44 protein-coding genes and 1 tRNA gene (1 of these 45 only partly in view) are annotated in these 56,543 nt (G+C 44.7%); 26 read left to right on the top strand and 19 right to left on the bottom strand.

What is annotated here, in order from left to right; all coding sequences use genetic code 11:
• On the top strand, nucleotides 1–773 hold the final stretch of the coding sequence (locus QUA97_RS03005) for a glucose-6-phosphate isomerase (protein ID WP_333192918.1). It extends 820 nt beyond the left edge of the window; only the last 773 of its 1,593 coding nucleotides appear in the window; its start codon lies beyond the left edge, outside the window; it ends in the stop codon at nucleotides 771–773.
• A gap of 72 nt (nucleotides 774–845) precedes the next feature.
• The gene (locus QUA97_RS03010) at nucleotides 846–1,559 is read left to right on the top strand and encodes a response regulator transcription factor (RefSeq protein WP_194070038.1); all 714 of its coding nucleotides are present in this window, start codon (nucleotides 846–848) and stop codon (nucleotides 1,557–1,559) included.
• A gap of 64 nt (nucleotides 1,560–1,623) precedes the next feature.
• Here QUA97_RS03010 and QUA97_RS03015 read toward each other — a convergent pair whose 3' ends face one another.
• From QUA97_RS03015 to murC, 4 genes are all read right to left on the bottom strand, one after another.
• A complete protein-coding gene (locus QUA97_RS03015) occupies nucleotides 1,624–2,118 on the bottom strand; it encodes a low molecular weight protein-tyrosine-phosphatase (RefSeq protein ID WP_194070036.1) in 495 nt (164 codons plus the stop codon).
• A 375-nt stretch (nucleotides 2,119–2,493) separates the two neighbouring features.
• Complete coding sequence (locus QUA97_RS03020) at nucleotides 2,494–2,841, bottom strand: YbaB/EbfC family nucleoid-associated protein (RefSeq protein ID WP_194009747.1); 348 nt, start codon at nucleotides 2,839–2,841, stop codon at nucleotides 2,494–2,496.
• 62 nt (nucleotides 2,842–2,903) lie between these two features.
• The gene (murB, locus tag QUA97_RS03025) at nucleotides 2,904–3,860 is read right to left on the bottom strand and encodes a UDP-N-acetylmuramate dehydrogenase (protein WP_333091630.1); all 957 of its coding nucleotides are present in this window, start codon (nucleotides 3,858–3,860) and stop codon (nucleotides 2,904–2,906) included.
• A 151-nt stretch (nucleotides 3,861–4,011) separates the two neighbouring features.
• Nucleotides 4,012–5,565, bottom strand: coding sequence for a UDP-N-acetylmuramate--L-alanine ligase (gene murC / locus QUA97_RS03030; RefSeq protein WP_333091632.1), 1,554 nt, complete (start codon nucleotides 5,563–5,565; stop codon nucleotides 4,012–4,014).
• A gap of 1,277 nt (nucleotides 5,566–6,842) precedes the next feature.
• Between murC and nadD the strand changes: the two genes are divergently transcribed.
• The 4 genes from nadD to QUA97_RS03050 all read left to right on the top strand — a co-directional run bounded on the left by nadD (nucleotide 6,843) and on the right by QUA97_RS03050 (nucleotide 11,845).
• Nucleotides 6,843–7,541: a nicotinate (nicotinamide) nucleotide adenylyltransferase gene (nadD, locus tag QUA97_RS03035; RefSeq protein ID WP_194070215.1), complete on the top strand. Its 699-nt coding sequence runs from the start codon at nucleotides 6,843–6,845 to the stop codon at nucleotides 7,539–7,541.
• A gap of 568 nt (nucleotides 7,542–8,109) precedes the next feature.
• The gene (locus QUA97_RS03040) at nucleotides 8,110–9,129 is read left to right on the top strand and encodes a type I glyceraldehyde-3-phosphate dehydrogenase (protein ID WP_333116790.1); all 1,020 of its coding nucleotides are present in this window, start codon (nucleotides 8,110–8,112) and stop codon (nucleotides 9,127–9,129) included.
• 448 nt (nucleotides 9,130–9,577) lie between these two features.
• Nucleotides 9,578–10,531, top strand: coding sequence for a GDP-mannose 4,6-dehydratase (locus QUA97_RS03045; RefSeq protein ID WP_333192925.1), 954 nt, complete (start codon nucleotides 9,578–9,580; stop codon nucleotides 10,529–10,531).
• Between the two features lie 750 nt (nucleotides 10,532–11,281).
• Nucleotides 11,282–11,845 carry a hypothetical protein gene (locus tag QUA97_RS03050; protein ID WP_333116786.1) on the top strand — a complete coding sequence of 188 codons (564 nt, stop codon included), beginning with the start codon at nucleotides 11,282–11,284 and terminating at the stop codon, nucleotides 11,843–11,845.
• 88 nt (nucleotides 11,846–11,933) lie between these two features.
• On the opposite strand, the gene QUA97_RS03055 is transcribed toward QUA97_RS03050, so the two are convergent.
• Nucleotides 11,934–17,429, bottom strand: a complete 5,496-nt coding sequence (locus tag QUA97_RS03055) for an FkbM family methyltransferase (protein WP_333192927.1) — start codon at nucleotides 17,427–17,429, stop codon at nucleotides 11,934–11,936.
• 451 nt (nucleotides 17,430–17,880) lie between these two features.
• Here QUA97_RS03055 and QUA97_RS03060 point away from each other — a divergent pair, with 451 nt between their 5' ends.
• The 4 genes from QUA97_RS03060 to QUA97_RS03075 all read left to right on the top strand — a co-directional run bounded on the left by QUA97_RS03060 (nucleotide 17,881) and on the right by QUA97_RS03075 (nucleotide 23,795).
• Entirely contained in the window at nucleotides 17,881–19,914 is a 2,034-nt protein-coding gene (locus QUA97_RS03060) for a hypothetical protein (RefSeq protein WP_333192929.1), read from the top strand.
• Nucleotides 19,915–19,965: 51 nt separating this feature from the next.
• A complete protein-coding gene (locus QUA97_RS03065; RefSeq protein WP_333192931.1) occupies nucleotides 19,966–21,222 on the top strand; it encodes a glycosyltransferase family 4 protein in 1,257 nt (418 codons plus the stop codon).
• Nucleotides 21,223–21,289: 67 nt separating this feature from the next.
• Nucleotides 21,290–22,543 carry a glycosyltransferase gene (locus QUA97_RS03070; protein ID WP_333192933.1) on the top strand — a complete coding sequence of 418 codons (1,254 nt, stop codon included), beginning with the start codon at nucleotides 21,290–21,292 and terminating at the stop codon, nucleotides 22,541–22,543.
• Nucleotides 22,544–22,589: 46 nt separating this feature from the next.
• Nucleotides 22,590–23,795, top strand: a complete 1,206-nt coding sequence (locus tag QUA97_RS03075; protein ID WP_333192935.1) for a glycosyltransferase family 4 protein — start codon at nucleotides 22,590–22,592, stop codon at nucleotides 23,793–23,795.
• A gap of 57 nt (nucleotides 23,796–23,852) precedes the next feature.
• Here QUA97_RS03075 and QUA97_RS03080 read toward each other — a convergent pair whose 3' ends face one another.
• From QUA97_RS03080 to QUA97_RS03090, 3 genes are all read right to left on the bottom strand, one after another.
• Nucleotides 23,853–24,806, bottom strand: coding sequence for a DUF4214 domain-containing protein (locus tag QUA97_RS03080; RefSeq protein ID WP_333192938.1), 954 nt, complete (start codon nucleotides 24,804–24,806; stop codon nucleotides 23,853–23,855).
• Between the two features lie 121 nt (nucleotides 24,807–24,927).
• A complete protein-coding gene (locus QUA97_RS03085; RefSeq protein ID WP_333192940.1) occupies nucleotides 24,928–25,929 on the bottom strand; it encodes an FkbM family methyltransferase in 1,002 nt (333 codons plus the stop codon).
• Nucleotides 25,930–26,024: 95 nt separating this feature from the next.
• Entirely contained in the window at nucleotides 26,025–28,817 is a 2,793-nt protein-coding gene (locus tag QUA97_RS03090) for a tetratricopeptide repeat protein (protein WP_333192942.1), read from the bottom strand.
• Nucleotides 28,818–29,037: 220 nt separating this feature from the next.
• Between QUA97_RS03090 and QUA97_RS03095 the strand changes: the two genes are divergently transcribed.
• Together QUA97_RS03095 and QUA97_RS03100 are read left to right on the top strand one after the other, a co-directional pair.
• Nucleotides 29,038–29,874: a Uma2 family endonuclease gene (locus QUA97_RS03095; protein ID WP_333116765.1), complete on the top strand. Its 837-nt coding sequence runs from the start codon at nucleotides 29,038–29,040 to the stop codon at nucleotides 29,872–29,874.
• 53 nt (nucleotides 29,875–29,927) lie between these two features.
• Nucleotides 29,928–30,083 (top strand): hypothetical protein, encoded by a 156-nt coding sequence (locus tag QUA97_RS03100; RefSeq protein WP_333192945.1) that lies wholly within the window; start codon nucleotides 29,928–29,930, stop codon nucleotides 30,081–30,083.
• A 10-nt stretch (nucleotides 30,084–30,093) separates the two neighbouring features.
• Here QUA97_RS03100 and QUA97_RS03105 read toward each other — a convergent pair whose 3' ends face one another.
• Together QUA97_RS03105 and QUA97_RS03110 are read right to left on the bottom strand one after the other, a co-directional pair.
• Entirely contained in the window at nucleotides 30,094–30,702 is a 609-nt protein-coding gene (locus QUA97_RS03105; RefSeq protein ID WP_333192948.1) for a 50S ribosomal protein L25/general stress protein Ctc, read from the bottom strand.
• Nucleotides 30,703–31,303: 601 nt separating this feature from the next.
• Nucleotides 31,304–32,644 (bottom strand): adenylosuccinate synthase, encoded by a 1,341-nt coding sequence (locus QUA97_RS03110; RefSeq protein ID WP_194068275.1) that lies wholly within the window; start codon nucleotides 32,642–32,644, stop codon nucleotides 31,304–31,306.
• A gap of 41 nt (nucleotides 32,645–32,685) precedes the next feature.
• On the opposite strand from QUA97_RS03110, the gene QUA97_RS03115 reads away from it, so the two are divergent.
• The 4 genes from QUA97_RS03115 (at nucleotide 32,686) to QUA97_RS03130 (ending at nucleotide 37,362) form a co-directional block, all read left to right on the top strand.
• A complete protein-coding gene (locus QUA97_RS03115; RefSeq protein ID WP_333192952.1) occupies nucleotides 32,686–32,820 on the top strand; it encodes a hypothetical protein in 135 nt (44 codons plus the stop codon).
• Nucleotides 32,821–33,097: 277 nt separating this feature from the next.
• Entirely contained in the window at nucleotides 33,098–34,111 is a 1,014-nt protein-coding gene (locus tag QUA97_RS03120) for an adenosine deaminase (RefSeq protein WP_333192955.1), read from the top strand.
• Between the two features lie 297 nt (nucleotides 34,112–34,408).
• The gene (locus QUA97_RS03125; RefSeq protein WP_333192958.1) at nucleotides 34,409–35,713 is read left to right on the top strand and encodes an aspartate aminotransferase family protein; all 1,305 of its coding nucleotides are present in this window, start codon (nucleotides 34,409–34,411) and stop codon (nucleotides 35,711–35,713) included.
• A gap of 170 nt (nucleotides 35,714–35,883) precedes the next feature.
• Complete coding sequence (locus tag QUA97_RS03130; protein ID WP_333192960.1) at nucleotides 35,884–37,362, top strand: TldD/PmbA family protein; 1,479 nt, start codon at nucleotides 35,884–35,886, stop codon at nucleotides 37,360–37,362.
• A 46-nt stretch (nucleotides 37,363–37,408) separates the two neighbouring features.
• Here QUA97_RS03130 and QUA97_RS03135 read toward each other — a convergent pair whose 3' ends face one another.
• Nucleotides 37,409–37,558 carry a hypothetical protein gene (locus QUA97_RS03135; RefSeq protein WP_333192962.1) on the bottom strand — a complete coding sequence of 50 codons (150 nt, stop codon included), beginning with the start codon at nucleotides 37,556–37,558 and terminating at the stop codon, nucleotides 37,409–37,411.
• Here QUA97_RS03135 and QUA97_RS03140 point away from each other — a divergent pair.
• Complete coding sequence (locus tag QUA97_RS03140; RefSeq protein ID WP_194068271.1) at nucleotides 37,548–38,894, top strand: TldD/PmbA family protein; 1,347 nt, start codon at nucleotides 37,548–37,550, stop codon at nucleotides 38,892–38,894. The genes QUA97_RS03135 and QUA97_RS03140 overlap by 11 nt on opposite strands.
• Before the next feature lie 197 nt (nucleotides 38,895–39,091).
• Nucleotides 39,092–40,216, top strand: coding sequence for a THUMP domain-containing class I SAM-dependent RNA methyltransferase (locus QUA97_RS03145; protein WP_194068270.1), 1,125 nt, complete (start codon nucleotides 39,092–39,094; stop codon nucleotides 40,214–40,216).
• Between the two features lie 84 nt (nucleotides 40,217–40,300).
• Here the strand turns inward: QUA97_RS03145 and QUA97_RS03150 are convergent, their stop codons facing one another.
• Together QUA97_RS03150 and QUA97_RS03155 are read right to left on the bottom strand one after the other, a co-directional pair.
• The gene (locus QUA97_RS03150) at nucleotides 40,301–40,720 is read right to left on the bottom strand and encodes a peptidylprolyl isomerase (protein WP_194010162.1); all 420 of its coding nucleotides are present in this window, start codon (nucleotides 40,718–40,720) and stop codon (nucleotides 40,301–40,303) included.
• Between the two features lie 185 nt (nucleotides 40,721–40,905).
• Nucleotides 40,906–41,775 (bottom strand): prohibitin family protein, encoded by an 870-nt coding sequence (locus QUA97_RS03155; RefSeq protein ID WP_194068269.1) that lies wholly within the window; start codon nucleotides 41,773–41,775, stop codon nucleotides 40,906–40,908.
• A 144-nt stretch (nucleotides 41,776–41,919) separates the two neighbouring features.
• Between QUA97_RS03155 and QUA97_RS03160 the strand changes: the two genes are divergently transcribed.
• Together QUA97_RS03160 and QUA97_RS03165 are read left to right on the top strand one after the other, a co-directional pair.
• Nucleotides 41,920–42,708 carry an RNA ligase family protein gene (locus QUA97_RS03160; protein ID WP_228050095.1) on the top strand — a complete coding sequence of 263 codons (789 nt, stop codon included), beginning with the start codon at nucleotides 41,920–41,922 and terminating at the stop codon, nucleotides 42,706–42,708.
• Between the two features lie 15 nt (nucleotides 42,709–42,723).
• The gene (locus tag QUA97_RS03165; protein WP_194068268.1) at nucleotides 42,724–43,878 is read left to right on the top strand and encodes an AAA family ATPase; all 1,155 of its coding nucleotides are present in this window, start codon (nucleotides 42,724–42,726) and stop codon (nucleotides 43,876–43,878) included.
• Between the two features lie 41 nt (nucleotides 43,879–43,919).
• Here QUA97_RS03165 and QUA97_RS03170 read toward each other — a convergent pair whose 3' ends face one another.
• The 3 genes from QUA97_RS03170 to QUA97_RS03180 form a co-directional block, all read right to left on the bottom strand.
• Nucleotides 43,920–44,600 carry an HAD family hydrolase gene (locus tag QUA97_RS03170; protein ID WP_194068267.1) on the bottom strand — a complete coding sequence of 227 codons (681 nt, stop codon included), beginning with the start codon at nucleotides 44,598–44,600 and terminating at the stop codon, nucleotides 43,920–43,922.
• A gap of 214 nt (nucleotides 44,601–44,814) precedes the next feature.
• The gene (locus QUA97_RS03175; RefSeq protein WP_194068266.1) at nucleotides 44,815–45,030 is read right to left on the bottom strand and encodes an acetyltransferase; all 216 of its coding nucleotides are present in this window, start codon (nucleotides 45,028–45,030) and stop codon (nucleotides 44,815–44,817) included.
• A 27-nt stretch (nucleotides 45,031–45,057) separates the two neighbouring features.
• Complete coding sequence (locus tag QUA97_RS03180) at nucleotides 45,058–46,224, bottom strand: zinc-dependent alcohol dehydrogenase (protein ID WP_194068265.1); 1,167 nt, start codon at nucleotides 46,222–46,224, stop codon at nucleotides 45,058–45,060.
• A 454-nt stretch (nucleotides 46,225–46,678) separates the two neighbouring features.
• On the opposite strand from QUA97_RS03180, the gene mutS reads away from it, so the two are divergent.
• Nucleotides 46,679–49,306, top strand: coding sequence for a DNA mismatch repair protein MutS (gene mutS / locus QUA97_RS03185; protein WP_194068264.1), 2,628 nt, complete (start codon nucleotides 46,679–46,681; stop codon nucleotides 49,304–49,306).
• A gap of 256 nt (nucleotides 49,307–49,562) precedes the next feature.
• Here mutS and QUA97_RS03190 read toward each other — a convergent pair whose 3' ends face one another.
• On the bottom strand, nucleotides 49,563–49,811 hold the full coding sequence (locus QUA97_RS03190; protein WP_333192978.1) for a hypothetical protein: 249 nt from the start codon (nucleotides 49,809–49,811) through the stop codon (nucleotides 49,563–49,565).
• 52 nt (nucleotides 49,812–49,863) lie between these two features.
• On the opposite strand from QUA97_RS03190, the gene QUA97_RS03195 reads away from it, so the two are divergent.
• The gene (locus QUA97_RS03195) at nucleotides 49,864–50,424 is read left to right on the top strand and encodes a Uma2 family endonuclease (RefSeq protein WP_194068262.1); all 561 of its coding nucleotides are present in this window, start codon (nucleotides 49,864–49,866) and stop codon (nucleotides 50,422–50,424) included.
• A 625-nt stretch (nucleotides 50,425–51,049) separates the two neighbouring features.
• Here QUA97_RS03195 and QUA97_RS03200 read toward each other — a convergent pair.
• Nucleotides 51,050–51,120, bottom strand: a tRNA-Cys gene (locus QUA97_RS03200).
• A gap of 185 nt (nucleotides 51,121–51,305) precedes the next feature.
• Here QUA97_RS03200 and cpdA point away from each other — a divergent pair.
• From cpdA to QUA97_RS03215, 3 genes are all read left to right on the top strand, one after another.
• Nucleotides 51,306–52,085 (top strand): 3',5'-cyclic-AMP phosphodiesterase, encoded by a 780-nt coding sequence (gene cpdA / locus QUA97_RS03205; RefSeq protein ID WP_194068261.1) that lies wholly within the window; start codon nucleotides 51,306–51,308, stop codon nucleotides 52,083–52,085.
• 432 nt (nucleotides 52,086–52,517) lie between these two features.
• Complete coding sequence (locus QUA97_RS03210) at nucleotides 52,518–53,996, top strand: alpha-amylase (protein ID WP_194068260.1); 1,479 nt, start codon at nucleotides 52,518–52,520, stop codon at nucleotides 53,994–53,996.
• A 202-nt stretch (nucleotides 53,997–54,198) separates the two neighbouring features.
• Nucleotides 54,199–54,975 (top strand): SDR family oxidoreductase, encoded by a 777-nt coding sequence (locus QUA97_RS03215; protein WP_333192983.1) that lies wholly within the window; start codon nucleotides 54,199–54,201, stop codon nucleotides 54,973–54,975.
• Nucleotides 54,976–55,145: 170 nt separating this feature from the next.
• Here the strand turns inward: QUA97_RS03215 and cofG are convergent, their stop codons facing one another.
• Complete coding sequence (cofG, locus tag QUA97_RS03220) at nucleotides 55,146–56,096, bottom strand: 7,8-didemethyl-8-hydroxy-5-deazariboflavin synthase subunit CofG (protein ID WP_333192985.1); 951 nt, start codon at nucleotides 56,094–56,096, stop codon at nucleotides 55,146–55,148.
• On the opposite strand from cofG, the gene QUA97_RS03225 reads away from it, so the two are divergent.
• Nucleotides 56,080–56,355: a hypothetical protein gene (locus tag QUA97_RS03225; RefSeq protein WP_194068257.1), complete on the top strand. Its 276-nt coding sequence runs from the start codon at nucleotides 56,080–56,082 to the stop codon at nucleotides 56,353–56,355. The genes cofG and QUA97_RS03225 overlap by 17 nt on opposite strands.
• Nucleotides 56,356–56,543 lie beyond the last annotated feature (188 nt).

Raw genomic sequence — 56,543 nt, forward strand, 5'->3', positions numbered from 1 at the left:
CCGAAATTAAAAATAATCCCGCCGCCCTTTTAGCGATGAGTTGGTATTTTGCCTGCAACGGACGCGGCGAAAAAGATATGGTAGTTTTGCCATACAAAGATTCCCTGCTATTATTCAGCCGCTATTTGCAGCAATTAGTCATGGAATCGATCGGCAAAGAAAAAGATTTAGAAGGCAACACAGTTCATCAAGGAATCGCAGTTTACGGCAACAAAGGCAGCACCGACCAACACGCCTACGTCCAGCAACTGCGCGAAGGCGTGCCGAACTTCTTCCTCACATTTATCGAAGTATTGCAAGACAGGCAAGGCATTTCCCCAGAAGTAGAAACAGGTGTTACTTCCGGAGATTATTTGTCTGGTTTGTTGCAGGGAACTCGACAAGCTTTGCACGAAAATCACCGAGATTCAATTACTGTCACAATTCCCCAAGTCAACCCTCGGACAGTAGGAGCATTAATCGCCCTCTACGAAAGAGCAGTAGGTTTTTATGGTTCCTTGGTGAATGTCAACGCCTATCACCAACCGGGCGTGGAAGCAGGCAAAAAAGCTGCCGCTGCTGTATTGGATTTGCAAAAACAGGTACTGCAAGTGCTCAAAGACGCTCATGCACCTCTGTCTGTAGCAGAAATAGCCAAACAAGCCGGAAAACCAGAGCAAATCGAGACAATTTACAAAATTCTGCGACATTTGGCAGCCAACGGGCGCGGCGTAGCTTTGGAGGGGAAATTAGCGCAACCTGCTACTTTAACCGCAAGTTATAAAGAAAATTAAACAGTAGAATTAAGAATTAAAAGTGAGTAATTTCACTTTTAATTTTTCATGTTTAATTTTTAATGTCTCCCCATGCCCCTGACGATTCTGGTTGCTGACGACGATTTCGCGACTCGCCTGTCGATTACCGATTATCTGGAAATTAACGGATACTCTGTAATTCCTGCTGAGAACGGCAAAGAAGCTTTAGGGTTGGTACAGGAATTTCAGCCCCACTTGATTGTCACCGACATTACAATGCCCGAAATGGATGGCTACGAATTTGTGCGGCGAGTTCGGATTCGTCCCGCTTTTCGTTTACTACCGGTGATTTTTTTGACCGAACGCACGAGCACTGAGGAACGGATTCGCGGCTATCAGATGGGGTGCGACAATTTTCTGGCTAAGCCTTTTGAACTACAGGTGTTGGGGGTAGTGATTCGCTCTTTGCTCGATCGCTACGCTCTCATTGCTCAGGCATCTTCTCGTTCGGAATCAGAATCTACGTCAACAGAGGCACGTCACAGAGCCACCAACCACCCTGAATCCGATTTTTCAACTAAAAAGTCAGAAACTGGCGATGGCTATTCTCCCCGCCCAAATTCTCCGAATTTAACGCAACGAGAGCAACAAGTGCTAGATTTGCTGACAGAAGGTCTTTCTAATATTCAAATTGGCGATCGGCTGCACCTCAGTCCCCGCACCATCGAAAAGCACGTCAGCAGCTTGTTCAGAAAAACTGAAAGCAGCAACCGAACAGAACTCGTTCGCTTTGCGATGGAACACCATTTAGTCAGTAATTGGTAATTGGGAATTCGGAATTGGTAATTGGGAATTGGTCAAACAGGGCATTGGCCCGCGCAGGGCATTGTTAATTGTAATTGTTAATTGTTAATTGTTCCTGACTGATAACATACTGCAACAAACCCTCCGAAGCGTCCATCAGCAAATCAATTACCCGATCGAATCCATCCGGGCCGCCGTAGTAAGGATCTGGCACTTCTTTCAGGTCGTATTTCTGGCAAAAATCGCACATCAACCGCACTTTATCTTGATATTTTCCCGCGTTGTCGAGAGCAAGAATATTCTGATAATTATCCCGATCCATCGCCAGAATCAAATCAAAATTTTCAAAATCTTTCCTTTGAAATTGACGGGCTGCGCCTAACAATTCAATTCCTTGCTTCCTCGCAGCCAATGTCATGCGGCTGTCAGGGGCGCTACCAATGTGATAGCCGCCTGTTCCGGCGGAATCGCAGGTGATACGATCGCCCAAACCTGCTTTTTTGATTAAATGATTCATGATATTTTCTGCTGAGGGCGATCGGCAGATGTTTCCGAGGCAGACAAATAGTAATTTAGTCATTAGTTATTAGTTATTGGTTATTAGTTATTGGTTATTGGTTATTGGTTATTGGTTATTGGTTATTAGTTATTAGTTATTGTCATTAGTTATTGGTCATTAGTCATTAGTCATTAGGAAGAAGGTTTTTTTCATCTTTTTCCCAAAGTTTCCTACTTCATAGAAATTAACCAGTCATTAGCTATCAAGTCGTTATACCAATTTCATAAAGTAGCCCTAGATATTACCCCCCAACCCCCCGATGCTTTGGGGGGCTAGGACTTCATCAGCACATCTCTAGAAAAATGGTATTACTCAACATAAATCACTAATGACTGATGACTAATGACTGATGACTACTGACTACTGTCAACTGCCAACTGCCAACTGACCAAGGGCTTAGAAACCGGGGAGATTCAGTCCGCCGGTCAGTTCTTCCATTTTCTCCCGCATCGTAGCCGTAGACTTAGTGTAAGCATCCTGCATCGCCACGGTGACGAGTTCAGAAACCACATCAGCACCTTCACCGAGGGCATCCGGTGCAATTTCGACCCGGCGGGGTTCTTGGTTGCCGCTGAGAAAAACTTTGACCAAGCCGCCGCCGGCAGTTCCCTCAATTTCCATTACATCCAACTCTTCTTGAAGCTTTTTAGCTCCTTCTTGAACTTGCTGAGCTTTTTTGAAAGCTTCAGTCAGTTCTTTCATTTTGCCCAGGCCGAAGCCAAATCCTTGTCCTGATTTTGTCATAATTACTTTGTGATGGTGTGTGGGCTGGCAGTTTGCCGCTTTCGTATTACTTCAATGATGCCTTAGAAAGGGAACTCTCCCAGTATTCTAACTTCTGGCTCCAACAACAGCGACCACCGCTGCTCGACTTGCTGTTGAACGTGGCGGATCACTTGAAAAATATCATTGGCCGTTGCTGACCCGCAGTTAAGAATAAAATTAGCATGGCGCTGAGCTACTTGTGCGCCACCGATCTGATATCCCTTCAGTCCCGCTTGTTCGATGAACCAACCTGCCGTCTTGGGCCCGGGGTTACGGAAGACTGAGCCACAGCTCGGTAAGTGGTAAGGTTGAGTTGTCCGCCGCTGGCTGAAATTTTCATTAGTGACGGCCATTACTTGCGATCGGTCGAATCCCGGCTGCAACTGAAAAGTCGCTTCTGTTACCAGGCGATCGCCCCCTTGCAGCACCGAAGTCCGGTAGCGGTACTCCAACTCTTGGGGAGTCAAAATTTCCACCTTACCGGAGGGGGATAGCAGGCGAGCCTTGACCAGAATATCAGCAGTACAGCCCCTGTGAGCGCCTGCATTCATCACCACAGCCCCTCCCACGGTGCCCGGTATACCGACAGCCCATTCTAGACCTTTCCAGCCCCGTTTAGCCGCCAACCAAGCAAGGCGGGGAATTGACTCCCCCGCCCCGGCCGTAACTTGACCTGCTTCTGCATTGAAATGCACTTGCTTGAGGTAGCGAGTGGCGACGACCAAACCGGACAAACCCCGATCGCTCACCAACAGATTAGAACCCGCACCCAACAGAGTCACCGGCACCCCTTCATCCTGTGCCCAGGCAAAACTTGCTTGCAAAGCCTCCATGCTGCGGGGAGCGACGTACCACTGGGCAGGGCCGCCGACTCGAAAAGAAGTCTGGCCAGCAAGCGAAACTTGGGAGTTAATCTGACAGTCAGTTCCCCGCAAAGAAATAGGAGAATACACTCGCCGATAGTCCTTAACAGAGGAGTCATTCGAGATTGTCACCATCTTGAAAATCCTTAAAAATACCTTCGCTCGAAGACGTGGTTGAAAATTCATTTATCGGTGGCCGGGCAGCCATTTTGAGCGAGTCGCCCTCATCGAGCAGTGTCGGTAAAACCTGCACCGCCTTGGATGTCGATCGACTCGCAGACGCGGGCTAATTTGGGCGCGAAGCTTCTTGATAAAAAGCCATCACCTCTGGAATAATCTGATTCAGATTACCAGCACCCAAAAACAGAGCCAAATCCCCCGGTTGCAGATTTTCGGTTAAAAACTTACTTACCGACTCCAAGGAAGGCGCAAACACAACCTCTGGGCCTGCTTTAGCAATCAAATCAGCAACCTGCTGCCCGCTAATTTTTCCTAAATTCGGTTCCCCAGCACTATAAATATCGCAAGCCACAACCAAATCTGCATCCCCAAAAGATTGAGCAAATTCTGGCAAAAATGTCAGAGTTCGGCTGTAACGGTGCGGTTGAAAAATAGCAACCACTCTTCGGGATTTCTGATTTTTTTCGCTACCTTCGATACGCAAGCGAGCCGCCGCCAAGGTGACGAGAATTTCGCTCGGGTGGTGGGCGTAGTCGTCCACAAACAAGATGTCATTGTGAAAACCCCGCACCTCAAAACGGCGGCGAGCACCTTCAAAGCCGGAAATCGCTTTGGCGATCGCCGAAAACTCCAACCCCAACAATCGACCCACTGCTACCGCCGCTAGTGCATTGCTGAGATTGTGTGTCCCCAGCAACTTCAACTCCATTTCCCCCAGGAAAGCTCCTCGCTCCCAAATACCAGCCTTGGTGCTTTCGGCACCGTACTCCACTCCCGAAACCGTGTAGTCAGCACCGCTGTCCGGATTCAAACTGTAGGTGACATTGGGGGCGAGGCAGTCTTTGACGATTTTGTCGTCAATGCAGCCCACCAAGGTTTGACAGTTTTGGGCAAACACCTTAAATATGTCTATCACCTGGTCGAGAGTCTCGTAATGGTCTGGATGATCCAGTTCCACATTTGTCACTATGCCAATTTTTGCTACCAGCTTGACAAGAGAACCGTCGGATTCATCAGCCTCGGCAACTAAGTAGGGGCCTTGGCCGACACGGGCATTGCCTTCCCAAGCATTTACCTCGCCTCCTACTACGATCGTCGGGTCTAGACCCGCAGCCATCAGCATGAAGCCGATTAAGCTGCTAGTAGTAGTTTTGCCGTGAGTCCCTGCTACAGCTATGCTTTGGTAATCTTTAATTAAGGCGGCCAACACATCCGATCGATGAAAAATCGGACAGCCCAAATCTAGAGCTGCTCGATATTCGGCATTTGCAGGGTGAATTGCCGTCGAACATACTACTTGAGGCAATCCCCCATTTGCTGGGGCGTCCAAACCGTTGCCGTTCAATTTGAGAGCTTTGGCTGTCGCGACGGAAGTCCCTACCGCACCAGCGACCGAGGATACTATATTTTCGGGTGTCCCGCGATCGGAACTGCTACCGTTGATAGCCGTTTGAAAAACTTCAAAATTGCTGGCGTCTTGACGCCAAAAAATGTGAGCTCCCATTTCTTGCAAGCGCTCGGTGATGTGACTCGATTTAATATCGGAGCCGTACACGGGCAACTTGCGTTTAGCTAGAATGTAGGCAATGGCTGACATCCCAATTCCACCAATGCCGATGAAATGAAATGGTCTACCGCTGAAATCAACAGAACTCGGCATCTTCGCTCCTCACACACCACGCCACGCCAATAACACGCGATATCATCAAAAAAATGGTTAGAAACCCCGTCCCTTCGGCAAGCTTAGGGCAAGCTTTATAGGACGGCTTTATATTCCCTTTCGGGAAGGAGGAGTATGGTTGCTCCTCTGTGGAGATATGGTTGTCTCCAAAACTCCCTTGCGGGGTAAAGTTAGCTTGTCGGCAAATGTTTTCTGAGCTTTTTAGACTTGCAGCACTGTTTCTGTTACCTGGAAACGATTTAACTGCAAATGACACTCTCAGGGGATTTCGCACTCTCCAGGGTGTCGTGACTCAAAAAACCTAGACCAAGGGAAGTATACGGCCCGTCAGGACAGCTCGTAAGAATCTTACAAGCCTCATGCCGTCAGGGCTGAGGTTCCTGACATCAAGAATTGTTTTTTTCAGGATACAGTTCGCTAGACATTTTTGTACACAATTCTCTGCGCTTCCCTAAATTTCGGGATTTGTAGAGAGGTTTGTCTTGTATCCTATTTGACTTAGTACCGAGTAGTTTTCCGGAACAGTCACAAAAGAGAAAATTGCAAATCAGAGAGAATGGGGTTTGGGCCAGGATCGGCTGACTAATTTTGGGCGGTTGCACAGTCCTGCATTCTTTCTATTTCTATCCGCCTGCTGTGCTGGGATACGACAGCAAAAGTCCCACAATCTTTTTACGAAGATTGAGGGTCAAACCCATCAGGATTTACAAACACTACCACGTATGGCAGAACTTCGCTCATTTTTTAGTCTTCGATCTGTTGCTGCGTTCAACTGTTGACTGTTGACCGATCGCGCTTTTGAGATTTTCTGCGAGGGAAATTAATTTTTCCGTTCTCCTTACAAGGGGCTGGCTTTAAACCAATTTTTTCTGCTAAGTATACTAAGTATAAATTTCAGAAAGATGAGGTACTATGTGGCATAGGGCATAGGGCATAGGGTATAGGGCATAGGGCATAGGGCATAGGGCATAGGGCATAGGGCATAGGGCATAGGGCATAGGGCATAGGGCATGAGGCTCTCCTCACTTTTTTGATAACTGCTATACCCTTTTGGCAAAACTCAATCTGACATGATGTTGCCCAGACTGAGCTATAGTAGATTTCTCACTTTGTTTACAGACAAAAGTAATGCTGGTGTCTGGGATCAAACTTAAGTCCGCACTACGAACTAATTCGCGATCGGACTATATAACTGGTCAAAGCCTACAAAAATAAAATTTCGGTAAAGTCTGTATTAATCCTAATTTTTGGGAAATATGGAAAAAGTAGCTATTTTGGGGGGGACTTTTGACCCGGTTCATTGCGGGCATTTGTCGATCGCCCAGACGGCGGTGAGTCAATTTGGGATCGATCGAGTCATTTGGGCCATCGATCGCACCCCTCGTCACAAGTCGCACAGTGTTTTGGCAAGTTTTGACCAACGGCGGGAAATGGTGGCTCTGGCAACTGCCCGGCGGTCGGATTTTGGACTTTTACCAGTGGATACCAATCCCTCTGGAACTTCTGCTATTGACACTTTGTTATATTTGCAAAAAATCTATCCGGGCGATCGGTGGTACTGGATTATTGGTAGCGACGCGCTCCAAACTCTCCCCAAATGGCACCGGTGCAGCGAAATTGGCGGGTTGTGCGACTGGTTGGTGGCCCCGCGTCAGAAAAATCGGGATCGAGAAAAAAGCGGGGAAATTTGCTCCTTTGAGCGGGGGGATAGTTTGTGGGATGCAGCCATTGATGCGGATGACAAAATGCAGGATCGGACAAAAGCTGTTTGCTGTAAAGTTGCTCAACAGATGGCTCTGGTGAATGTGGAAATTCGCTGGGAGGTGCTTTCCATGCGTGCGATCGAGATTTCGTCGAGCCACATCCGCCGCTTGGGTGCCGAAAATCGCGATCTCAGTTACTTAGTCCCGGAAGCTGTACGGACTTATATTGCGACTCAGAACCTTTACCAGTAACCAGGGGTAGAAAGCCCTCTCCCTTCAGCTTTTTTCCCATTTCTGCCTTCTAGAAAAGTTCGGGTTTTTTTGATAAACACAAAAAGAGTTAGAAAGGATCGAGCTTTGCGATATGATCTGGTGTCATCAGAAAGGTGGGTGGAAACCCCGTCGTTTTAGGACGGCTTTATATTAAACTATAGTGTGGTCAATGACCCACCCGCGACGATGGATTCAGACAGCCTAACTAGCGAAGTCCAGTGCAACTGGCGGCGCAGACAAATCGGTAGACCGGGAAAAGAGGATAGGGCAATGGTAAACATCCCTGGAATCAAAACAACAGATAAGAATTCCTTTTAGGTATTCGACGCATAAAAACCGCTCTTGCTAGCGGGGTTAGTCTGTGGAGCGAACATAAGACCAGAAAACTCCTTGTGGGTGGAGGCAGTTGTGATGAAGCAGAAACTCAAATCGTGAGGTTTGGGAATCACCGTGGATGAGAACCCGGTGAGGATGTCAAAAGTCAATTCTTAAATTTTGAAAAAATTTAAGCCTGAGCTAAGGGCTGCAATCGTTAGGAGGTAATAAGGTGATTAGAGTCGCGATCAATGGTTTTGGACGTATTGGGCGCAGTTTTGCGCGCTGCTGGCTGGGCAGAGAAGATAGCCAGCTTGAGCTGGTAGCAATTAATGACACTTCCGATCCCAAAACTAATGCCCACTTGCTGAGATACGATTCCATGATGGGAACGTTGAAGGGTGTGGACATCAGTACGGATGAAAATTCGATTATTCTCAATGGCAAGACAGTTAAATGCGTGAGCGATCGTAATCCGCTCAACCTGCCTTGGAAAGATTGGGGTATTGATCTGATTATTGAAGCAACCGGTGTCTTCGTTGATCAAGCGGGTGCATCGAAGCATATCACAGCCGGCGCAAAAAAAGTGCTGATTACTGCTCCGGGTAAAGGGCCAGAAGTAGGGACTTATGTGATGGGAGTCAACCACCACAACTACAAGCACAATGACTACACAGTCATCAGCAATGCTAGCTGTACCACTAACTGTCTAGCTCCCGTACTGAAAGTGCTTAACGATAATTTTGGCATCATCAAAGGCATGATGACCACTACCCACAGCTATACTGGCGACCAGCGCTTGTTGGATGCCAGCCACCGCGACTTGCGGCGGGCGCGGGCGGCAGCGATGAATATTGTGCCGACTTCTACCGGAGCTGCTCAAGCTGTGGCTTTGGTGATTCCAGAGTTGAAGGGTAAGTTAAATGGCATCGCCATGCGCGTGCCGACTCCCAACGTGTCGGTAGTTGATTTTGTGGCTCAGGTAGAGAAAAAGACTTTTACCGAGCAGGTAAATCAAGTTTTCAAAGAAGCAGCCGAAGGCTCGATGAAGGGGATTTTGGAATACAACGATTTGCCTTTGGTTTCTTGCGACTATCGCGGAAATGATGCTTCTTCAATCCTAGATTCCAGTTTGACGCTGGTGATGGATGGCGACATGGTGAAGGTGTTGTCTTGGTACGACAATGAGTGGGGCTACAGTCAGCGGGTTGTTGACTTGGCTGAATTGGTCGCCGAACGCTGGGAAGGTTAGAATCCTGACTTCTTTCCGGCAGTCGGGCAGGGGTTGAAACCCCTGCCTCAAGGCTAAAGTCTCTTAAGAGGACTCAGAAGAAGATTTTTAAACTTACTTTTCGGGTATGTGAGGTACATAGCAGAGGTAGGGACACGGCAATGCCGTGTCCCTACGGGGATATTGAACGTACCTCATAAACCTGCAATCTGCTGTATTAGTCTTCTTAAAAGGACTCAGAAGAAGACTTTTAAACTCATTAGTCCTCATAGCGAGGACTTTAGCTATTAGACTAGACAGGGAATTCATTCCCTGGCGGACTACGGAGTGGCGGACAGTCAGCTTAAGTTGTCACCAATGAACTCTGCCTGGAAATGACTTAACTGTCTTGAACTCTTAGTCTGCGGAGGCAGACTTCGTTTGTTTAGGAGCGGTTTCAACCGCCGAATCATCAAGTTAAATAATTTATATGAAAAAAGCGTTAATTTGTGGTATATCCGGTCAAGATGGAGCTTATTTAGCGAAACTGCTTTTGGAGAAAGGTTATGAAGTTTGTGGCACCTCTAGGGATGCCCAAATGTCGAGTTTCCGAAACCTTGCCAGTTTAGGAATCCGAGACAGAGTAAAACTAGAATCCATGTCTCTCAACGATTTTCGCAGTGTCTTGCAAGTCCTAGCAAAAATTGGGCCCGACGAAGTGTACAATCTAGCAGGTCAAAGTTCCGTCGGTCTGTCTTTTGAGCAACCCGTAGAAACTCTCGAAAGCATTGCTACAGGCACGTTAAATCTGTTAGAAGCAATTCGGTTTACCGGTGGCAAAATTAAACTTTACAATGCCAGTTCCAGTGAATGTTTTGGGGATACCGGAGGCATTGCAGCGGATGAAAATACGCCCTTTCGCCCCAGAAGTCCCTATGCGGTGGCGAAAGCAGCGGCATTTTGGGAAGTAGCGAATTATCGGGAAGCGTACAATTTGTTTGCCTGTTCTGGTATCTTGTTCAATCACGAGTCGCCACTGCGGCCGGAGAGGTTCGTCACCCAAAAGATTGTATCTGTTGTGTGCCGAATTGCGGCAGGCAGTTCCGAAAAACTGCATTTGGGAAATATTTCAGTGCAGCGGGACTGGGGCTGGGCCCCGGAATATGTGGAGGCGATGTATTTGATGTTGCAGCAGGATGAACCGGACGATTATGTAATTGCTACCGGTGCGAGTTATCCTTTGGAAGAGTTCGTACAGACAGCGTTTGTTTCTGCGGGTTTGGATTGGCAGGAACATTTGGTAACGGATGCTAGTCTCTACAGGCTGACGGAGATTGCTGTTGGGAGGGGAAATCCGGATAAGGCGAAGGAAAAATTGGGATGGGAGGCAAAATATAAAATGCCTGATGTGGTGCGGATGATGGTGGAAGCGAGGCAGATTTGAGGGGAAATTATCAGGTGAAAATATGGAGGCAGAATATACGACAGCTAAGGAGTGGTATAAGGCTAATCGCCGAGAGTTGAAGAAATATCGGGTCAGTGGATAGCTTATACTAACCGAGGGGTGATTAGTTGCGATCGGGATTATCGAAAGATGAAGGACGGGATTCCGACTGATACACCTAAATTGGGTTATTTGCTCGATCGTATACATGAAAGCGAGTTTATTGAACCAGTCAGGTTTTATCCTGTCAGGATGAGGTCTTTGAAATCTCACGATTGGCAGCCAAGATATGAATTGCATATAAAAGTTCTGAACTCGGAAAATGTTCAAATACTGGATCGATATAATTTAAGCTAATTTTAGCGCTCGCACGAGCATCATGCTCTACGGTAATACACTAAGTTAGGTTTTGAGTCAATGACATGGAGTAGTACGATCAACATTTCCAGTATATTTGATGGTTGCTGCTGGTAAAGAACTTATTTATTATAGGTAAAAAATTATTCCCTAAGCTAGAGTACCTAGCGCTTCGCACAAATCCCGGGTCTATAATAACTGGTTTTGTGGGAATATCCTCAGAACTAAAAAAAATTATAACAGACTTTTTGGTTGTCACCCTGTGAGCTAGCCTAATCGATTTTAACTACCACTGTAGACAAAATTGAGAGTTAAAATGCTATCTGAATATGTTATCGTATCACAAATACTAATTAGCAGGTTTAGAATGAAATGGGTATACTAAGAATGGGAATGCCAACAGAGCTAGTAAGCAGACTCCAACAAGCTTACAACATACAACTGTTGGTCGAGACAGGCACTTATCATGGCAACACAGCACTTTGGGCAGCAGATCATTTTAAAACTGTTATAACCATAGAAGCATCTCCAGAAATATATGCACAAGCAGTTGCCACACACAGCCAGGTTAAAAACGTAAAATTTTTATACGGCCATTCAAAAGATCAACTAGCCACTCTTGTACCATCAATGAATGAACCTTGTATCTTTTGGCTAGATGGTCACTGGTGTGGAGGTGTCAGCTACGGCGAGGATGATGAATGCCCGCTTCTTGAAGAACTTCTAATTATTAACAACTCGACTCACGACCACTTTATACTTATTGATGATGCCAGACTATTTCTCAACCCTCCCCCTCCTCCTCACCGTTCTGAACAGTGGCCAAATATAAAGGCTATCTTCAATTTATTAGCAGCACAGAAGAGCAGATACACAACTGTATTTGAAGACGTTATAATTTCAGTTCCTGAATCTGCCAAGTCAGTAGTTGCTGAATATTTACTATCGTCAACTTAGCTTTTAATCGCAATTTTTCGAAACATAGACTTAGTGCAAGATGAGGTTGATAAAATTTAGTAAAAATATAAACCTCATTTCGCTAATCTTACTGCATTCTAACAGCCTCTGCTAAAGGATAACTATCCCACGGCAAGAACGGAATTAATTTTTCACGTTTGCGACAAGGACGGTAAAACAACTTACCCTCTTTATTAAGTAAACAGGTAACAAAGGAAAAAGAACTATTGGAAATCGCTACCATCTCGCACTGACTCAACAAATAAAAATCAGGATAAAAACTAGCTGGTGGCAAATCTATACCTAGTTCTTTTACTGTTACTGGTTGAAATTCGGCAAAATCATCGATAACTTCCTCTAGTGAATCACTAGCGACAAATAAAACAGGTTGCTCAATATTTTCCCATATATCTCTCAGCCAGTCTTTGTACCATTCAGTAGGGGCTGGATAATAATACAGGTTTTCGTCAAGAGAGAAATCCTTAATATCGCCACGCCGTAAGTGTATGCCTATCAGTGTCTTTCCTCTGGAATTCAAATTTTCCAAAGCAACTTTCATTGTTGCTTCAACTTCCTGAATGGGCTTAAACAGAGATCGAAAATACTCCTTGTGGGGAGCATAGAAAGTAGTCCTGTACTGAAAGAAACCCCAAAAATCAACATTTTTACATGGATCTTTTTGATACGGTATCTGTGCTGGCACAATGGGATGTCTTTCTTCAACAATCGGTAATTGTCTGGAAATTATTGGATCATTGTGGCCGAAAAGATACTGCCCAATCCACTCAGGGGTTTCTACTCGTAGATTATGTTGCTTGGCATAGATTTTCAAAAACGCATACTGAAATATCTGATTGCCGAATTGGCCATTTATACCAAGGGTAGACATGGTAATTAAAGGCTTTTTCACATAACAAGCATCTCCCCAAGTAGGGTTATAAGGTGTCGTAGTTGCCCTCCTTTCAAAACCATAGGCTTCTAAAAAGTCGTCAATCTGGTCAATTAAGGCGCATCCTTCATACAGTTCTTCATAATTAACTTCTGTATTAATTACTTCAATATATTTCAACAAGTTAGTTGCACCTTGGAAAGCCAGAAGCTCTGCACCTTGAATATCAATGTTTAATATATTAAAATCTGAAGCCTGTAGCTGCATTTCTTCTAAGAGGGTATCAAGGGTTTTGGCTTCTACTGTTAATTTGTGAGTTACTTGGATGGTGGGGTATATATCTCCATGAACCTTCAACGGTAAAATGGAGCTACTCATCTCATTGTTGGTGACAATCAACTCGACTGTGCCATTTTGATTGCTGATTGCACAATTTACTACTTGCACCTCCAACATTCCAGCCATTCGTTTTTTGAGTCTTTCTGCTACATCAGGGTTAGCCTCAATAAACAATACTCGCTTGATCCCCATTTCTTGGTATGTTTTCAACTCCCCACCTTCGTGCGCTCCCACATGAATAACTCCCCCAGGAACAATTGAATGATCCCTGCAAAGTTGAGGAACATCGATCATCTGTTCTGGTGGTTCACCTAAAACCGCTGAGCGGAATCTTTCATTTACTGCTAAGAAATTACTGAACTGAAAATCTTCATAATTAGGAGAAAAACTAGGTAAGTATTCTAACTGTTCTGGCAAAATTTTAAAAATTGAATAACGATATTGCGACAGCAAATCAAAAATTTGCTTTAAGGTTGTACCAGCATCAAGGTATGTACCGCCGTACTCAAACTGAATATAATCTATTCTCCCTGATTTCAATAATTCTTTTGCCCCAGACAATACATCTAGTTCCGCTCCTTCTACATCTATCTTCAAAAAGTTAACCCTCTTGATTCCCAATCTGTTGCAGTAACCGTCAATGCTAGTTGCCAGCACATCCACACTTTGGGGTGGTTGAAGACCGCAGGTACTTTCAACATGAAAGCCTCGACGGTACATTGTACTCCACTGAGGTGAATCGGGATAATAACAAATTTTAGTAACTCCGTCTGTTTTAGAAACAGCACAGTTATTGGGGATCAGTTTTCTAAAAAGATTTTTTGAGGTAATATTTTTAATTAGTTCCTGATAAATTTTGGGCACTGCTTCAAAAATGTGTACCTCTACATCAGGAACAACATTTAAAACTTCTTCTGTCCACCCTCCGACATTAGCACCAATATCAAAAACTGTCTCACCTGAGTTGATAAATCTTTTAATGACGTTGAATTCCCCAGTTTCATTAAATATAGTCACATTAACCTCTTGCTCAACAGCAGTATCTTTTTCTAAATATGTCTTGGTATCTACAAGGTATGGTTGGTCTACTTTTTCAAAATAATCATTAGGTAAACATAAAATATCCGGGATTTTTTTGTTTACATCTGCTTCTTGTAACTCTAAAGTTATTGGATTGTAACAAGAGTAACCTAAACTATGAATGCTCTGAAATAAATCATCAGTTTGTTCTTGATTAAAATTTACAAACCATTCTACAAACAAAGCTGGTTTTGCAACATCAATAATCGGCTTGAGAGTTTTAATAACTTCCTTGTCATAACCTTCACAATCGATTTTAATAAAACTCAGTCTCTTTAGTATGTTGTCATACTCTTGACCAAACTGAGCCTGTAAAAAAGTCGCTAAATTAACTCCTTTAACTGGAATCACCCTAACATTAGGATTGGTGGTATTCCACCCAAACAAGTCATCATAGCCACCATTACAACACTCAGAATCGCCATAGGTAAATTCGTATGTACCCTCTTTTTCCATAATGGCTAGATCGAAAATTTCAATGTTTAGGGAATTTCTGTTAAGGTACTGGTTGAATTTGAGGATTTCATAAACGTAAGGATTTGGTTCAAAAGCCAGAACCCTTCCAGTGGAACCAGTAAGAAGAGCCATAGGTAATGCAGTATCCCCAGAGTGAGCGCCAATGTCTATTGCAATCGTTCCTGGTAGGATATATTGACCCCATCTTACTGTTTTGAGGCAATATAAAGCAGATGCTGCCCAATCTCGACTTATTTCGTTGGGGTGATTCCACTCTGCATAAATGAATTGACCATAGTTAGTGTGAGTATCTTTAACTTCAATTTTTTCAATTTTTCTTATTGAGGGTTTTTGCTGATAAGCTTCAACATCTTTCTGTAAATCAGTTTGATAGATTAAATTCAGTTCTATAAAGTTGACAGCAAAGAATAGACCTGTAGCCCAGAAACGAATTTCTAAATCTTGAACGTTAACATCTATAAAAAATTCATGTTCGGCTTGATGATTATTGTAAACATTCTCCTGGTATATCACCAGACCTTTACTCACTGCCACATCAAACTTAAACCAAATTTTTCCAGAATTGCTACCTTCTGGGTTCCCACTATAATCTGAGTTTTCCAGGTACAACTTAACTCGATATAAACCAGCAGGCAAGCTGATATAAGGCCCATAGCAAATTTGCCCATTATTTCCTGTCTGGCTAACTAGCTGTTGACCAGCTTGTGCTTGAAGAAGCTGTCCAGAAATTAAAGTATAATCTTCTGGGTTGATTCTGAAAGTCTTTATCCCATCCAAGTTGCTTAAAAAACATTTCTTGCTGGTGAATTCTGGGTAAATCTCTACTAGCTGTCGCCATTGTGCAATGGCTTCTAGGAGATTCCCCCTTTCTGCCAAACTCTCACAAACTTTGAGCAGATTTTGAAGACTCTTTTCTAGTTGAACTTTTACTTTTATGGCTTCATTCTTAAGAAGGTTTAGTTGAGTCTCAACTTGTTTAAAATCTCCACCAATTTTAGCCATCAGTCCTGTTTGTCTAGGCTGAAGAAAGTGTCTATACTTGAGGATATTTTTAATTAAAAATTCCGGCACATCTTTACCCTCTATGTCTCGGACATCGAAATAAAACTCACCTGATGATTCCATCTCCAAGCTGGGTCTACATACGTCATACTTAATTTTTTGAATACCTCTTGCTTGTGAATCATCTCCTTCTTTATGTGCAAAACTTTGCAATTTGTACCGACGGGATAATTCGGAACCAAACCAACTAAATGACCAGCCACCTTTAACGATGTAGGGATGTTCAAAACACTGGCTGCTATTGATATAACCAGAACGCTTGTAACCAGGATCGCTCATGTCTAACCCTGTGTTGATTTTGTCTGAATACCTTACTTGAGTGTAAGTTCTCACTTTAAAATCTTTATACTTGCAAGCAACTGTTCCACACCACCACTCACTTGCGATGTTATTTAAATGACCGTGATACAAATCTTGAACAAATATGACAAATTCATTATTTTTAAGTAATTCAATAGCTTCACTCAGCGCTTCCTTTCGGGGAATTTCATCACAGTCATTGACAAGGATAATATCCTCATCTTTGCAATCAAGAGAATCTAATACTCTACTTATACAGTTCTTTTGGTGAACGTCAAGAGGCCATGCTTGGAGATGAACAGGTTGACTGTAGTCAATTTCAGGCATATCATCAACAACATAGTGAATGATTTTATCCTGATACTGAGCAAACTCATGGCTAAATTCTTGGTAATAAAGAGGCTTGGGGTTGCCACTAAAGGTTGTTGTAGCTTCTACTAAAATAAACTTATCTACAACATCCTTGAGTTCTTCTATCCGAATTCTGAGAACATCTAATTCATTGAAAAACGCAAAACAGTCATAAATGCGAGGCCGCTTTTGATTAGCTTGCATATTATTGGGATTTAGCTTGAAAGCCTTGTAGTAACAGAGGCTGGCCTCAGTTGTGTTTCCTTGAGGTGCCAGTGCTTCTCCTAAGTTATAGTAAGATTCGTCTGAGTTGGGACTCAGTTCAAGAGCATGACGCAAAGTATCGATCGCGCCTTCTAAATCCCCCTGTTTAATTAATAATTCCCCTAAGCGGTAATAAGCTTGCACATCATCTGGATTTAACTCAGTAAGGCAGCGATAAGGAGCGATCGCCTCTTCCCACTGCTCTTGTTTCACCAATGCCTTCCCTAACTGCAAGCAAACTTCCAAGTTATCTGGCTGTATCTGTAAGAGCTTGCGGTATGCTTGCAAATCATCTGGATTTAGCTCTATGGCGCGGCGATAAGAAGCGATCGCCCCTTCCAAATCCAACTGAGTGCGCTGTTGCAGCACTTCCCCCAGTCTATACTGAATCCAATCTGCATCTGGTTCAAGTTCACTGGCACGGCGGTAAGCAGCGATCGCCTCATCTAGCTGACCCAGTTTTGCTAAACTATGCCCTAACCCACAGTAAGTCCCGAAATGTTCGGCATTGAGTTCAATGGCCCTGCGAAAAGCAACAACCGCTTCCTCCCACTGTTGCTGTCGATCTAAAGCATCCCCCAAGTGATGATAAGACCATGAGAAATCTGGGTTGAGTTCTATGGCGCGGCGGTAAGCTGCGATCGCTTTCTCGAATTGACCAAGTTTTGCTAGAGCTTCCCCTAAATTGTGGTGAGACCAAGAGTGGTCAGGATTTTGCTCAATGGCACGGTGGTAGGCGGCGATCGCCCCTTCCAGATTCCCTTCCCCTAAAAGTAGAGCGCCCTCGTCCAAATAATCAACCGCTGTTTTTTTGGCTTCCATCTTGAGTTACTGTCGATCGTGCTAAGCTGATGAGCAAATTCAGCTTACACTAAGTTGTGTACTTTTGACAAGATGTAACCTTAATGACCTGACCTTAGTGTAAACTGTGGTTGCATCCCGAACTCTTGAGAGGCGATGTACTTAATGTTTCAGGACGAACAGCCAGACGGTTGGGCAAGTGCAACGGGTGAAAATCATCATGCGTTGTCAGAAATTATGGCGACATTGCTTGATGCCTGATTAAATTTGCAGGAACATATAGCTATCGACGCCAGTCTTAATATACTCAGGGAAATTGCTGTAATATAAGCTGCGCTTAATGATCATTTATGCGAAAATTGGGTTGACGTGCAGATGAGTCAAATGGAATCATTGTCAGGATCACTTAAGTCAATTTACACAAGTCTCAAAGCCGACTAAATTTAATCTAGAAAAGACAGGATAAGCCACAATGCAAGAATGGAAAAGAACGTTTTTTTTCAATAATCAAGAGTTTTATTACAATCGTATAAGTTTTAATAATCCAACCGAAAGAGCGGTAGAAATACCTATTGCTTTTAACTTTCTTGCCACTATCAACAAACCAGCCAGCATCCTTGAAATCGGAAATGTACTATCTCATTATGAAAACCATTTGAGTGAAACGCTTGGTATAACATCAAGACGAATTGTTGACAAATTTGAAGTAGAACTAGGGGTAGATAATGAAGACTTAATGAACCTGCCATCGGAAGAAAAATACGACGCGATTGTCTCACTTTCTACAGTCGAACACATTGGACAAAAAGGAGATCCTTCTGGTGGATATGGAGAGCAGGAAGAAAACCGCGATCTTGAAGGCCCATTAAAAGCAATTGCTAAGATATACGACCTACTTGCTCCTGATGGCAAAGCTTTGATTACCGTTCCTTTTGGAAAACTTATAGATGGGGAATGGTATATTCAACTTAGTAAAGAGTATTTGTATCTATTAGGTAAAAAATATGGAATTCCTAAAGAGGCTGTCTCAGTTAATTGTTTAAAGCTAATAGACAGAGAAACAACTGACCGTGGTTTTAACGTGCTTTGGGAAGAATTAGATGCTCTTGAACTGAGTTATGTGGAATATGGCTCGCCTTTTTCTCAAGCAAATGCGATCGCCGTTATCGAGCTGTCCAAGCTTTCAAGTGACTTTCACTTGAAATTAAATGTCGAGCCGAGTCCTCTGTTATACAATATGCCCTATGAGACGCGGACAGAATTCGAGCAAAACAAGGCTCTCTTACAGCAAACTCAGAGTGAATTGGCAGAATGTCAGTTGCAATTGCAACTGACTCAGAGCGAATGGGAACAATCGCAAGCAATCCAGCACCAGACTCAGAGTGAATTAGAACAATCCCAGTTACAACTCCATCAGACTCAGAGTCAATTGGAACAATCCCAGTTACAACTCCATCAGACTCAGAGTCAATTGCAACAATCCCAAGCAATCCAGCACCAGACTCAGAGCGAGTTGGAACAATCGCAAGCAATCCAGCACCAGACTCAGAGCGAATTGGAACAATCGCAAGCAATCCAGCACCAGACTCAGAGTGAATTGGAACAATCCCAGTTACAACTCCATCAGACTCAGAGTGAATTGGAACACTCCCAGTTACAACTGCATCAGACTCAGAGTGAATTAGAACAATCCCAAGCAATCCAGCAGCAGACTCAGAGTGAATTGGAACACTCCCAGTTACAACTGCATCAGACTCAGAGCGAATTGGAACAATCCCAAGCAATCCACCACCAGACTCAGAGTGAATTGGAACACTCCCAGTTACAACTGCATCAGACTCAGAGCGAATTGGAACAATCCCAGTTACAACTGCATCAAACTCAGAGTGAATTAGAACAATCCCAGTTACAACTGCATCAGACTCAGAGTGAATTGGAACAATCCCAAGCAATCCACCACCAGACTCAGAGCGAATTGGAACAATTGCAAGCAATACAGCACCAAACTCAGAGCGAATTGGAACAATCCCAAGCAATCCAGCACCAGACTCAGAGTGAATTAGAACAATCCCAAGCACTCCACCACCAAACTCAGAGTGAATTGGCACAATTCCAGTTAGAACTCCATCAGACTCATGGTCAGTTGGAACAATCCCAGTTACAACTCCATCAGATTCAGAGTGAATTGGAAAGATTAAAGTTTTCGCAAGCTAGGGTTAGAGAAACAGAGGTCAAAAGTCAGATGCAGTACAACGACTTCTTGTGGGAGGGGTGGTACGCTTATTGCAAAGGCGATAGGGCGGGGATGGCTAACTTTCTTAAAGAATCCTTGAAGTGCACGCCTTTTTCAACAACAGAAACAGTTTTGAACTGGTTAGAAAATTTTGGTCGCTTTTCGTCAGAAAAAGGAGATATCCTCGATACCAATACCTTAGTTAACTCAGCAGAATGGAAAGAATTGATGCGTCGCAGCATTAATGGCAAAACTGGGCTGACCATCCATTAGTAAGAGATTGCAAGCAATCTATGATTACCAACTCAGCAACAAGCAAGACGAATGTTAAATCATCAACTAAATAATTCTTTGGGTGTAAATTTAGCCGGTCATATAACCGGTGATTTTGGGCTAGCAGAAGCCGCGAGAGGAAATCTCAGAGCCCTAGAAGCAGCCAGAATTCCCTTTGCAGTTAAGGATCTAAAAATAGATTGGCTACCCAACTCCGATACCAGCTACAAAAAATTTTCCGACGCAAATCCATATCCAATCAATATAGTCCAAACCAACCCCAATTGGGTTGAGCAGATTTTAGCAGGATACTTTCCAGGTATTGGTTCTGAATATTTCAAAGGTAAATACAATATAGGTGTCTGGTTGTGGGAACTGCCAGTTTTCCCCTCTGAATGGCAGTGGGCCTTTGATTTATTTGATGAAATCTGGACTACCAGTAATTTTTGTGCAGAAGCATTTTCTGCCGTCTCCCAAGTTCCTGTACTCAAAATTCCGGTTAGCCTCGCATTCCCGCAACCATTATTAACAAGAGAAAACCTCAATTTACCCAAAGAGAAGTTTATTTTTCTATTTATGTTTGACTTTGGGAGTTCCTTTGAACGAAAAAATCCCTTTGCCACCGTTGAGGCATTTAAACGAGCTTTTGGTAAATCTAATCCAGATGTTTTACTCGTTCTCAAGTTTGCCAATGCTCATCTTTTCCCGGAACGGCGACAGGAACTAATTGATTTAGCTGAGGGTTGGTCATCCCTTCATTTTATAGACGGACATTTGCAAAAATCAGAGATTCATGCTTTGGTTAATAGTTGTGACTGTTATGTGTCTCTGCATCGGGCTGAGGGCTTCGGTTTAACAATGTCTGAAGCGATGTACTACGGCAAGCCAGTAATAGCGACAGCTTATTCATCTAATATGGAATTTATGAATGTTGGCAATAGTTTTCCGGTTAAATACGAACTGGTGACAACAACTGAGGATTATGGAGCTTACCCGAAAGGAAGTGTCTGGGCGGAACCTGATATTGCTAATGCTGCGTCTCTCATGCAGTCTGTATTTGAGAATTATCAAGAAGCTCAGAAAGTAGGAAAAATAGCAGCCAAGGAAATTAGGTCTTTATTAAGTCCTCAAGCTGTAGGTATAAAAATTAAAAATCGTCTTGAATTTATCATGGCACATCTCAATAAGACCCAGTTGTCAAATCGGTTTCATGAACTTCAGACAGAAAGAGATCTATTGGCTCGTCAAGCCCAAGTTTGGAGACAGACAGCATTACAGGTACAGAAAGAGTTAGCAAAACACTCTTAAGTTCAACGACAATAGCGCTGAATTGTCAAGCATTTATTCTCGATATTTCTTAAGTAAAAGACGAAAAATGTTAAATCAAACCCTAGATCCTAATTTCGGCATCAATTTTATCGGACACCTGAGCGGTGAATATGGTCTGGGAGAAGGTTCGAGGGCCACTCTCAGAGCGATCGAAGCTGCTGGCATTCCCTTTGCACTGAAAGATATTAAGGTAGATTGGCATCGAAATTTAGATAACAGCTACACAAGTTTTTCCGACCAAAATCCCTATCCCATTAACCTGATTCACACTCTACCAGAACCCGTTGTGTTCAACATGGTAGATCCCGAATGCTTTAAAGGTCGATACAATATTGGCTTCTGGGCATGGGAACTACCTATATTTCCCCCCGGGTGGCTGTACGCTTTTTCTTTATTTGACGAGATATGGACTTATAGCAATTACTGCGCTGAAGCGATCGCGCCTGTATCCCCCGTCCCTGTGATTAAGATGATGTCCAGCCTTGAATTTCCCGAACCGTCATTTGAGAGAGAAGCATTAGGATTACCCCAAGACAAATTTATTTTTTTGTTCATGTTCGACTTCCACAGTACCATAGGTCGTAAAAATCCTTTTGCTACTTTGGAGGCATTTAAACGAGCTTTTGCTCAATCGAATGAAGATGTCTTACTGGTACTCAAGTTTTCTAATGGCAACTTTTTTCCCAAAGAGCGAGACCAACTCAAAGCGCAAGCTGCAGGCTGGCCAGTTCATTTTATAGATGGGCATTTAAAGAGAGAAGAACTTCATGCTTTAGTTGCCAATTGCGACTGCTATGTTTCCCTGCACCGGGCCGAAGGGTTTGGTTTGACAATGGCGGAAGCGATGTACTACGGCAAACCTGTAATTGCGACTGGCTACTCATCCAATATGGAATTTATGAATGTCGGCAATAGTTTTCCAGTAAAATATGACATAGTGACGCTCACAGAAGATTATGGGCCTTACTTTAAAGGAAATTACTGGGCAGATCCCAGTATCGATCATGCAGCATCCTTAATGCAGTATGTTTTTGAGAATCCCCAAGCAGCGAGAAAAGTAGGAGCGAGAGCCTCTGAGGAAATTAAATCTTTATTGAGCCCTCAACTTCAAGGCATCAAAATCAAAAATCGATTGGAAATCATTAGAAATAGAATGAACCAATCTACAAACTGGTCAACCCGCATCCATCAGATGCAGCAAGAGACGGCTTGTAGCCATTCCCAAATTCAAGTGTGGCGGCAGACAGCACTGCAAGTTCAATCTGAGCTAGCGCAATACCAACGCTTTGCTAAGACTTGAAACCTTTTTTGATTTACTGTAGATATTTGTTATTAGGAGTTCAGTTATGGTCAACAATACAAGTTTAAATTTTGGAGTTAATATTATCGGTCATGTGAGTGGCGAGTTTGGTTTGGGCGGCGGTGTGCGAGGAACGATCAGAGCGATAGAAGCAGCTAACATTCCTTTTACAATCAAGGATCTGAAAGAAGATTCGCAACGCAACTTAGATTCTACATACACCAATTTTTCGAGCCAGCACTCTTATCCGATTAATATCGTTCATACCAACCCGCATGAGTCCTTGTTGAATTGTATCGATCCTGAGTTTTTTAATGATCGCTATAATATTGGTTTTTGGATTTGGGAACTTCCGGTATTTCCTGATTTTTTCATGGGGGCTTTTAATCGATTTGATGAAGTTTGGACTTATAGTAATTACACGGCTGAAACCATTTCTGATGTCTCGCCTCTTCCGGTGGTCAAATTACCGCCGAGCATTTATTTGCCGCCCAACTCGTTGGGGAGAGAAGCTTTAGGGCTGCCCAAAGAAAAATTTATTTTTCTGTTTATGTTCGACATGGGTAGCGGTTTTGAGCGAAAAAATCCTTTTGCTACCATTGAGGCGTTTAAAAAAGCTTTTGGGAAGTCTAATGAAGATGTTTTACTGATTATTAAGTTTCGACCTCATCCTTATTATCAAAATCAGTACGCTCAACTCAAAGCAATGACAGAAGACTGGCCCTCGATTCAACTTATCGAAGGGCATTTGAGCAAGGAAGAGGTTCATGGCTTAGTAGATCATTGTAACTGCTATGTATCGCTACATCGGGCTGAGGGTTTTGGTTTGACTATGGCAGAGGCCATGTATTACGGCAAGCCAGTCATAGCTACCGCTTATTCATCCAATACCGATTTTATGAATGTCGGCAATAGTTTTTTGGTGAAATACGATTTAGTGGCAACGACTGAAGCTTACGGACTATACCCAAAAGGTAGTATCTGGGCTGAGCCGGATATCGATCATACAGCTTCGCTCATGCAGTATGTTTTTGAAAATTATCCGCAAGCACAGCAAGTAGGAGCGAGAGCAGCTAAGGAGATTAGGTCTTTATTCAATCCAGAGGTTATTGGTCAAAAAATTAGACCTCGCCTGGAATATATTATGAGGACAAGAGAAGAGAAAAAGTTGTTTGAATCGCAAGCTCAAGCTTGGAAGCAAGCAGCGCTGCAAGCTCAGAGAGAACTAGACAGAGCAAGGCTTCAATTTTGATATTAGCAACTGGCTGGCATTAGGGATTATTTATGGTGCGTCTTCGGATAAATTAGCCTACAAATCTTCCGCTCGCATACAGCAAATGTAGAAACAATAAGAATTATCGGGATTATCATTTAACAGTTGGCTGTGAATAAATTCATGGTTGAGAGTTTCCTGGCTTGATGTTTCAATCGATTGTGAGAGATCAATAATACCCTTCGTATCCACTATTTTGAAATTATGCTTCTCCAAAAGCTTGCACAAATCATCGAAATAGTATTCTAGCTTGTGTTCAGGATGAATATAATTATTGGGAAACTGTAGCTTGGTAGCTTTCCTATTAGGAGTGTCAAGAGCAAACTTACCACCAGACTTTAACAATTTATAAACTTGGTCAAATAGTTGTTCTGCTTCTTCTGTGGTGATGTGTTCGATTGACTCTCCGGACCAAACTAAGTCAAAACTACTTTCCTGAAAACACCTTAAGTCTGTCATGCTTCCATAAACATATTCAATATTGCAATTTTGGTGCTTAACTTTTATTGGCCACTCTGGCCCGGGAAACATCATTTTATCTGGCGGGAAATCTCTAATATATAAATTTTCTGGAAGATGAGGATAGCCGAGCTGTAATAAAGCTCCTCTTTGATCTGATGCAGAATAACCTCCCAAATCTAATATCGCATTAGCAGGCGGTAGAAGTGTTCTAACCATTTTCATGCGAGCACTATGAAGTTTATTCTCCAACATAGAGTTGATATTTTCTTCAGTAAAGCCATGATTGCCACCTTCTTCACCTGTCAGCCTTTGTTGAAATTCATGAGCCTCAACCATTTTTTTTATAACAGTAGCTCGAGACGCACCTGTATTGAGTTCGTTTAACCAACCTTCCAGCCCATCAGAATCAGCTTCGCGCTCAAAAATTACCCAATATGCCATCCAGAGATAACTTTTGTCGCTTTTAGCATGAGTGGATAAAGTTTTTTGAATGGCTTCTTCCAGACGCTTTGCTGCTTCGGGGTTCATGGTGGTTCCTTTGATATCTATGAATGTAATTTTAATGGAAATTATGTTGTGACAGCGCATAAACCTGGCAAATACACGCTATTGTGCGATCACTACTTGCTTGAATATATCTAATTTCTAGTTACAAAGGCAGAGCCATCAGGTCAAGGTGTATCCTGTCATAATTCACTTTTTCGGCTAATTTTTGCCAGAAATTCATCACAAATGTCGTGTCAGGAGCCTCCAAGATTTTTCCTACTTCTTCAATGATAAATAACCGATAATTATACTGTGTCAGTTGTTTTAAATACCCTTCACCAACAGCATAGGGATGAAACTCAGTAAAAATAATAGGTCGGTGTTTATTTATTATCTGTTCCATACCCCGCAGTGCAATAGGTTCGTGTCCTTCTATATCCATTTTAATTACATTAATTTGTTTTTCAAATTGCAGCAATTCATCAAGTATCACTGATTGCACTAATTGATAATTTACAGATTCCTCAGATAACTCGACAACCCAACCATTAGATCCAGATGTCATTAACCTTAAAATTTGTTGAGAATCTGAAACTGCAAAGGGATAAACTGTAATATTCTTAAACTGATTTTCAACGGTACTTGCATATAACAGTTGTCTATTGTATTGGTTTGGTTCAAAAGATATTACTTTACCGTCATTTTTAACAATGCTTGCTGCTAGGAGACTGAAATACCCTATGTTAGCTCCGAGATCTAGAAAAACATCGCCTGATTTTAAGTGTGTAACAATAGCATCAGTCACATGAGGTTCATAGATCCTGGTATTAATGATTTCTTGACCAACGGCCGTGTCAGTAGTCATGGCATAGATTTTAAAATTTTCCAGTTCGATTAATACTTGACTTTCTTTACTTGCAAAGCTCTGCGTGCCTGGTTGTAAGCGGTGTTGAAATTCATTAGAATCGATCATGTTTGCGATTAAAGTAGGTCGAGTACATCCTTCTTTTAGCTGGTTTAAAAACATAGCTATTCCCTCTGGATCAGCTTCCCGTTCAAAGATTACTTGATATGCCATCCATAGATAACTTTTATCGTTTTTAGCATGAGTGGATAAAGTCTTTTTGATGGCTTCTTCTAGCCGCTGAGCTTCTTCAGGGTTCATGGTAATTCCTCTACTCTCGATTTATTTTTTCTAGTTGTAAATAACATCTTTGAGCCTACATCAAATTATGAAATACAGACTCTCTTCACGGAAAATTAGAAAATCTTGGGTTCTAACTCTAAGGCGTGACGGTAACAAGAACTGGCTTCATCAATTTGCCCTTTCTTAGTCAAAACTTCACCCAAATTATAGTGGAACCAAGAGAAATCAGGCTTAAGTTCGATCGCGCGGCGGTAAGCTGCGATCGCCCCCTCCAAATCTCCTTGATGCCGCAGCATATCCCCTAAATTGTTCTGGATATACGGATCGTCAGGTTTTAACTCGATCGCGCGGCGGTAACAGTTCATCGCTTCCTCCCGCTGACCTTTTGCACTCAAAGCATCCCCTAACAATTGGTAAGGTTTATACTCATTGGGTTGAACCTCAATAGCGTGGCGGTAACAAGCGATCGCCCGATCTGTGTCATTCTTCTGCGCGAATATCAGCCCCAACTGCAAATGTGCCTTACCGCATTGGGGATTTACCTGCAACGCCATCTGATAAAAGACGATCGCCCCATCCGGCCAACTCTGCCGCACCAAAGCATCAGCCAACCCCACATAAAGGTCAGCATCATTCGGCGCAATCTCCAGCGCCTTGTGATACAACTGCACATCCTCGGGATTCTCCTGAATCGCCTTTCGGTACAAACCCATTGACTGCTGCAAATCCCACTGCGATCGCATCCTCAAAGCATCAGCCAGCTTTTGCGAAATCCACGGCAAATCCGGCTGAATTTCCACAGCACGGCGGTAAGAAGCGATCGCCTCATCCCACCGTTCCAGCTTCTCCAGAGCCGTCCCCATGTTGTAATAAGTCCACGCAAAATCAGGATTCAACTCGGCCGCGCGACGGTAAACTGCGATCGCCTCGTCCCACCTTTCCATTTCTAGCAGCGCGTCGCCCAACTTGCTCTGCGACCAGAAAAAATTCGGGTCGATTTCGTTAGCCCGCCGGTACGCAACAACCGCCTCATCCCAACGTTCCAAATTCACCAGCGTTTCTGCTAGATTGTTGTGCGCCCAAAAATGGTCGGGATTCAGTTCGATCGACCTTTGGTAAGCCGAAATTGCCTCTTCCCACCGTTCCAATTTAATCAGCGCATCTGCTAAATAGTTGTGCGACCAACTGAAATCTGGATTTAATTCTGTTGCTTTGCGGTAAGCATTTACAGCTTCTTCCCACCGTTCCAACTTCAGCAAAACATCAGCTAAATTGTTGTGAGACCAGCTAAAATCTGGATTTAATTCGATCGCCTTCCGGTAAGCATTTACAGCTTCCTCCCACCGTTCCAACTTCACCAGCGACTCAGCTAAATTGTTGTGCGACCAAGAAAGTTCGGGATTATTTCTAATAGCGTTGCTGTAAGCATCTACCGCCGCTTCCCACTGTTCTTGACTTCTGAGAATTTCGCCCAATTCATGATAAGCTGCACCAGCATTTGGGTTCAACTCAACCGCGCGCCGGTAACAGTCAATACCTTGATTTACCTTACCTTGCTCGATCAAAGTTTTGGCTAAATTCTCGTGTTCCTCGGCGGTGCCAGACTTGGGGTCGATCGCATAGGCCCGGTACAAAGCCTCAGCAGCCGCCTCAGACTTCCCTAATTGAGTTAAAAGTTTTGCAAAATTGCGGAAAGCGCCGGCGAAATCCGGCTTCAGGGCGATCGCCTTTTCGTAAGCAGAAACCGCTTGCTGCCACTGTTCCTGCTGCGCGCAAATGCTGCCGTAATTAGCATAAGCTTCAGCAAAATTCGGATTAATTTCTATTGCTTTGACATAGCAACTTTTAGCTTCATCAATTTTTCCAACCGCTTGCAGGGCGTTGCCGAGCATTTTGTAAAGTGGCGCTTCCGGCTTAATTTGTAGAGCTTTCTTGCAAGCAGAAATTGCCTGTTCCCATTTACCCTGAGCAAAATAACCTTCTGCGAGTATTTTGTATGCTTCTGGATCTTCTGTAGTAATTCCAGCATTAACAGGTTGCTGAACTTGTTGACGCCCAAGCTGTTGTTGAAGTTGTTGCGGTATTTGGTTCAGTATTTCTTGCGGTATTTTCCGCAATATTTGCTCAGGTATTTGTTGTTTAACTTGTTGTTGTTGAACCTGTTGCGGTATTTGTTGTTTAACTTGTGGCGGCTTAGCAGCACCATTTGTCGCGGTTGCACCAGCCAAAGTTTGCTCTCCATCGCTGCCATTTCTAGCATTAGCTGCGTTCAGTTCAATAGCTTTGCGATAATATACTGTGGCTTCTTCTAACTTGCCTTGTTTTTTGAGGGCTTCGCCGATATTTTGGTAGGCTTGCGCCAGATTAGGATTTAATTTTATGGCGCGATCGTAACAAGAAATAGCTTCGGGCAACCTTTCCTGGCGGAAAAAAGCATCGCCCATACTCAAGTGTTCCGAGGGCTTGGCTGTTTCCGGTTCCAAAGAAAATGCGCGATACCAGCATTCCTGAGATTCTGCCCCTTTGCCAATTTGTCCGAATACTTTTGCTAAATTGCGGTATACTCCGGCGAAATTCGGTTTCAGGGCGATCGCCTTTTGATAAAATCCGATCGCCTCCTGCCATTTTTCCTGCTGCGCGCTAAGGCTGCCCAAATTCGCGTATACTTCCGCAAAATTCGGTTCTATTTCCACAGCTTTAGCGTACCAGTGCCGCGCCTCTTCCATCCTGCCTTGAGCTTGCAGCGCCTTACCCAAAGTCTTGTAAGCGGGTGCAAAATTGGGGTGCATTTTCAAAGCTTGCTCGCAGGAGGCGATCGCTTCTTCTAATTTTCCTTGGGATAAATATATTTCTCCCTGTTGGTTAAATTGAACCGCTGTTGATTCTGTATTTACTGTTGATGGCATAGGGGCGGTGGCGACTGAGGCAGCAATTAAATAGGGTAGTTAAAGCGTTTCACAATTATACTCGCGTTTGACACTAACAGTAGCAGGGTTGTTCCCCTAATTATTAATTTTTTTGACTTCGGGTGCTGGGGAGAAACCGGGTTGCTGGGATGTTTTGTGGATTTGGCTGCTAAATATAGGTATTGTCCTTATTTCTAAAATGTAGGGAAACGGCATTGCCGTGTCCTTATTTCTTGGGAAAGAGGATACGGCAGTGCCGTTTCCTACGGAAATCCCGGATAAGGCAGTGCCGTTTCCAGAACGAAATCCCGGACACGGCAGTATTGAAGAAAGATATTACAATAAGTCAACAGTAAATGTTCTGTCAACTTTTCCTCAAATTGCGGTGATTTTGATGTTATTAGAGCCACCACCTCAACTTGTCGGTGAAAAGCGCCTGATATTTCGCGATCTCGATTGGCGCGCCTTCAAGCAAATTCAAAGTTTGCTGGCGGATCGCACCCGCGCCCGCTTCACCTACGATAACGGAGCGTTAGAAATTACTATGCCCCTGGAAGAACACGAACGCTCTGCTCGCTTGATAGAACTCTTTATCAGAATCCTTGTGGTTGAAATGGGGATGAAAATTAAGACGATGGGATCGACTACACTCGATCGCGAAGACCTACTCAAGAGCGCCGAGCCAGACAATGGGTATTACATCCAGAATTATGCCTTAGTTGCCGATCGCCCGGTTAATTTAAATGTCGATCCAGCGCCCGATTTAGTCGTGGAAGTGGATATTACTAATACCGATATCAATAAAAATACACTCTATGCGAGTATGGGAGTGCCTGAGTTTTGGCGGTTTAACGGGCGGGTATGGCGAATTCTGCAATTAGTTGATGGGGGCTATGTCGAGTGCGATCGATCTCCGACTTTTGGCATCATTGAAAAAACGGATTTATTCCGGTTTCTAGAAGTGGCTTTCATTGATGAAGTTGCCGCAGAGATTGATTTTCGTCAATGGGTGCGAGGGCAGATTCAATGCCCAGTTGAGAAAGTGCGATCGGCATAATTCGCAGTAATATCGTGTCCGGTAGGCGATCGTAATAAAAACATTGCTGTCAATTGACCGGACACAATATAATACCAATTATCAACAATCATTTGACATTAGCCGTGCGATCGCACCCAAAGGAGAAGAGTCTTTTTAGCAAAAAACGATCGCCATTTTCCCAAGCCGTGCGATCGCCTTTTTGTCAACAATTAGTTAACAACTATTAGTAATTACTAATCAAGCTCCTGCCGCGGCTGCTTCTTCTTCTACATCTTCGGCTTCAGAACCTGCTTGAATTCCCAGCACGCTAACAACCACCTGAGTTGGTTCGCCGAGAGCTACCACTCCCGCAGGCAAAACTAATTCCTCAATGTGCAGCGCATCCCCTACTTTTAAATTAGAAATATCTACTTCTATTGATTCAGGAATGCTGTCAGGTTTGCACTTAACTGCTAGTTGGGTCAGCACGGTATCCAAGATGCCGCCTTCTAACTTGACACCGACAGATTCGCCGACAAAATTCAGCGACACTTCAACTTCCAGGCTGTCTTGACTCGCGACGGAGAAAAAGCTCAGGTGGTAAGGATAGCCCTTCCAAGGATGAACTTGAACTTCTCGGAGCAAGGTTTTTCCGCTCCAAGAGAGGTCGGGAATACTGAGGTCAATTAGGGCGTTGTTGACTACGTGCTTTTTGAGCAGGTTTTCAACTGTTTTGGCTTTGACGGTAAGGGCTATGGATTCAGAGCCTTTGTGGCCGTAGAGGACGGCGGGAATCAATCCTGAGCGGCGGAGGGCGTTAGGCTTGCTGCCTTCTGCCCGCTTTTGACATTCTACTGCGAGTTCCATTTTATTACTTTCTGTTGATTGTTTTTACATTTTATCAAATTTGTGCAAAGCGCGATCGAACTTAATTAAATTCCCTGATAATTAGTCATTAGTCATTAGTCATTAGTCATTAGTCATTGGTCATTAGTCATTAGTCATTGGTCATTAGTCATTAGTCATTGGTCATTAATGATTGGGCATTAGTCATTTTAGCCGAAGAGCGACTTGTGAGCTGGCGCAGCCGAAGCAAGCCGAAGGCTAGTCATTGGTGATTCGACAATTCTTCGCCAAGGCGTGTCAACAATCAGAGCATCTGGTGTTTTGCAACGCCGCATTTTTTTATTATAGTGCGATCGCATCAAATGCAAAACACAAATGTTCCCGTCAAAAATCGCCTAAAAACCTTTGTATCTCTTGTTTATAACTGAGCCTCTCTCTCCCTAAATCCCCCTCAAAAAGGGGAGTAGGGGTTGAGTTTGAGGACTCCGGTTCCCCCCTTCTCAAGGGGGGCTAGGGGGGATCGACTGATACTATACTTGAGATCAAGTTGATAATGATGATTCTCCCAATCTCCGGCTATCCGATCGCTCTTTGACCCTATCTAAAATCCCAAATCGGCAATCTAAAATGCTTTGGCTGCGGGATGGCCGTCAGCAGACAGCAAAGCGCGCTTGGGCCCGTGAATCGGGTCTTCGACAATGATAGTTTGGTCGCGGCTGGCTCCGAGAGATACAATTGCGATCGGCACTTCCATTAAGTCCGCCAAAAACTTGAGATAATCCAAAGCTTGTGACGGCAAATCTTCCAACTTGCGGCAATCTTCCGTAGACTGTTTCCAACCGGGAAGGGTTTGGTAAATGGGCTTGCACTGAGCAAATATCCGGGAACTTTTCGGGAAATCTATACAGCGTTCGCCGTTAATTTCGTAAGCAACACAAACTTTTATTTCTTCTAATTCATCCAAAACATCGAGTTTGGTAATTGCCAGACAGTCCAGGCCGTTGATGCGGACTGCGTAGCGGCCGATTACTGCGTCGAACCAGCCGCAGCGACGTTTCCGGCCGGTTGTGGTGCCGAATTCTGCACCTCTTTCGCCTAAAACTGCGCCTATCCCATCGACCATTTCGGTAGGGAAGGGGCCTTCTCCGACGCGGGTTGTGTAGGCTTTTGCTACGCCAATGACGCGATCGATCGCTGTGGGCCCGACACCAGTTCCCACGCAAGCGCCGCCCGCGATGGGATTGCTAGAAGTAACGTAAGGATACGTGCCGTGGTCTAAGTCTAATAAAGTGCCTTGCGCGCCTTCAAACAGAATATTTTTGCGCGTGTGAAGTCCCTCATAAATTTTCAGGGAACTGTCTACTACGTGCGGCCGCAAACGTTCTGCATAAACTTGATATTCATCAAAAACATCTTGCGGATTGAGAGGCGGCAAATTGTAGAGTTTTTCCAGAATGACATTCTTATGATGAATCGTCCATTCCAGTTGTTCTCGGAAGCCTTCCAAGTCCATCAAGTCGAGCATCCGAATGCCTGTGCGTTCCGACTTGTCGGCGTAGGTAGGGCCGATGCCGCGTCCCGTCGTCCCGATTTTATAATTTCCCCGCTGTTGTTCCGATGCCACATCGATTAATCGGTGATAGGGCATGGTGATGTGAGCCGTCTCTGAAATCATCAGGGAGGCAGTCGAAATATTCAGTTTTTCTAGCTGATCTAACTCTGCAATTAAAACTTTAGGGTCAATTACCGTGCCGCAGCCGATGATACACTGTGTATCGGGATAGAGAATCCCGGACGGAATTAAGTGCAATTTGAAAGTTTGACCGTTGACTACCACGGTGTGACCGGCGTTGACGCCCCCTTGGTACCGTACAACGATATCTGCGGATTTGCTGAGCAAATCGGTAATTTTGCCTTTTCCTTCATCGCCCCACTGGGCGCCGATCACAACTACGTTAGCCAAGGGTTTCTCGCGTTCAGTTCAGGTTGACACAAACTCCGATTATGTACGAAGCTGTCGCGGATGTCAAATATATTTTTGTTACAATTGAGAAAGTTGAGGCTCTATGGCGCTTTCAACCCACTTCCAGCACGATCGGGGGAGAGGGGGAGAATGGGAGAGGGGGAGAATGGGAATAGTCCCTGGCAAATATGCAGCTTAAATGTGGAGCCGCTTACCTGCTTGCAGGAATTAAGATTAAGAGGAGATGACTTTTTTAAATAGATACAACTGTAGGGAAGATCCAAGTAATTAGATAAGATTCATAAATCTTTGATTGAGAGGGAAACTGCAGATGTGCTTCGACTTCTCGAAGGGTATGGAGATGAACGCAGATGAATGCAATCTTGTTGATTGTCGAGTAATTTATTCCCCAATTATTCAATCCAAAATCCCAAATCTAAAATCTAAAATCCCATGACTTTACACGCTGAGTTGCACCGACATTTAGGCGGTTCTGTGGTTCCTCGGATTCTGTGGCGGTATTTCGATCGCCATAACGCCGCAATGGTTGAGAGATTTCAACACTACTCTGCTTTTGAGGATTTTTACACTCGTCCGCGCAATACTCTCGATGAGTATTTGGAACTGCACACGCTGGTAGAAAGCGTGCAAACTGTGGAGACTTTGCCTTATTTCATCTATCGGTTGATGCGCGGCGCTTACGTATTTGAAAATCTGGCTTATTTGGAGTTGCGCTATACGCCTTATTTGCGGACTCCAGAGCATTTGGAACAGTCAAAACGCATTGATTTGATGGCAGAAATTGTACGGGTTGTGGGTAAGGCCAGTCAAATTGGCGATTGTCCCATTGTGACTAGCCAAATTTTGTGTATGCACTCGCGTTTACCCTATGAAGTGAATCGGGCGATCGTCGATTTGGCAGCCGAGATGGGAGAATATGTTTGTGCGATCGATCTTGCGGGCGGCGATGCCGCTATTGGCGATCGCCTGGATGAGTTTGTCGGATTGTATCAGTACGCAAGGTCGATCGGCATTAAGACAACCGGCCATCTCTACGAAACCACCTCTGGCTGTTATCCCGAACTTCTGCCCTATTTGATGCGTATCGGCCACGGGATTCAAATTCCGCTAAAATATCCCGAACTGCTGCCAGAAATCGCGCGCAGGGGTCAATGCTTGGAGGTTTGCCCGACTACCTATCTCAAAACCGGGACATTGGAGGATATGGGGGAATTGAAAGTAGTGTTCGATCGATGTTTTGAAGCTGGTGTCGATATTGCCATTTGTACCGACAACGCGGGATTGCACAACGTGCGGCTGCCTTTTGAGTACGAGAATTTGTTGACTCGGGATATCATTGATTTTCGGCAGTTACAAGCGTGTCAGGATGCTGCTTTTCGTCATGCTTTTGCGTGGCCCTACGACGGGCGGCCTGTAAAAATGCTGACTGGTTTGTTGCAACATTAGTCGGTTGGTGCGATCGTTAATTAGCAAAGAATATCTATTTAACGAACCGCGAAGGCGCAAAGGACACGAAGGGTAGGACATGAAGGAAGAGAAAGAAGAAGATAGGTAGATATTTTCAGCAAAAGACTATACTTGGAAATAAGAAAAGCTCTTTCTTCTCTGCCTTCGCGCTCTTTGCGTCTTCGCGGTTCGTTTAAAAGAGATATTTGTAAAATTATAATAACTGTGGGGCGATCGCCAATCGGTAACAAGTTATAGTTTGGACACAAAAGTATCAAGATAAAAGGATAAAAAAATATGACAAATATGGACGCTTATTGGATGCCTTTCACGGCTAACCGACAGTTTAAAGCTAATCCGCGCATCTTGGTTTCGGCAAAAGATATGCACTTTACAACCGATGATAACCGCTCAATTCTCGACGGGATTGCGGGGCTTTGGTGCGTGAATGCAGGGCACTGTCGCCCGAAAATTGTTGAGGCAATTCACAAGCAAGTATCGACTCTAGATTATGCCCCACCTTTTCAGATGGGACACCCCGGCGCTTTTGAATTAGCGGAACGTTTGGTGAAGATGATTCCGGGCAATTTCGATCGCGTTTTCTTCACTAATTCGGGTTCCGAGTCTGTAGACACGGCTTTGAAAATTGCGATTGCTTATCACCGGGCGAAAGGTGAAGGAACTCGTCAAAGATTGATTGGTAGGGAACGCGGTTATCACGGCGTTGGTTTTGGGGGAATTTCTGTCGGCGGTATTGGCCCTAATCGTAAATGTTTTGGCAGTTTGCTGACAGGAGTGGATCATTTACCTCACACTCATAATTTAGAACACAATGCTTTCAGTCGCAAACAACCGAAATGGGGCGCGCATTTGGCGGATGAATTGGAACGGATTGTGGCTTTGCACGATGCGTCGAATATTGCAGCGGTAATTGTCGAACCGGTGGCTGGTTCTACGGGGGTTTTGATTCCGCCGCAAGGTTATTTGCAGCGGCTGCGGGAGATTTGTGACAAGTACGGAATTCTGCTGATTTTTGATGAGGTAATTACTGGATTTGGCAGGCTGGGTTCGAGTTTTGCTACTGAATATTTTGGGGTGGTTCCCGATATTGTGACGGTGGCGAAGGGGATAACTAACGGTACTGTGCCGATGGGGGCGGTGTTTGTGAAGGAGGGAATTTATGATACTTTTATGAATGCTCCTGAAAATGCGATCGAGCTTTTTCACGGTTATACTTATTCTGGTCATCCCCTAGCCTGCGCTGCTGCTTTGGCGACGCTGGATATTTATGAGGAAGAAAGGCTGTTTGAACGGGCTAATAAGTTAGCTGATTATTGGGAAAATGCGGTTCATTCTTTGAAGGGCGTGCGCCACGTCATTGATGTGCGAAATCTCGGACTTGTGGCGGGGATTGAGTTGGAATCTATCCCTGGGAAGCCGGGAAAACGGGCTTTTGATTGTTTCTTGCAGTGCTTTGAAAAAGGGTTGTTGATTCGCACGACTGGTGATATTATTGCTTTGTCGCCTCCGTTGATTATTGAGCAGGAACATATCGATCGCATTTTGGAAATTTTAACTGCGGTTTTGCAGGAATTGGAGTAAGATTTAAACGAACCGCGAAGGCGCTAAGGACACGAAGGAAGAGAGAGAGAAGAAGATCGGGAAAATCTCTCTCTCTTGTCTTCCTTCGCGCTCTTTGCGTCTTCGCGGTTCGTTCAAATCCTTAAACAGCGCTATAATCATTCATAACGAACGACGAACGACGAATAACTATGGTACTGTTAACTGCAAAAATCTCTGCTAACGAGTTGGCAAATTTAGCTGTAGAGTTAATTCGGAAAAGTGGGTGCGAATACGGTGATGTGCGTTTTTGCAGTTACCGACGGCAAAGTTTGTACGCGCGCGATCGCTCTTTAAGCAATATCTCCGATAATGTAAGTTCCGGTTTTGGCGTGCGAGTGCTGCTAGACGGCGCTTGGGGCTTTGCCGCGAGTCACAACAAAACACCCGCAGAAGTTACCAGAATCGTCGCTTTGGCTGTAGAAATTGCTAAAGGCAGCCGCTTGACTCAAAAGGAACCGGTGCGCTTAGTTCCCGTCGCAAAATATGTCGATACCTACATTACTCCGATCGCAATTGACCCGTTTTCAGTATCCGTTGCTGACAAAGCCGAACTTTTATTAACCATCAACGAGCGCCTGCTAGCCCACGAATCACAAGGCATCAAAAAAGCTTATTCTTTTTTGACATTTAACCGCGAAGACAAGGTTTTTGCTTCCACAGAAGGCTCGCTAATCGAACAAACAATCTACCGCAGCTATCCGGGTTTTGGCTGTACGGCAATTGCGGGCGGCGATGCCCAAAGTCGCAGTTACGAACGCCCGCCGCTAAACATCGGTTACGAACATATTAATCCAGAGGATTTGTTGAGTCAAGTCGAACGAGTTGCAGCCGAAGCGATTGAAAAAGTCGCTGCACCGAAAGTCCCGGCTGGTATTTGCAAATCCCTGATTCTCAAGCCGACAAATTTGTTTCTGACTATCCACGAATCGGTCGGACATCCCACGGAATTAGACCGGGTTTACGGCTACGAATCGAATTTTGCTGGCACGAGTTTTGCTACTACTGATAAGTTAAATAAGCTGCAATACGCTGCACCTTGGGTAAACTTTAAGTGCGATCGCACTCAACCCCACGGTCGCGGTACAATGGGTTACGACGATGAGGGCGTAAAATCGCAAGATTGGTACGTTGTCAAGGATGGAATTTTAGTTGATTATCTCACTGATAGAGAAACAGCTTATCGCCTCGGACGCGGTAGCAGCAACGGTTCTGCCTGCGCTGACAGTTGGTCGAGCGTACCGATGGTGAGAATTCCTAATTTGGGATTGGAACCGGGCCCGGATGGCGGTAGTCATACTGCTACTTTGAATCAGATGATTGCTGATACGGAAGATGGGATTTTAATTGATGGGATTGGGAGTTTTTCCATTGACCAACAGCGGCGCAATTTCCAATTCGGTGGCGATGGGTTTTGGAAGGTGGAAAAGGGTAAAGTTGTGGGAATGTTGAAGGATGTAACTTATCATTCGATGAGCACTGATTTCTGGAATCAAGTAGATGCGATCGGGCCTGCTTCCGAACGGGTTCAATGCGGTACTAATATGTGCGGCAAAGGTGAGCCGATGCAGGTTGCTCAAATGACTCATGCTTGTGTACCGGTGCGGGTCAGGGATATTCAAATTGGGTAAGAGGGCATGGGGCATGGGGCATGGGGCATTAGTTAGTTGTTAGTTGTTATTTGTTAGTTGTTGTTAGAGATAGTAAGCATTCTCTATTGCTCATGCCCAATCCCTCCGCTTCGCGCTCGCCCAATCCCTCCGCTTCGCTCCGCCCAATGCCCTGTTTGGCCAATTCCCAATTCCCAATTCCCATCATGACTGTCACAATATCGCCCGCAATTTTAAGTGAAGATAGAGCCTTATCTTTATTAGAAAAGGTAGTCAAACAATCGGAAGCAGAAGCAGTATTTGTCAGTCTTTCTACTGGTGAAGAATCTCTTTCCCGATTCTCGGAAAATCAAATCAGCCAAAATATCAGCAAAACTGTATTTAGCCTCAACATTACTAGCTATTTTGGCAATAAAAGCGCTTCTGCTGCTGTTACCGAATTTGATGAAGATGCGATCGCCCAAACCGTCAAGCGATCGCAAGAACTCGCTCGAATTGCCCCCGCAGACCCCGAATGGATGCCGCTGTTGCCCCCTCAAACCTACGATTTGCCCCCGGCGGCGTTTGATGAAGCAACTGCTGCTGCATCGCCTCTAGAGCGGGCAAAAATGGTACAGCAAGCCTGCGCGATCGCATCTGGCGAAGGTGCGGAAGCTTCCGGTACATTGAGCGCTGAGGCTTCGCTATACGCGATCGCCTCGTCAACGGGACTCCGCGCCTGCAACCACTCTACAGAGGCGAATTTCGGCTTTACAGCCCGCATCGGAGACGGTTCTAGCTGGACGGAAAGCACGGCTTGGGGTATCAATCAACTACCAGTAGCGGCATTAGCAGCACAAGTTGTTGATCGCGCCAAAGCCTCCCGCAACCCCCGCCCCATCACTCCGGGCGTGTATCCTGTAATCCTTGATGGCGCTGCGTTTGCGGATTTGTTACCGTGGATTATTTGGGGAATGGATGCGCGGGCGGCGGATGAGGGGCGATCGTTTATGTCGATCGCCGATGAGTCGGGAAAACCCGCTGGAAACCGCGCGGGAGAACAACTTTTCAGCCCTTTAGTGCAGGTACTGCGCGATCCGAGTCATCCTTTGTTGCGATCGAATACTTTTTTCGGCGACGGATTGAGCAATAACTATTTGGAAATCATCAAAAATGGTGTTCCTCAAAGTTTATCTTATTCCCGCTATTGGGCCGCCCAAAAAGGCAAAGAAGCAAAAGGTGCTTATTACCCGATCGTGATGACAGGTTCCGACCAAAGTTTAGCAGATTTAATCGCTCAAACCGAACGAGGAATTTTTGTCAGTCGAGCTTGGTATGTTCGCTATGTGAATCCCAAAACATCGGAAGTAACGGGCATGACTCGCGATGGTACTTTCTGGATTGAAAATGGTAAGATTGTTTACCCGATTAAAAATATGCGTTTCAATCAAGTTTTACCTGATATGTTGCGGGATGTCGATGCAGTTAGCGAGGTGAAACGTTACGGCGGTAATGTCGTGCCCGGAGTGCGCGTGAAAGCTTTTAATTTCACGAGTATTACTGACAGTTTGTAACTCGCACTAATTCTTTTAGATCCCCGACTTCTGCGAGAAGTCGGGGATCTGGTATTATAGTATGCTGTCTTACAATTATTTTGGGGTAGGGAAACGACACTGCCGTGTCCAGAGTTACTATCATTCCTGCACAGCCGGAATCGATCTAACAATCATAATTCCCAATGCCCCATGCCCCATTCCCCATTCCCAATTAAATGAATCAATATTTTGCTACAGTTGCACGCGGTTTAGAAACAATTGCCGCCCAAGAATTAGAAAGCCTAGGCGCGCAGGATGTCAAGCCCGATTTTACAGGAGTTTACTTTGCGGGCGATCGCGCTTTATTGTACCGCGTCAATCTGTGGTCTAGAACAATTTTTCGAGTGCTTGTTCCCATAGCCGAATTCCGGTGTTACGACTCAAATATGCTCTACCGCGAAGTCCAGAAAATTCCTTGGGACGAATACCTAGAGCCTCACAATACCTTAGCCGTGAACTGCACCGGCGGCAACGAAAATTTAAATCACACTCACTTTACAGCATTGCAGGTCAAAAATGCGATCGCCGACCAACAGCGCCACCAATTTAACAAGCGTTCTAGTGTTGATGTCGAAAGTCCCGACTTACTAATTAACCTTCACATCCATCGAGACCGCGCTATTTTGAGTTTAGACAGCTCTGGCGGCAGTTTGCACCGGCGGGGATATCGACCGGCAATGGGGCTGGCTCCTCTCAAAGAAACCCTCGCTGCGGCGTTGTTAGAAATGGCAGAATGGACACCAGATTTGCCGTTTTTAGACCCGATGTGCGGTTCGGGAACTTTGCCTTTGGAAGCGAGTTTAAAAGCCTTAAATATTGCACCGGGGTTGTTTCGAGAAAAGTTTGGATTTATGACGTGGCGGGACTTTGACGAGCCTTTGTGGGATAAATTGTGGGCTGAAGCAGAGAGCAGCGAATTGCCGGAACTTCCAGAAATAATCGCTGGGTGCGATCGCGATTCTGATATGTTAGACCAAGCTCGCACTAACGCGCAGCAAGCAGGTATTGCCGGTAAAATTAAGTTTGCTCGTACCGAGTTATCCGAGTTGGAAGCACCCACAGACAGAGGCGTCCTAATTTGCAATCCTCCCTACGGAGAGCGCCTCGGAGATGCTAGCGAATTGGGAGAACTTTATAAGATGTTGGGCGATATTTTCAAGCAGCGTTTCAAAGGTTGGAATGCGTTTATTTTGACCGGAAATAAGGAGTTGGGCAAACAGGTGGGACTCAGAACATCGAAGCGAATTCCGGTTTTCAATGGTTCGATTCCCTGTACTTTGCTCAAGTATGAATTGTATTAACTATTTTTCCAACACAATCAAAAGGAATTTATGTTTGCAATAAGGACTAAAGTCCTTACTACAAACATCACTAATTACTGAAAATTAATGCTCGATTTTGAGTGAAATAATCTTGTCGCCTTGGCGGATTGCATTCACGACAGACATATCATCTGTTTGGCCAAAAGTTGTGTGAACTCCATCCAAATGAGACTGGGGAGAATGGCAAATAAAGAATTGGCTGCCACCTGTATCGCGGCCTGCGTGAGCCATCGATAAAGTTCCTGCCAAATGTTTTTTCGAGTTGATTTCACACTTAATTTTGTAGCCTGGGCCGGCAGTTCCATTGCCTTTGGGACAGCCACCTTGAATCATAAAGTTAGGAATGACTCGATGAAACGATAGTCCGTCGTAAAAACCTTTTTCCGCCAAGTCAACAAAATTCTTCACTGTATTCGGCGCATCCGCATCGAACAGTTCCAAGTTGATTGTACCTTTGTCGGTTTCCATAATAGCGCGGGTCATGATTTCTCCTTGCTTCCTAAAATGACTGTACTGCCAGCGTTTTAATTGCGGACTTCGCTTTTATAGCGACAGGTTTCAAGCTGTCGCTATATTTTGACTTTCAGAAGTGTAGCATACTCGAACAACTCTCGTAGGAGTTCTGCGCGCTTTTTGAGGCAACCGGGTTTGTTACCGTCAGTTATATTTTAATTGTTGGTAACATTTGGGCGAGTGGTTTCTTCCTCAAAATCATTCATATTGAAAATGAAAGGAACCCGACTCGAACCGCTGCCCATAACCAGCACTTTAGGCATCTGAGCGCCACCGTTTCTCCAAGCTTCTATCGCCTCTTTTTGCAGCACCAAATCGCCGCCCTGAGCCTTCAAAGTTTCAGCCAAAAGTCTTTGAGCTTCGGCCCTACCTTGAGCGCGGTTAATGTCAGCTTGAGCTTGTTGTTCGGCTTCTTGAGCAACATACACAGCCCTTTGCGCCCGCTGTTCGGCAACCTGTTTCTCTTCAACTGCTTTGGCAAAATCTGTGGAGAATCGAATGTTGACAACGCTGGTGTCAAGCACGATTACATCATATTTTGACAGCCGTTCCTTCAGTGCAGCATCAAAGTCTTTTTTCAGTTCGCTTCTTTGAGTAATAGATTGTTCGGCGGTTCTCAAAGCTGCTGCTGTTTTAAATGCTTCTTGGGTCTGCGGAGCAATAATTTTTGATACTATATTGTCCAAGGTTCCCTGAGTTCTTCTGACTTCAACTATTCGCGTAGGATCGAGGCGAAAGTTGATGGCAAAACTAGCATTTAAATCCTGAAGGTCTTTAGTCGCACTCTGGGCGGGAACTTCAAATTTTTGCACGGTTACGTCGTACACATCTACCTTAGATATCAGTGGCGGTCTGATGTGAAATCCCTCTAACAAGGCTCCATCTCTGGCTTTTCCTAAAATGCTAACTACTCCTGCTTCACCTGGATTGATGACAACAAAAGAGTTGAAGCCGAGGAGCAGCGCGACTACTAATAGAATGCCAGCGAGTGCTGATGATAGGCTCTGGAAATTTTGATTTTTCAACTTAACACGCTCCTTTGTGATAAATCTATTATAATGCTTAATTGAATGAATCCGCCTCGAAAAATATAAAATATAAAAAATAAAAAATAAAATGGATGGTTTCGCCTTAAAAATCCAAAATCTAAAATCTAAAATCGGTTGATTATGGCAATTGTTAAATATCCCAGAACTTATCATATCGAAGGTTCGCGTTTCGGGCCTGGTGACGAAGACCTTGACAGCGTGCCGTTTAGCGCTATTGCCGATCGCCCTTTAATCATCGAAGAAAAGGTAGATGGCGCAAATACGGGCATCAGCTTCGCACCAGACGGGCAAATGCTGCTGCAAAGCCGCGGCCACTATCTCACCGGCGGGCCGAGAGAAAAACATTTTAACTTATTCAAACAGTGGGGTTTCAGTCTCAGCGGAACTCTGGGAAAAGTGCTGGGAAATCGTTATATTTTGTACGGCGAATGGCTTTATGCCAAACACACTGTTTTTTATGATTTTTTGCCGCACTATTTTATGGAATACGACGTGCTGGACTTAGAAAAAAATCAATTTTTGAGCACGGAAGCCCGCCGCCAATTGTTAAGCGGATTGCCGTTAGTGTCAGTTCCCGTGCTGTTTTCAGGAGTTTTGAAATCGCCGAAGCAAATGATGCAGTTGATGGATAAATCTAATTTTATTTTGCCGGGACATTTGGAACGGTTAGTTTTGCAGTGTCGGGAATTGGGATGGGATGAGGATCGGTGTTTGAAAGAAACTGATAAGAGCGATCGCATGGAGGGTCTATACATTAAAGTCGAAGAAGATGGCATAGTAAAGGCGCGTTACAAATACGTGCGTGCCAGCTTTTTGACCGCGATTAAAAATGCGGAGGGACATTGGCTCAACCGGCCGATTGTACCTAATATTTTGCGTCCCGACACAGATTTATTTAATTTTAGTTAACCTGCAGGTGAATTTATGAATACACTATTATCGCCCTCGCCAACTTGGACTTTTCCCTTTTGTCCAGAATCGCCAGATTGGTTCCTGGATTGGGACAGCATTCAAACGCATTTCGACTGGATTGACAGCCTCAAAGGATGTCAGCAAGACCCGATTTACCACGCTGAGGGAGATGTTTTTGTTCACACCAAAATGGTCTGCGAAGCCTTAATATCTTCTCCAAATTGGCGGCAGCTTCCCGATGAAGAACGTTCAATACTTTTTGCCGCCGCTTTGCTGCACGATGTCGCAAAACCTGCTTTTACAAAGATAGAAGCCGACGGCAGAATTAGCTCAAAAGGTCACGCCCGCCAAGGTGCGAGAATGGTGAGAAAAATTTTATCTCAATTCGAGCCACCAGTGCAGTTTGAGATTCGGGAAACAGTGGTGGCGATCGTCCAATTCGGCAGTTTACCCATCTGGCTGATCGACAAACCCAACCCACAGCAGTCTGTAATTAAAGTCAGTCAAGTTGTCCGCTGCGATTTCCTCGCACTTTTAGCCGAAGCAGACGTGCGCGGCCGCCACTGCGCCGACAAACAAGAATTGCTCGATAAAATAGAACTATTTCGGGAGTTTTGTCAAGAAAATAATTGTTTGGATTCTCCCCGACAATTCCCATCAGAGCACAGCCGATTTATCTACTTCCGCAAAGATAACGGCAACCCAGATGCTGAAATGTTTGACGATACAAAATGCGAAGTTGTTTTGATGTCGGGATTGCCAGGAAGTGGCAAAGATTATTGGATTCGGGAAAATCTTCCAGATTGGCCGGTAATCTCCCTGGATGCACTGCGAAAAGAGATGAATGTTCCTCCCGACAAAACCCCTGGAAATGTGGTAACAGCCGCCAAACAAAGAGCGCGCGAATACATGAATCAGGGGCGTTCTTTTGTGTGGAATGCTACGAATACAACGAAACAAATGCGCCAGCAATTAATTAATTTCTTTGCCGGTTATCAAGCGCGACTTCGGATTGTTTATCTGGAAGTACCTATAGAAGAAATCTTGCGGCGGAATCGATCGCGCGCAGCAACAGTACCAGAAGCGATCGTTCACAAATTAGCCGATCGCCTAGATATTCCCGATCGCACCGAAGCGCATCAGGTAGAATGGATTGTGGGCGATTAGCGCTGACGGGGTGCGAATCCATCCGCAATCCCCGTATTTAATCAACGCGCTACCAACTCCTTTTCCCCTAAAATAGAATCCTGATAATGCGCCAACAAATCAGCAGGGCTATCATAAATTTCCGCAGCACCACTCAGCGAAGCATCATCGAAACCTCCGCAGCGAAAAGCAATTAGCGGCACCCCGCACTTGCTTGCAGCTTCGATATCGTAAGGAGTATCAGCTAACATCACAACCTGACTCGCTTCCACCTGCAACTTGCTCAAAGCAGCTTCCACAATATCCGGTTCCGGTTTAGAAGCTTCCACATCGCTAGAAGTTGTCGCTTCATCGAGCAAATCGTCTACCCGTGCAGCTTTCAGCAAACCCGAAAGTTCATCGGCGGTAGCTGAAGTAGCAATAATTAGCCGCAGTTTTTCTTGCTGCATTTTTAACACCAATTCCCGCGAACCTGGTGCTGAATCGAGAGTAGATGAAAAGCGGTTAATAATCAATTCTTTGCGTCTCTGGGCAATCTTTTTCCCGTCGCCTTCTTCCTCAGAAAGTCCTGATACCATTTTGGGTATAATTTTGTCGCCGCCCATACCAATTAGCGGGCGAATTTTCTCGAACGGCACGTCGTAGCCGAAGGCCGCAAATGCCTCTACCCAAGCTTGAGTATGGGCATCATTGCTGAGCACGAGAGTGCCGTCAACATCGAGAATTACTGCTTGCAATTTCATAGGTTATTTGCTGTTATTGACGATCATTTTTGTAAAAAAATTGGTTAGTAGTAAGGACTTTATTCCTTAATTACTTAAGGAGTCAATCGAGGACTAAAGTCCCCACTACGAACCTGAGTTTGTAGTAAGGACTTCAGTTTGTGCTTAAATTTGTCCTAAGAACTTCATTCCTTAATTACTTACTTAATGAGTCAATCGAGGACTGAAGTTGCTACTACAAACCTTTAGTTTTATAATTTTCCTCAACCCAACAGCGCGGCAGGACTTCGCCGGAGGGAAAAACTAATTTATCCTTCGGAAAATTTGCCGGATCTTGCTCTTCTTCACCTGCTTGAATGCGCCCCGATACTTGATTCTTGCTAGGGCTGATTAAAGTCTCGATATCGAGAATTTCTACCAAGTCGCCGGATTCTTTTTCTTGTAAAAGCATAGTCGATCCTTGTGAATAAATTGTGAGTTAGGGTGTGAGTACAACTTTGATGCAGTTGTCTTTTTTCTGTTTGAAAATCTCGTAGGCGTGGGGCGCTTCATCCAATTTCATGCGGTGCGTAATCACGAAGGTTGGATCAATTTCGCCTTTTTGAACGCGATCGAGCAAAGGGCGCAAATAGCGGTGAACGTGCGTCTGTCCCATTTTGATAGTCAAGCCTTTGTTGAAAGCTGCACCGAGGGGCACTTTGTCAACAAAACCGCCGTAAACGCCGGGAATTGAGACTGTGCCGCCTTTGCGACAGGCGAGGATTACTTGTCGCAGGGCGGTAGGCCGATCGCTCTCCAAGCGCACAGCTTGCTTGGCTTTGTCGTACAAAGCATCGAAACCGGTACCGTGGGCTTCCATTCCCACCGCGTCGATACAAGCATCTGGCCCGCGTCCCCCCGTCATTTCGGTGACGGCTTCCCCCGCGTCTATTTCTTCGTAGTTGATGATTTCAGCCCCAGCCGCGGCCGCCATTTGCAAGCGTTCCGGTATTCTGTCGATCGCAATTACTCGATCGGCCCCCAGCATAAACGCGCTTCTGATCGCAAATTGTCCGACAGGGCCACATCCCCAAATACCAACAGTATCTCCCGGCTGAATATTGCAGTTTTCGGCCGCCATATAACCGGTGGGAAAAATATCAGTCAGGAACAATACTTGTTCGTCAGAAAGTCCGTCGGGAATTTTTAAAGGGCCGACATCTGCAAACGGAACCCGCACGTATTCTGCTTGACCTCCTGCATAGCCACCCGTTAAATGCGAGTAGCCAAACAGTCCTGCCGGTGAATGACCGAACATTTTTTCAGCCAAGGCCGCATTCGGGTTTGAGTTATCGCACAGCGACCACAAATCCTGGTTGCAAAAGAAACAACTTCCGCAAGAAATTGTAAAAGGAATCACAACGCGATCGCCCTTTTTTAAGTTCTTGACTTCGCTGCCGAGTTCGACTACTTCCCCCATGAATTCGTGACCCATGATGTCGCCGGATTGCATGGTCGGGATGAAGCCGTCGTAGAGGTGCAAATCTGAGCCGCAGATTGCTGTTGACGTGATTTTTACTATGGCATCGCGCGGATTGATAATTGTTGGATCTGGTACGTTATCAACTCGCACGTCATTTGCTTTGTGCCAGCAAAGAGCTTTCATTATTTGGTTTCCCTCTAGTTAACTAGGAGCTAGTTTTTGTTTTTAATTTTTCGGTTTACTCCGCAGCTCACTCACTGGGTGGATGCTGTAATTTTAATCAGATTAAATAAAAGGTTTCTCTATCGGAGGTATAATTTATAAATCTATCTTTTGGCTGTTTTAAATTACCAAAAAAGTCGCTCAGTTTTTCAATAAATTGCAGAAGCTTTCCCGTTCTTTTGTTAACAGTTAACAGCTCGGCGCGGCATGGCTGAGGTTGTTTTTGGCGATCGGGTTCGCAGTGCGGACGATTGTCCGCAGTCTAAGAGTGGACGGTCGTCCGCACTACAAACTACAATATAAGTGCGATCGCATCTTGAGAATGATTAATCGTCAAAAATTGTATCATTAGCTATAGCTAAAAGCCGAGCTTGCGCTAAAGTTGTTAAAGATTAAAATTTATCGATCGCCTTTTATGCCTTACACTGCATCTACCCCAACAGACCCCAATCAATCCAACATCCGCAATGCCGACTACCGCCTACTAGAATTCACTAAGCTGACACCGATGATGCAGCGGTATGTTGAAGTGAAAGAACAGTATCCCCACGCACTTTTGTTTTTTCGAGTCGGAGATTTCTTTGAGTGTTTTTTCCAAGATGCCGTGACGATTTCGAGGGAATTAGAACTTGTTTGTACTAGCAAAGAAAGTGGCAAAGAAATCGGCAAAGTGCCGATGACAGGAGTGCCGCACCACGCCCTCGACCGCTACAGTTCTCAGTTAGTAGAAAAAGGCTATGCTGTAGTAATTTGCGACCAGGTTGAAGATGCCTCCATCGCCGCCCGTGAAGGCCGCCAAGTCAAGCGAGAAATTACCCGCATTCTCACTCCCGGAACTTTGACTGATGATGGAATGCTCAAACCCAGACAAAATAATTTTTTAGCAGCAGTTGTCATCGCTGGGGAACATTGGGGATTGGCTTATACTGATATTTCTACGGGAGAATTCGTGACGACTCAAGCCGATAATTTGGAACAATTAACCCTAGAATTGCTGCGATTGCAACCTTCCGAAGTCCTGGTTCCGACTAATGCGCCGGATTTGGTCACGATGTTGAGGCCCGGAGAGAAATCCGACCATTTACCCGATTGTTTGCCGAATTCGTTTTGCTATTCTTTGCGATCGCAAATTCCGTTTACTTTTTCCGAAGCAAAACAGAGAATCCTGCAAAAGTTCAAAGTGCGATCGCTCGAAGGTATGGGATGCGGACACCTTTCCCTCGCAGTGCGCGCCGCCGGCGGTTTGCTGCAATATCTCGAAGAAACTCAAAAAGAAAAAGCAGTTGCTTTGCAAAGATTGCACACTTACACCCTCACCGATTTTCTCACCCTAGACTACCAAACCAGGCGCAATTTAGAAATTACTCAAACCGTCAGAGATGGGATTTTTCACGGTTCGCTGCTGTGGGCGATAGATAAAACCAGCACCGCCATGGGAGGCCGCGCTTTGCGCCGCTGGGTGCTGCAACCTTTGCTCAACATTAAAGGTATTTGCGCCCGCCACAACACGATTCAAGAATTAGTAGAAAATAATCCCCTGCGTCAAGATTTGCAGCAGTTGCTGCGCCAAATTTACGACATCGAAAGACTGACAGGGCGCGCCGGTTCTGGAACAGCTAGCGCCAGAGATTTGGTCGCTTTAGCCGATTCTCTCTCGAAACTGCCGGAATTGGCCGCGATCGCAACTCAAGGGATCTCGCCCTATTTGAAAGCGCTGCAAAATGTTCCGCCAATTCTCGAAGAATTAGCAGCTACAATTCACGCTCATTTAGTTGACGAACCGCCGATTCATTTAAAAGAAGGAGGTTTGATTCGATCGGGAATTAATGCAATGCTTGATGAGATGCGCCAGAGTGCATCAGGAGACCAAGAATGGATTGCTAATTTAGAAGCTAACGAACGGCAACGCACCGGAATTGCTAATTTAAAAGTAGGCTACAATAAAGCTTTCGGCTATTACATCAGTATTACAAAATCTAAAATTGACCAAGTACCGGACGATTACACTCGCAAGCAAACTCTTACCAATGAAGAACGCTACAGTACAGAAGAATTAAAAGAAAGGGAAGTGCGGATTCTGACGGCGCGGGAAGATTTAAATCAGTTGGAATACGATATTTTTGCAAAAGTGCGATCGGAGGTAGGAGAACAGGCGGAAATTATTCGCAACGTTTCCCGCGCGGTGGCGGCGGCCGATGTTTTGTGCGGTTTGGCGGAAGTAGCGGTTTATCAAGATTACTGTCGCCCGACTATGGTTGAAAGTCGGGAAATTAAAATTATTGAGGGTTGTCATCCGGTGGTAGAAAAGTCTTTACCGCCGGGATTTTTTGTCCCAAATTCGGCTTTTTTGGGTCGGGAACCATCGCTAAATCGCCCAGATTTAATAATTTTAACCGGGCCAAATGCTAGCGGGAAAAGTTGTTATTTGCGGCAGGTGGGTTTGATTCAGTTGATGGCGCAGATGGGCAGTTTTGTGCCGGCGAAAGCTGCAACCTTGGGAATTTGCGATCGCATTTTTACCCGTGTCGGCGCGGTGGATGATTTGGCAACGGGTCAATCTACATTTATGGTGGAGATGAACGAAACTGCAAATATTCTCAATCACGCTACACCGCAATCATTGGTTTTGTTAGATGAAATTGGCAGGGGAACGGCGACGTTTGACGGACTTTCGATTGCTTGGTCTGTGGCAGAGTATTTAGCAAGCGAGATTCGGGCTAGGACGATTTTTGCGACTCACTATCACGAGTTAAATGAGTTAGCTTCTATTTTGGATAATGTGGCAAATTATCAGGTGACGGTGAAAGAGTTGCCGGATCAAATTGTATTTTTGCACCAAGTTCAGCCAGGGGGCGCTGACAAATCTTACGGAATTGAAGCGGGGAGGTTGGCTGGTTTGCCGCCGTCGGTGATTGAGAGGGCGAGACAGGTGATGAGGCAGATTGAGAAACATAGCAAAATTGCGATCGGGCTGCGGAAGGGTGTTAAGAAAGAAGGGAAAAAAGAGTCTGACGGCCAACAGTTAGATATCTTTGATGATTGATTTTTGTCAGCCAAAAAGGTTCTTAGTAAGGACTTTAGTCCTTCAAAACTCAGATTTAATGGCTAAATTTATGACTGCGAACCTGTTATTAAAAACTTAGATAAAAGGACTAAATCCCTCCCTACAAACCTGATGAAAGGACTAAAGTCCTGACTGCCAAATTGTAATTTGAATTCATTTGCAATTTGGCAACCTTCTTAATTCTTTGTGCACGCTCATTCCAATTTACATAGCCTCATTTAGCAGCCGCCCGTATTCAGTCGCGCGATCGCTGACATCGATCGCGAAATGCAGCAGGTAGGTCAAAATCCGCTGCAAAACGGTCGTTAAAAGCTATTCCACTCATAAACCGGGTTTTTTCCAATATCTTCGCATCACATCGAATATCTTCACAAAAACCCGGTTTCTTGCTACGACGCACAATCTCAGAAAAACCCGGTTTCTCGCCACCAACCCCTGATAGATCTGCGTCCATCCGCATAAATCCGCCAACATCTGCAGCCAAATTATGAAAAAATTGGTATATAATTAAAATAGAACAGAGTGGAGTAAAAGCTATGTCAACCACAGAAAAAGTTCGCTGGACAAGCGCTGATTTAGAATTATTACCCGATAACGGCAACCGTTACGAAATAATCGAAGGAGAATTGGTTGTGACAAGAGCACCTCACTGGAAACATCAAAACGTTGCTAACAATGTTTGTGTTGAATTAACTATTTGGTCAAGACAGACGAAGTTAGGTAAAGCTGTCCAGGTACCGGGTCTTGTTTTTACGGATAGTGATAATGTTATTCCTGATGTAGTTTGGGTAACCTATGAACGTTTAGCACAGATATTAGATGAAGCCGGACATTTGGCGGGTGCACCGGAGTTGGTGGTAGAGGTGATGTCTCCCGGTGAAGAGAATGAAAAGCGCGATCGCCAATCCAAGCTAAAATTATATTCAGTTCAAGGCGTGCGCGAATATTGGATATTTGACCGCATACAGCAAAAAGTAGAAATTTACCGTCGGGAAAGCGGAATTTTGAAATTAGCGATGACTTTATTTAAAGAAGATAATTTAACCAGTCCTTTGTTACCAGGTTTTAGCGTGTCGGTAGCCACATTATTTGCCTAGAGATTTTGAATAATTGCCACCCCCGCACCATCTCTGAAACCGGGTTTTTTCCAATATCTTCGCATCACATCGAATATCTTCGCAAAAACCCGGTTTCTCGCTACCCACGCACAACTCAGAAACTGGGTTTTTTCCAATATCTTCGCATCACATCGAATATCTTCGCAAAAACCCGGTTTCTTGCTAGGACGCACAATCTCAGAAACCGGGTTGTAAGGATTTAGGTCAAAAAAACTTCAGTGACAAAAGCTGGTAAAATAGGCGTTGCTGAATTAGAGTATCAACGGCTAAATATACAAATCCCAAAACTATTGTTTACAAAGATTCTGGATTTTTGTAAACAACAGTTTTGAGCTCCTGTTCGGTCGATTGACCGATTTAAATCATGTTCGTATAGCGAACTTTAGTCCGCAGTCGTATAGCGGACTAAAGTCCGCACGCGCGATCGAATGGTTTTTGCTATTAATCTACCGGACGCGGTCTCATAGTTTAACTCAGCAACGCCTTAAATCGGTATTAATTCTCGTGTTTGATTGTAGTGGATTGTGTGTTGTATACACTTCGTTACAATCCCGAAAACCTTACAAATTGGCAGTTTCGAGCTTGTGTAAACCAAAAAAAATAAAGGCGGCACCCAGATTTGAACTGGGGGTGGAGGTTTTGCAGACCTCTGCCTTACCACTTGGCTATGCCGCCGTTACGTCAGATAATTGACGTTATACGATAATACACCAAATCCTGATTATTTCAACATATCTTTCAAAAATTTCCATCGCCCAAAGTTCGTTAGCGAAGCCCTCGAAGAGGATCGCCCCCACAACCCCATCCCAGGCTAATCTATAAATAGCTCGATCGCCTCCGCTTCGCCCGCAACAGCAGCCATGACAACAGTTTCTCCCCTCCGAGTCGCCCAAATCACCGATACTCACTTGTTTGCACTGATCGATCGACAATGGAAAGGGATCTCGACAGCCCGCACCCTCGAAACAGTTCTCGATCGCCTGCAACAGATAAAGCCGCCGCCAGACTTGCTTTTGCTGACAGGAGATTTATCCCAAGACGAAACAGCCGAATCCTACCAACTCCTGGCCTCCTTGATTTCCCCCCTCAACATCCCCGCTTACTGGATACCTGGGAATCACGACAACATCCCAGTTATGGCGGAAATCTTAAATCGCCCGCCCATTTCCCCAGAAAAATCATTTCACTTGGGAAACTGGCAGTTTCTGCTGCTTTCGAGTGTCGAAGCCGGATGTGACGGCGGGCGGCTTTCCCCGGAGAGTTTGGATTGGCTGGACTCTCAACTGCAACAAACGGGCGATCGATTTGTTACGATTGCTTTGCACCATCATCCGCTGGCGATCGACTGTGAAATCATGGACAGCATGATGCTGCACAATGCCGATGAATTTTTTGCAATTGTCGATCGATACCCTCAAATCAAAATAGTCCTTTGCGGCCACATTCATCAAGAATTTCACCAACAGCGAGGCGGAGTTTCCTGCTTGGGTACTCCCAGTACCTGCATCCAACTGTTGCCCAAAACCTCTCCGATTGTCCTCGACACCATCGGGCCCGGATTTAGATTGCTCGAATTGGCGATCGACGGTACTTGGGATACTAAGATTGAGCGAGTAGCCGGAGAACCTGCAATATCTTGATATTTGACAGTTTAGAGGTCGTTGTGCGATCGACCCCATCGAAGAATTATCTTCTTTCCCGTAAAATAACCGTTACCAAGTTCGATCGTTCGGACTTGTGTGCGCCTCAAAACTCAGAAGACAGAAGTTCTCACTACCAACCATTTATCCTCACTGCAAACCGATTTAATCGTCGGCCTTCAAGCTGACATCATATCAAGCAGGTTTGCGATCGCACAATCACAAATCCTAGAATATATTTTTTGCGCTGTTACATATGCTAAAAAATATTTCTAGACAATATACAAAATTGTCAATCTGTCAAAAGATATATTTTATTATTCATTCATATATTTTATCATTCGTAATGACCGTAGATTGCAGAAATAGCGAGAGCGATCGGCAACTAACAACAATAGATCGGGCAACTTTAAAAAACAGGAAAAACTTAATATGTCTGAAGTCAATGGCGTCATGATGCAGTATTTCCACTGGTACACCCCCGATGACGGAAACCTGTGGAATCAGCTAGCAGAATCTGCAAAGGATTTAGCTAAAATTGGCGTTACATCTCTGTGGTTGCCACCCGCTTATAAAGGAACGGGTGGCGGTATGGATGTGGGCTATGGTGTCTACGACTTATTCGATTTAGGCGAATTCGACCAAAAAGGGTCAGTACGCACTAAATACGGTACAAAAGATGAGTATTTACGCGCAATCAAAGCTGCACAAGATGCTGGAATTCGGATTTATGCCGATGTTGTCTTCAACCACAAATTAGGTGCCGATGCCGAAGAAGAAGCCGAAGCCACACCCTTCAATCCAGACAACCGCAATGACACCATAGGCGAATATCAAAAAATCAAAGCTTGGACGCATTTTACTTTCCCTGGCCGCGAGAAAAAATATTCCAGTATGGAGTGGCATTGGTGGCATTTTGACGCCATTGATTACAACGCTTACGACACTGAAAACCATGCCATTTACCTACTAAAAGGCAAAAAATTTGATGAGGGAGTAGACCTAGAAAAAGGCAATTTTGACTACCTCATGGGTTGCGACTTAGATATGGACAACCCAGAAGTCACCGGGGAATTAAAATACTGGGGCGAGTGGTATGTGGATACAACAAACGTTGACGGATTTCGTTTTGATGCCGTCAAACACGTAGCAGCAGGATTTTTCCAAGAGTGGTTAGAACACGTCCGCAACTATGCCAAACGCGACCTATTTGCCGTAGGTGAATATTGGTCTTACGAAGTGGAAGCTTTGCATTACTTCATCCAAGCAACGGACGGTAAAGTATCCTTATTTGATGCGCCCCTCCACTATAACTTCCACGCTGCTAGCAAAGCCGGCAACAGCTACGACTTGCGAACAATTTTCGACGGCACCCTCGTTCAACAACAACCCACTCTAGCCGTTACTTTGGTTGACAACCACGATTCTCAACCCTTGCAATCGTTAGAATCAGTTGTCGAATCTTGGTTTAAACCCCTTGCTTACGCTTTAATCCTGCTGCGGAGTGAAGGATATCCCTGTATTTTTTACCCGGATTATTACGGCGATCACTATAAAGATACAGCAAATGATGGCAATGAATACGAGATTTGGTTAGACAAACATCAGTGGATTCTAGATAAATTGCTGTTGGCGCGCCAAACCTATTCCTACGGGAATCAATACGATTACTTCGACCACGCTAATACAATTGGCTGGACGCGACTAGGAAACGAAGAACACCCTGGTGGGATGGCTGTGGTACTAAGTAATGGAGGCGATGGCACTAAGTTTATGGAAGTCGGACAGCCCAATCGAACTTATATTGACATCATGGAACACGTCAAAGAACCCATCGTAACAAATGACGATGGTTGGGCAGATTTTAGGTGTAACGCCGGTTCAGTTTCTGTCTGGGTTCCGCAGCAGTAAGCATGACCATAATCTTGATGGAATCCTCTGTCTAAAGTAGGGTGCGCTACGCGCACCTTACCGCTACAATTATCGCATTAAACAAATTTTTACTTAGCTGTTTTTGATGACTAAAGTCTATTCGTAGTGGTGACTTCAGTCCTATCTATCTATCTATACTTATATTTATAGACATCGCCCCAAAATAAATTACATAAAAAATATGAAACTTGCAGAAAAAGTTGCCGTTATTACCGGCGGCGGGTCGGGAATTGGTCGTGCAGCAGCAATTTTAATGGCCAAGGAAGGCGCAAAAGTTGCTATTATCGATCTAAGTTTAGAAACGGCGCAAGAAACAGTCCGCAAACTAATTAATGAAGGAGGCAGCGGGCTGGCAATTGCCGCAGATGTGGGTCATTCTGGGCAAATGCAGCAAGCATTTCAAACAATTTTTGACGAATATCAAAGAATTGATATTGTGTTCGCCAATGCGGGGATTAACGGTATCTGGTCGCCGGTAGAAGAGATAGGACTGGATGAGTGGGAACGAACAATTAACACCAATCTGACGGGAACATTTTTGACTGTAAAATATGCAGTTCCTTATTTAAAAAAACAAGGAGGTTCGATTGTGATTACCTCATCGATTAATGGCACCAGAAGCTTCAAAAAAGTTGGCGCTACAGCTTACGCTTGCAGCAAAGCTGCCCAGGTAGCTTTAGCAAAAATGCTGGCGCTAGAACTTTCTTCGAGTCACATCAGAGTCAATGTTATCTGTCCGGGCGGGGTGCTGACTGGGATCAATGAAAGCACTGTTAAGCGCCATCTCGATCGCATTCCAGTCTCGCCTAATTCCATTCAAGATATGATTCCTTTGACTGATAATACCGCCGGTTCTAGCGAAGAAGTCGCCCAATTAGTGTTATTTCTGGTATCGGATACCTCCAGTTTTATCACAGGTACTGAAGTCTGGATTGATGGTGGCGGTTCTTTGATTTAAAAGTTAACATACCCCTTTGATGATTCGGCGGTTGAAACCACGTCTACACAAACGATGTCGGCCTGCGCCGACGAATTCATAAAGGGGAGTCCCAACCCGGATTTGGTATAATGACCAATGACTAATGACTAATGACCAATGACTAATGACTAATGACTAATGACCAATGACTAATGACTAACTCTCCATTGTTTCACAGCAGTTTGTAATGTTTGCGGCAGCCAGTTATCGTACTGAGGATAAACAGGCAAACGTTGCACGAGCTGCCATCCCGCTGCTGCTAAAATTTCTGTTAAAGTTTGATGTTGCAGGTGAGGATAATCGGGATTAACTTCATCCAATGGCCCGATTCCGCCTAAATCTGTCGCACCTGCTTCTAAACAAGCCAGCAATATATCCGGTTGTGTAACTAAATTTGGCGGGATTTGCAGGGAGATTTCTGCAGGTAAAATGCTGCGGGCGATCGCAATTACTTGCGGCATTGTTGTAGCATCAAAAACTTCACCGTCCCAACTTTGCTGATTTCCGGGGCTGTGGGGCTGGAGGATAACTTCTTGAATGTGATTGTAGCGCGAATGAATCCGGGCGATCGCCTCCAGAGTCTCAATCCAATCAGCCTCACTTTCCCCGATTCCCAACAGCAAACCTGTTGTAAACGGAATCTGTAATTGTCCGGCCAATTCTAACTGTTGCAGCCGCAGCGCCGGCACTTTACTCGGTGCGTGTCGGTGAACAGTTTGTAACAAATCGGGGGACAACTGTTCTAGCATCAGCCCCATCGAGACATTCACCTGTTTTAACTGCGCCATTTCCTCAAAGCTGAGCGGCCCTACATTAGTATGTGGCAAAAATCCGAGACTAAGTGCCAGTTCGCACAAATCGTAAATCCTCTGAAACCAAGCTTTTCGCCGCTGACTCTCAGGATGTACTTCGCCGCTGAGTATCAGAATTTCAATTACACCTTGAGGAAACAGCAACTCAAGCTGTGTTTCGGCTTCTGGGAGTGTCAGCCAAGGACTTTGCAGCGGTTGGGCCCGAAAATTGCAATAGCTGCAGCGGTTGAAACACTCGTAGGTGGGAACCAGAGTATAAGCGGGGCTGTAGGTGACGGTGCGGGACATTCCTTGGGATTTTGAGCGATCGGACTCGATCGACAACTATATATATAAGTGCGAGTTTTGCGGTTGGCGATCGCAATACTTCATCTATCTTAACACTCACACCAGTCCCGAATCACCTTGCCAGCTAGATTATGAAGATTATTTCTTTCGTGCGATCGCCCGTAAACTCCGAACTCTGCTTTATGAAATCCGCATACAGCAAGCATTAGAGTTTAAGATAAGATTTAATTATATTGAATATAATAAAAACTGTAGTTAAAAACCCTTTACAAACTGAAATAAAAGGTTTATCTTATATACATGGCGGAACACAAAGCCGTCACGAACATTGAAAACCAAATAACGCAATCATAAACACATGACAGCCACATTACAGCAGCGCGAAAGCGCTAACTTGTGGGATCAGTTTTGCAACTGGGTCACATCGACCGACAACCGCCTCTATGT

Origin of the sequence: Microcoleus sp. CZ3-B2 (assembly GCF_036705055.1) — a bacterium.
In the GTDB taxonomy this organism is placed as follows: domain Bacteria; phylum Cyanobacteriota; class Cyanobacteriia; order Cyanobacteriales; family Microcoleaceae; genus Microcoleus.

What these genes read in the sequence shown, in the direction of transcription:
- QUA97_RS03070 (WP_333192933.1), top strand. Translation starts at nt 21,290, where the DNA reads ATGTTAAATCAAACCCTAGATCCTAATTTCGGCATCAATTTTATCGGA.
- QUA97_RS03195 (WP_194068262.1), top strand. Translation starts at nt 49,864, where the DNA reads ATGTCAACCACAGAAAAAGTTCGCTGGACAAGCGCTGATTTAGAATTA.
- QUA97_RS03120 (WP_333192955.1), top strand. Translation starts at nt 33,098, where the DNA reads ATGACTTTACACGCTGAGTTGCACCGACATTTAGGCGGTTCTGTGGTT.
- QUA97_RS03060 (WP_333192929.1), top strand. Translation starts at nt 17,881, where the DNA reads ATGCAAGAATGGAAAAGAACGTTTTTTTTCAATAATCAAGAGTTTTAT.
- murC (WP_333091632.1), bottom strand. Translation starts at nt 5,565, where the DNA reads ATGCCGAGTTCTGTTGATTTCAGCGGTAGACCATTTCATTTCATCGGC.
- QUA97_RS03010 (WP_194070038.1), top strand. Translation starts at nt 846, where the DNA reads ATGCCCCTGACGATTCTGGTTGCTGACGACGATTTCGCGACTCGCCTG.
- QUA97_RS03175 (WP_194068266.1), bottom strand. Translation starts at nt 45,030, where the DNA reads ATGCTTTTACAAGAAAAAGAATCCGGCGACTTGGTAGAAATTCTCGAT.
- QUA97_RS03085 (WP_333192940.1), bottom strand. Translation starts at nt 25,929, where the DNA reads ATGAACCCTGAAGAAGCTCAGCGGCTAGAAGAAGCCATCAAAAAGACT.
- QUA97_RS03090 (WP_333192942.1), bottom strand. Translation starts at nt 28,817, where the DNA reads ATGCCATCAACAGTAAATACAGAATCAACAGCGGTTCAATTTAACCAA.
- cpdA (WP_194068261.1), top strand. Translation starts at nt 51,306, where the DNA reads ATGACAACAGTTTCTCCCCTCCGAGTCGCCCAAATCACCGATACTCAC.
- mutS (WP_194068264.1), top strand. Translation starts at nt 46,679, where the DNA reads ATGCCTTACACTGCATCTACCCCAACAGACCCCAATCAATCCAACATC.
- QUA97_RS03055 (WP_333192927.1), bottom strand. Translation starts at nt 17,429, where the DNA reads ATGGAAGCCAAAAAAACAGCGGTTGATTATTTGGACGAGGGCGCTCTA.
- QUA97_RS03150 (WP_194010162.1), bottom strand. Translation starts at nt 40,720, where the DNA reads ATGACCCGCGCTATTATGGAAACCGACAAAGGTACAATCAACTTGGAA.
- QUA97_RS03020 (WP_194009747.1), bottom strand. Translation starts at nt 2,841, where the DNA reads ATGACAAAATCAGGACAAGGATTTGGCTTCGGCCTGGGCAAAATGAAA.
- murB (WP_333091630.1), bottom strand. Translation starts at nt 3,860, where the DNA reads ATGGTGACAATCTCGAATGACTCCTCTGTTAAGGACTATCGGCGAGTG.
- QUA97_RS03145 (WP_194068270.1), top strand. Translation starts at nt 39,092, where the DNA reads ATGAATCAATATTTTGCTACAGTTGCACGCGGTTTAGAAACAATTGCC.
- QUA97_RS03045 (WP_333192925.1), top strand. Translation starts at nt 9,578, where the DNA reads ATGAAAAAAGCGTTAATTTGTGGTATATCCGGTCAAGATGGAGCTTAT.
- QUA97_RS03140 (WP_194068271.1), top strand. Translation starts at nt 37,548, where the DNA reads ATGACTGTCACAATATCGCCCGCAATTTTAAGTGAAGATAGAGCCTTA.
- QUA97_RS03115 (WP_333192952.1), top strand. Translation starts at nt 32,686, where the DNA reads ATGTACGAAGCTGTCGCGGATGTCAAATATATTTTTGTTACAATTGAG.
- QUA97_RS03125 (WP_333192958.1), top strand. Translation starts at nt 34,409, where the DNA reads ATGACAAATATGGACGCTTATTGGATGCCTTTCACGGCTAACCGACAG.
- nadD (WP_194070215.1), top strand. Translation starts at nt 6,843, where the DNA reads ATGGAAAAAGTAGCTATTTTGGGGGGGACTTTTGACCCGGTTCATTGC.
- QUA97_RS03130 (WP_333192960.1), top strand. Translation starts at nt 35,884, where the DNA reads ATGGTACTGTTAACTGCAAAAATCTCTGCTAACGAGTTGGCAAATTTA.
- QUA97_RS03210 (WP_194068260.1), top strand. Translation starts at nt 52,518, where the DNA reads ATGTCTGAAGTCAATGGCGTCATGATGCAGTATTTCCACTGGTACACC.
- QUA97_RS03180 (WP_194068265.1), bottom strand. Translation starts at nt 46,224, where the DNA reads ATGAAAGCTCTTTGCTGGCACAAAGCAAATGACGTGCGAGTTGATAAC.
- QUA97_RS03080 (WP_333192938.1), bottom strand. Translation starts at nt 24,806, where the DNA reads ATGAACCCCGAAGCAGCAAAGCGTCTGGAAGAAGCCATTCAAAAAACT.
- QUA97_RS03215 (WP_333192983.1), top strand. Translation starts at nt 54,199, where the DNA reads ATGAAACTTGCAGAAAAAGTTGCCGTTATTACCGGCGGCGGGTCGGGA.
- cofG (WP_333192985.1), bottom strand. Translation starts at nt 56,096, where the DNA reads ATGTCCCGCACCGTCACCTACAGCCCCGCTTATACTCTGGTTCCCACC.
- QUA97_RS03065 (WP_333192931.1), top strand. Translation starts at nt 19,966, where the DNA reads ATGTTAAATCATCAACTAAATAATTCTTTGGGTGTAAATTTAGCCGGT.
- QUA97_RS03075 (WP_333192935.1), top strand. Translation starts at nt 22,590, where the DNA reads ATGGTCAACAATACAAGTTTAAATTTTGGAGTTAATATTATCGGTCAT.
- QUA97_RS03050 (WP_333116786.1), top strand. Translation starts at nt 11,282, where the DNA reads ATGCCAACAGAGCTAGTAAGCAGACTCCAACAAGCTTACAACATACAA.
- QUA97_RS03160 (WP_228050095.1), top strand. Translation starts at nt 41,920, where the DNA reads ATGGCAATTGTTAAATATCCCAGAACTTATCATATCGAAGGTTCGCGT.
- QUA97_RS03170 (WP_194068267.1), bottom strand. Translation starts at nt 44,600, where the DNA reads ATGAAATTGCAAGCAGTAATTCTCGATGTTGACGGCACTCTCGTGCTC.
- QUA97_RS03015 (WP_194070036.1), bottom strand. Translation starts at nt 2,118, where the DNA reads ATGACTAAATTACTATTTGTCTGCCTCGGAAACATCTGCCGATCGCCC.
- QUA97_RS03165 (WP_194068268.1), top strand. Translation starts at nt 42,724, where the DNA reads ATGAATACACTATTATCGCCCTCGCCAACTTGGACTTTTCCCTTTTGT.
- QUA97_RS03105 (WP_333192948.1), bottom strand. Translation starts at nt 30,702, where the DNA reads ATGGAACTCGCAGTAGAATGTCAAAAGCGGGCAGAAGGCAGCAAGCCT.